This window comes from Pseudotabrizicola sp. (assembly GCF_030656345.1).
GTDB lineage: Bacteria > Pseudomonadota > Alphaproteobacteria > Rhodobacterales > Rhodobacteraceae > Pseudotabrizicola.
The window spans coordinates 228,100-284,981 of sequence record NZ_JAUSNR010000002.1; the positions used below are offsets into that span (position 1 = coordinate 228,100).

Annotated in this window: 49 protein-coding genes (2 of these 49 only partly in view); 15 read left to right on the plus strand and 34 right to left on the minus strand. The window is 64.6% G+C overall.

Going from position 1 to position 56,882, the window contains the following annotated elements; genetic code table 11:
• On the plus strand, positions 1 to 592 hold the 3' end of the coding sequence (locus tag Q7J44_RS01100) for an aldehyde dehydrogenase (NADP(+)) (RefSeq protein ID WP_304876175.1). The gene continues 914 nt to the left of window position 1, outside the view; the window shows 592 of its 1,506 coding nt (coding positions 915-1,506); its start codon lies beyond the left edge, outside the window; it ends in the stop codon at positions 590 to 592.
• Here the strand turns inward: Q7J44_RS01100 and Q7J44_RS01105 are convergent.
• From Q7J44_RS01105 to Q7J44_RS01115, 3 genes are read right to left on the minus strand one after another with little or no spacing between them, the layout of a single operon-like run.
• Positions 589 to 1,473, minus strand: a complete 885-nt coding sequence (locus Q7J44_RS01105) for a transglutaminase family protein (RefSeq protein ID WP_304876177.1) — start codon at positions 1,471 to 1,473, stop codon at positions 589 to 591. The two genes, Q7J44_RS01100 and Q7J44_RS01105, sit on opposite strands and share 4 nt — an antisense overlap.
• Entirely contained in the window at positions 1,470 to 3,881 is a 2,412-nt protein-coding gene (locus Q7J44_RS01110) for a circularly permuted type 2 ATP-grasp protein (RefSeq protein WP_304876179.1), read from the minus strand. Before Q7J44_RS01110 ends, Q7J44_RS01105 begins: the two co-directional genes overlap by 4 nt.
• 7 nt (positions 3,882 to 3,888) lie before the next feature.
• On the minus strand, positions 3,889 to 7,221 hold the full coding sequence (locus Q7J44_RS01115; protein WP_304876181.1) for a DUF2126 domain-containing protein: 3,333 nt from the start codon (positions 7,219 to 7,221) through the stop codon (positions 3,889 to 3,891).
• Positions 7,222 to 7,511: 290 nt separating this feature from the next.
• Between Q7J44_RS01115 and Q7J44_RS01120 the strand changes: the two genes are divergently transcribed.
• Positions 7,512 to 8,417, plus strand: a complete 906-nt coding sequence (locus Q7J44_RS01120; protein WP_304876183.1) for a LysR family transcriptional regulator — start codon at positions 7,512 to 7,514, stop codon at positions 8,415 to 8,417.
• Between the two features lie 4 nt (positions 8,418 to 8,421).
• On the opposite strand, the gene Q7J44_RS01125 is transcribed toward Q7J44_RS01120, so the two are convergent.
• The 3 genes from Q7J44_RS01125 to Q7J44_RS01135 are packed head-to-tail and all read right to left on the minus strand — an operon-like array spanning position 8,422 to position 10,864.
• Positions 8,422 to 9,405 carry an OmpA family protein gene (locus tag Q7J44_RS01125; protein WP_304876185.1) on the minus strand — a complete coding sequence of 328 codons (984 nt, stop codon included), beginning with the start codon at positions 9,403 to 9,405 and terminating at the stop codon, positions 8,422 to 8,424.
• Positions 9,406 to 9,425: 20 nt separating this feature from the next.
• A complete protein-coding gene (locus Q7J44_RS01130; protein WP_304876187.1) occupies positions 9,426 to 10,136 on the minus strand; it encodes an N-acetyltransferase in 711 nt (236 codons plus the stop codon).
• Positions 10,133 to 10,864: a molybdopterin-binding protein gene (locus tag Q7J44_RS01135; protein WP_304876188.1), complete on the minus strand. Its 732-nt coding sequence runs from the start codon at positions 10,862 to 10,864 to the stop codon at positions 10,133 to 10,135. The genes Q7J44_RS01130 and Q7J44_RS01135 overlap by 4 nt, the downstream gene beginning before the upstream one ends.
• Positions 10,865 to 11,000: 136 nt before the next feature.
• Here Q7J44_RS01135 and map point away from each other — a divergent pair, with 136 nt between their 5' ends.
• Entirely contained in the window at positions 11,001 to 11,810 is an 810-nt protein-coding gene (gene map, locus Q7J44_RS01140) for a type I methionyl aminopeptidase (RefSeq protein ID WP_304876190.1), read from the plus strand.
• Between the two features lie 169 nt (positions 11,811 to 11,979).
• Here map and Q7J44_RS01145 read toward each other — a convergent pair whose 3' ends face one another.
• The 6 genes from Q7J44_RS01145 to mgrA all read right to left on the minus strand — a co-directional run bounded on the left by Q7J44_RS01145 (position 11,980) and on the right by mgrA (position 18,923).
• Positions 11,980 to 13,080, minus strand: coding sequence for a flagellar basal body P-ring protein FlgI (locus Q7J44_RS01145; protein ID WP_304876191.1), 1,101 nt, complete (start codon positions 13,078 to 13,080; stop codon positions 11,980 to 11,982).
• Entirely contained in the window at positions 13,077 to 14,081 is a 1,005-nt protein-coding gene (locus tag Q7J44_RS01150; RefSeq protein ID WP_304876193.1) for a flagellar biosynthesis protein FlgL, read from the minus strand. The genes Q7J44_RS01145 and Q7J44_RS01150 overlap by 4 nt, the downstream gene beginning before the upstream one ends.
• A gap of 1 nt (position 14,082) precedes the next feature.
• Positions 14,083 to 15,540, minus strand: a complete 1,458-nt coding sequence (gene flgK / locus Q7J44_RS01155; RefSeq protein WP_304876195.1) for a flagellar hook-associated protein FlgK — start codon at positions 15,538 to 15,540, stop codon at positions 14,083 to 14,085.
• Positions 15,541 to 15,551: 11 nt separating this feature from the next.
• Positions 15,552 to 16,868, minus strand: a complete 1,317-nt coding sequence (locus tag Q7J44_RS01160) for a flagellar hook protein FlgE (protein WP_304876198.1) — start codon at positions 16,866 to 16,868, stop codon at positions 15,552 to 15,554.
• Positions 16,869 to 16,965: 97 nt separating this feature from the next.
• On the minus strand, positions 16,966 to 17,805 hold the full coding sequence (locus tag Q7J44_RS01165) for a flagellar motor protein MotB (protein WP_304876200.1): 840 nt from the start codon (positions 17,803 to 17,805) through the stop codon (positions 16,966 to 16,968).
• 89 nt (positions 17,806 to 17,894) lie between these two features.
• Entirely contained in the window at positions 17,895 to 18,923 is a 1,029-nt protein-coding gene (mgrA, locus tag Q7J44_RS01170; protein ID WP_304876202.1) for an L-glyceraldehyde 3-phosphate reductase, read from the minus strand.
• 115 nt (positions 18,924 to 19,038) lie between these two features.
• On the opposite strand from mgrA, the gene Q7J44_RS01175 reads away from it, so the two are divergent.
• A complete protein-coding gene (locus Q7J44_RS01175; RefSeq protein ID WP_304876204.1) occupies positions 19,039 to 19,890 on the plus strand; it encodes a YihY/virulence factor BrkB family protein in 852 nt (283 codons plus the stop codon).
• Here the strand turns inward: Q7J44_RS01175 and Q7J44_RS01180 are convergent.
• The 7 genes from Q7J44_RS01180 to Q7J44_RS01210 all read right to left on the minus strand — a co-directional run bounded on the left by Q7J44_RS01180 (position 19,874) and on the right by Q7J44_RS01210 (position 28,726).
• The gene (locus tag Q7J44_RS01180) at positions 19,874 to 21,409 is read right to left on the minus strand and encodes a CRTAC1 family protein (protein WP_304876206.1); all 1,536 of its coding nucleotides are present in this window, start codon (positions 21,407 to 21,409) and stop codon (positions 19,874 to 19,876) included. The two genes, Q7J44_RS01175 and Q7J44_RS01180, sit on opposite strands and share 17 nt — an antisense overlap.
• A complete protein-coding gene (locus Q7J44_RS01185) occupies positions 21,406 to 22,713 on the minus strand; it encodes a vanadium-dependent haloperoxidase (protein WP_304876207.1) in 1,308 nt (435 codons plus the stop codon). Before Q7J44_RS01185 ends, Q7J44_RS01180 begins: the two co-directional genes overlap by 4 nt.
• A gap of 10 nt (positions 22,714 to 22,723) precedes the next feature.
• The gene (gene xylA, locus Q7J44_RS01190; RefSeq protein ID WP_304876209.1) at positions 22,724 to 24,025 is read right to left on the minus strand and encodes a xylose isomerase; all 1,302 of its coding nucleotides are present in this window, start codon (positions 24,023 to 24,025) and stop codon (positions 22,724 to 22,726) included.
• The gene (gene xylB, locus Q7J44_RS01195; protein WP_304876211.1) at positions 24,022 to 25,458 is read right to left on the minus strand and encodes a xylulokinase; all 1,437 of its coding nucleotides are present in this window, start codon (positions 25,456 to 25,458) and stop codon (positions 24,022 to 24,024) included. The genes xylA and xylB overlap by 4 nt, the downstream gene beginning before the upstream one ends.
• Positions 25,458 to 26,219, minus strand: coding sequence for an ATP-binding cassette domain-containing protein (locus Q7J44_RS01200; RefSeq protein ID WP_304876213.1), 762 nt, complete (start codon positions 26,217 to 26,219; stop codon positions 25,458 to 25,460). The genes xylB and Q7J44_RS01200 overlap by 1 nt, the downstream gene beginning before the upstream one ends.
• Before the next feature lie 10 nt (positions 26,220 to 26,229).
• Positions 26,230 to 27,510, minus strand: coding sequence for a sugar ABC transporter permease (locus Q7J44_RS01205; protein ID WP_304876368.1), 1,281 nt, complete (start codon positions 27,508 to 27,510; stop codon positions 26,230 to 26,232).
• 190 nt (positions 27,511 to 27,700) lie between these two features.
• A complete protein-coding gene (locus Q7J44_RS01210; RefSeq protein WP_304876215.1) occupies positions 27,701 to 28,726 on the minus strand; it encodes a substrate-binding domain-containing protein in 1,026 nt (341 codons plus the stop codon).
• 213 nt (positions 28,727 to 28,939) lie between these two features.
• On the opposite strand from Q7J44_RS01210, the gene Q7J44_RS01215 reads away from it, so the two are divergent.
• From Q7J44_RS01215 to Q7J44_RS01225, 3 genes are all read left to right on the plus strand, one after another.
• On the plus strand, positions 28,940 to 30,220 hold the full coding sequence (locus Q7J44_RS01215; protein WP_304876217.1) for an ROK family protein: 1,281 nt from the start codon (positions 28,940 to 28,942) through the stop codon (positions 30,218 to 30,220).
• A 201-nt stretch (positions 30,221 to 30,421) separates the two neighbouring features.
• On the plus strand, positions 30,422 to 32,278 hold the full coding sequence (locus tag Q7J44_RS01220) for an autotransporter assembly complex family protein (protein WP_304876219.1): 1,857 nt from the start codon (positions 30,422 to 30,424) through the stop codon (positions 32,276 to 32,278).
• Positions 32,278 to 36,129: a translocation/assembly module TamB domain-containing protein gene (locus Q7J44_RS01225; protein ID WP_304876221.1), complete on the plus strand. Its 3,852-nt coding sequence runs from the start codon at positions 32,278 to 32,280 to the stop codon at positions 36,127 to 36,129. Before Q7J44_RS01220 ends, Q7J44_RS01225 begins: the two co-directional genes overlap by 1 nt.
• Positions 36,130 to 36,152: 23 nt before the next feature.
• On the opposite strand, the gene Q7J44_RS01230 is transcribed toward Q7J44_RS01225, so the two are convergent.
• A complete protein-coding gene (locus tag Q7J44_RS01230; RefSeq protein WP_304876223.1) occupies positions 36,153 to 36,959 on the minus strand; it encodes an LOG family protein in 807 nt (268 codons plus the stop codon).
• A gap of 80 nt (positions 36,960 to 37,039) precedes the next feature.
• Between Q7J44_RS01230 and dapD the strand changes: the two genes are divergently transcribed.
• Both dapD and Q7J44_RS01240 read left to right on the plus strand, forming a co-directional pair.
• Positions 37,040 to 37,867 (plus strand): 2,3,4,5-tetrahydropyridine-2,6-dicarboxylate N-succinyltransferase, encoded by an 828-nt coding sequence (gene dapD / locus Q7J44_RS01235; protein WP_304876225.1) that lies wholly within the window; start codon positions 37,040 to 37,042, stop codon positions 37,865 to 37,867.
• A gap of 133 nt (positions 37,868 to 38,000) precedes the next feature.
• On the plus strand, positions 38,001 to 38,336 hold the full coding sequence (locus Q7J44_RS01240) for a hypothetical protein (RefSeq protein WP_304876227.1): 336 nt from the start codon (positions 38,001 to 38,003) through the stop codon (positions 38,334 to 38,336).
• Here the strand turns inward: Q7J44_RS01240 and Q7J44_RS01245 are convergent.
• Positions 38,333 to 39,319, minus strand: coding sequence for a Hint domain-containing protein (locus Q7J44_RS01245; RefSeq protein ID WP_304876229.1), 987 nt, complete (start codon positions 39,317 to 39,319; stop codon positions 38,333 to 38,335). The two genes, Q7J44_RS01240 and Q7J44_RS01245, sit on opposite strands and share 4 nt — an antisense overlap.
• 3 nt (positions 39,320 to 39,322) lie before the next feature.
• Complete coding sequence (locus tag Q7J44_RS01250; protein WP_304876231.1) at positions 39,323 to 40,903, minus strand: Hint domain-containing protein; 1,581 nt, start codon at positions 40,901 to 40,903, stop codon at positions 39,323 to 39,325.
• Positions 40,904 to 41,200: 297 nt separating this feature from the next.
• On the opposite strand from Q7J44_RS01250, the gene dapE reads away from it, so the two are divergent.
• Together dapE and Q7J44_RS01260 are read left to right on the plus strand one after the other, a co-directional pair.
• A complete protein-coding gene (gene dapE, locus Q7J44_RS01255; RefSeq protein WP_304876233.1) occupies positions 41,201 to 42,349 on the plus strand; it encodes a succinyl-diaminopimelate desuccinylase in 1,149 nt (382 codons plus the stop codon).
• Entirely contained in the window at positions 42,346 to 42,765 is a 420-nt protein-coding gene (locus tag Q7J44_RS01260) for a GNAT family N-acetyltransferase (RefSeq protein WP_304876235.1), read from the plus strand. The genes dapE and Q7J44_RS01260 overlap by 4 nt, the downstream gene beginning before the upstream one ends.
• A 130-nt stretch (positions 42,766 to 42,895) precedes the next feature.
• Here the strand turns inward: Q7J44_RS01260 and Q7J44_RS01265 are convergent, their stop codons facing one another.
• From Q7J44_RS01265 to Q7J44_RS01275, 3 genes are all read right to left on the minus strand, one after another.
• Positions 42,896 to 43,942 carry an LLM class flavin-dependent oxidoreductase gene (locus Q7J44_RS01265; RefSeq protein WP_304876237.1) on the minus strand — a complete coding sequence of 349 codons (1,047 nt, stop codon included), beginning with the start codon at positions 43,940 to 43,942 and terminating at the stop codon, positions 42,896 to 42,898.
• Between the two features lie 83 nt (positions 43,943 to 44,025).
• Positions 44,026 to 44,775, minus strand: coding sequence for an NYN domain-containing protein (locus Q7J44_RS01270; protein WP_304876239.1), 750 nt, complete (start codon positions 44,773 to 44,775; stop codon positions 44,026 to 44,028).
• A gap of 207 nt (positions 44,776 to 44,982) precedes the next feature.
• Positions 44,983 to 46,113: an S-(hydroxymethyl)glutathione dehydrogenase/class III alcohol dehydrogenase gene (locus Q7J44_RS01275; protein WP_304876240.1), complete on the minus strand. Its 1,131-nt coding sequence runs from the start codon at positions 46,111 to 46,113 to the stop codon at positions 44,983 to 44,985.
• Positions 46,114 to 46,332: 219 nt separating this feature from the next.
• On the opposite strand from Q7J44_RS01275, the gene Q7J44_RS01280 reads away from it, so the two are divergent.
• On the plus strand, positions 46,333 to 46,602 hold the full coding sequence (locus Q7J44_RS01280) for an I78 family peptidase inhibitor (protein ID WP_304876242.1): 270 nt from the start codon (positions 46,333 to 46,335) through the stop codon (positions 46,600 to 46,602).
• A gap of 84 nt (positions 46,603 to 46,686) precedes the next feature.
• On the opposite strand, the gene Q7J44_RS01285 is transcribed toward Q7J44_RS01280, so the two are convergent.
• The 4 genes from Q7J44_RS01285 to trxA all read right to left on the minus strand — a co-directional run bounded on the left by Q7J44_RS01285 (position 46,687) and on the right by trxA (position 49,017).
• Positions 46,687 to 47,121 carry a cytochrome c gene (locus tag Q7J44_RS01285; RefSeq protein ID WP_304876244.1) on the minus strand — a complete coding sequence of 145 codons (435 nt, stop codon included), beginning with the start codon at positions 47,119 to 47,121 and terminating at the stop codon, positions 46,687 to 46,689.
• A gap of 103 nt (positions 47,122 to 47,224) precedes the next feature.
• On the minus strand, positions 47,225 to 47,440 hold the full coding sequence (locus Q7J44_RS01290) for a Trm112 family protein (RefSeq protein WP_370692930.1): 216 nt from the start codon (positions 47,438 to 47,440) through the stop codon (positions 47,225 to 47,227).
• Entirely contained in the window at positions 47,437 to 48,081 is a 645-nt protein-coding gene (locus Q7J44_RS01295) for an LON peptidase substrate-binding domain-containing protein (protein WP_304876246.1), read from the minus strand. The genes Q7J44_RS01290 and Q7J44_RS01295 overlap by 4 nt, the downstream gene beginning before the upstream one ends.
• 27 nt (positions 48,082 to 48,108) lie before the next feature.
• Positions 48,109 to 49,017: a thioredoxin gene (gene trxA, locus Q7J44_RS01300; protein ID WP_304876248.1), complete on the minus strand. Its 909-nt coding sequence runs from the start codon at positions 49,015 to 49,017 to the stop codon at positions 48,109 to 48,111.
• A 128-nt stretch (positions 49,018 to 49,145) separates the two neighbouring features.
• On the opposite strand from trxA, the gene Q7J44_RS01305 reads away from it, so the two are divergent.
• Entirely contained in the window at positions 49,146 to 49,781 is a 636-nt protein-coding gene (locus Q7J44_RS01305) for an SGNH/GDSL hydrolase family protein (protein ID WP_304876250.1), read from the plus strand.
• 12 nt (positions 49,782 to 49,793) lie between these two features.
• On the opposite strand, the gene Q7J44_RS01310 is transcribed toward Q7J44_RS01305, so the two are convergent.
• The 3 genes from Q7J44_RS01310 to Q7J44_RS01320 all read right to left on the minus strand — a co-directional run bounded on the left by Q7J44_RS01310 (position 49,794) and on the right by Q7J44_RS01320 (position 53,345).
• Positions 49,794 to 51,017: a glycosyltransferase gene (locus tag Q7J44_RS01310; RefSeq protein ID WP_304876252.1), complete on the minus strand. Its 1,224-nt coding sequence runs from the start codon at positions 51,015 to 51,017 to the stop codon at positions 49,794 to 49,796.
• 129 nt (positions 51,018 to 51,146) lie between these two features.
• A complete protein-coding gene (locus tag Q7J44_RS01315; protein WP_304876254.1) occupies positions 51,147 to 52,469 on the minus strand; it encodes a Wzz/FepE/Etk N-terminal domain-containing protein in 1,323 nt (440 codons plus the stop codon).
• Positions 52,470 to 52,472: 3 nt separating this feature from the next.
• The gene (locus Q7J44_RS01320; protein ID WP_304876256.1) at positions 52,473 to 53,345 is read right to left on the minus strand and encodes a CpsD/CapB family tyrosine-protein kinase; all 873 of its coding nucleotides are present in this window, start codon (positions 53,343 to 53,345) and stop codon (positions 52,473 to 52,475) included.
• A 344-nt stretch (positions 53,346 to 53,689) separates the two neighbouring features.
• On the opposite strand from Q7J44_RS01320, the gene Q7J44_RS01325 reads away from it, so the two are divergent.
• Entirely contained in the window at positions 53,690 to 54,640 is a 951-nt protein-coding gene (locus Q7J44_RS01325; protein ID WP_304876258.1) for a glycosyltransferase family 2 protein, read from the plus strand.
• Here the strand turns inward: Q7J44_RS01325 and Q7J44_RS01330 are convergent.
• The gene (locus Q7J44_RS01330) at positions 54,530 to 55,396 is read right to left on the minus strand and encodes a WecB/TagA/CpsF family glycosyltransferase (RefSeq protein WP_304876260.1); all 867 of its coding nucleotides are present in this window, start codon (positions 55,394 to 55,396) and stop codon (positions 54,530 to 54,532) included. The genes Q7J44_RS01325 and Q7J44_RS01330 overlap by 111 nt on opposite strands.
• 507 nt (positions 55,397 to 55,903) lie before the next feature.
• Here Q7J44_RS01330 and Q7J44_RS01335 point away from each other — a divergent pair.
• Entirely contained in the window at positions 55,904 to 56,362 is a 459-nt protein-coding gene (locus tag Q7J44_RS01335) for a BLUF domain-containing protein (RefSeq protein ID WP_304876262.1), read from the plus strand.
• Between the two features lie 31 nt (positions 56,363 to 56,393).
• On the opposite strand, the gene Q7J44_RS01340 is transcribed toward Q7J44_RS01335, so the two are convergent.
• A protein-coding gene (locus Q7J44_RS01340; protein ID WP_304876264.1) for a hypothetical protein crosses the window boundary here: on the minus strand, positions 56,394 to 56,882 show its 3' portion. The gene runs 114 nt beyond the window's last position; only the last 489 of its 603 coding nucleotides appear in the window; its start codon lies off the right edge, out of view; it ends in the stop codon at positions 56,394 to 56,396.

The following is a 56,882-nucleotide window of genomic DNA, read 5'->3' on the forward strand; positions in this document are numbered from 1 at the left end:
GATTGACGGGCCGGATGCCGATGCCTTCGCCATTGCCGCCAAGGCGGCGCTGGAGCCGGTGGCGGCGCAGACCATGCTGACCGATGGTATGGCTGATGCCTACCGTTCGGGCCGCGACCGGGTGGCGGCGGGCACCGGGGTGCGCAGCCTGCTGACCACGATGTGCGATGGCCGCGCTGCCACGCCGAACCTGTTCGAGGTGTCGGGCACCGACTGGCTGGCCGATCATATGCTGGCGGAAGAAGTGTTCGGCCCGCTGGGCCTGATCATCCGCGTGCAGGACGCGGCAGAGATGGAGGCGATTGCCGCCAGCCTGCAGGGCCAGCTGACCTGCACCCTGCATCTGGATGATGGCGACACCGATTTGGGCCGCACCCTGCTGCCAATCCTTGACCGCAAGGCGGGGCGCGTTTTGGCCAACGGCTTCCCCACCGGGGTAGAGGTGGCGGATGCCATGGTGCATGGCGGGCCGTACCCGGCCAGCACCAACTTTGGGGCCACGTCGGTCGGCACGCTGTCGATCCGCCGCTGGCTGCGCCCGGTCTGCTATCAGAACCTGCCGGACGCTTTGCTGCCCGAAGATCTGCGCTAAGCGGTAATCTCTTCAATATCAACGCTGTGGCTGCCGGACTGACGTCCGTCCAGCCGCAGCCGCCCGGTTACCGGGGCCACATCGTCGTAATCGCGGCCAAAGCCGACGTCGATGTGGTCGGTGCGGGCAAAGCAGGCGTTTGTGGGGTCGTAATCGACCCAGCCCATTTCCTCACCCGCCCAGGCGCGGACCCATGCGTGCATGGCATCGGCCCCGACCAGCCGGGGTTTGCCCGGCGGCGGCAGGGTGCGCAGATATCCCCCGACATAGGCGGCAGGTATGCCGATGGCGCGCAACCCTCCCACCATGATCTGCGCGAAATCCTGACAGACGCCGCGGCCCTGCACAAAGGCATCTTCGGGCGTGGTGTTGACGCTGGTGGCCTTGGAATCAAAGGTCATGTGGTTGTGCAGTGCAAAGCCCAGTTTTTCCACCATATCGCGGGCAGTGCTTTGGTCTGACCGCAGATCCTGCGCAAAGGCGGCGATGCGGGGCGTGGCTGCGATGCGGCGCGAGGGCCGCGTAAAGTGGTGCGGCGCGCGCGGGCCGACAGTGCGATGCGCCGCCAGCTCGACCGCCAGCCCCGACAGGGATGGCGACAGGTCGAGCAAAGCGTCATCGGCAAGACGTTCGACCACCGAATGCATGGTCAGGTCCAGACTGATCAGGCCGGGGGGCATGGCAGCCTCTATCACCGATGTGCCGAAGAAATCGCGGAATTCGCCCCGCTCGCCGACCTCGGGCTGAAACGCATAGCCGGATTCGCGCACCTTTTGCCGCCCCGGAATATTGGCGGGCAGGATGCGGAACAGCTGCCGCCCCGCGCCGGTGGGGCGGGCGAAATCATAGCGTATGGACTGGCGCACGGCGTACAGCGTCACCGCAAGTATGCCTCGGTCAGCTGATCAGAAATGATGGCGATCTTGCCATGCAGGTCGTTCAGCGCTGCGGTGGTCAGCGTATCGGGCGTGGCGGTGGCGATATCGACCTGACAGCGCAGCAGCGTGCGGCCCAGATCTGACAGCTGGCCATGGGTGGCCGCACCCGGCAGGGCCTGCACCTGCTCGCTCAGTCCGTCGAACAGATGGCGCAGCGAGCGCGGGTTCATCGGGTCCAGCGCCAGCAGGTCGATCACGGTTTCCCGGGTCGACCCCACGCTGAAGCGGCGGCGGTGGGTCAGCACGGAATCGCCCAGTTCGATGCACAGATCAAGACCCCCGGCTGCCGCCCTGGCATCGGCAAAGGCGACCAGCGCGCCGGTCATGCTAGACGCGCGTTCCAGCTGGCGCCCGATCGACAGAAAGCGCCAGCCGAAAAAGCGGTACATGTTTTCATGCACCAGACCGGAAAACCCCGCCAGTTTGCGCAACAGCGCCGACAGGGCGCGGGCGGCATCATCGCCGGGGGTGACCTTGCCGGCCATGCGGCGGGCGGTCTTGTCCAGATCGTTCAGCGCCGACCAGCCATCGGGGGAAAAGCGGTCGCGCACCTGCCCGGCGGTGGCCACCGCCGCGCCCAGCGTATCGAGCAAGCCCGGCGACAGGCCGACCGTGCCATCAACGCTGTAACCCTTGAGCACCGCATCCATCTGTTTTTGCAGCGGCAGGGCGGCGCGCCCGCCTTCGGCCAGCCGGATGTGGCGCGCGCGCAGCAGGCGGATGATGCCTTCGGTGCGTTCGACATAGCGGCCCAGCCAGTACAGATTGTCCGCCGCCCGCGTCGGCAGCGCCCCGGGGACAGAGCGGCGGTAGATCGTATCTGCCGGGGCCACCATGCTGACCGAGGGGACTTCATCCTTGCTGACGATCCAGACATCCGCCGCACTGCCGCCGCGCTGCATCGCCAGTGCGGTCGGGTCGGTCGAGGCACCGATGCGGGCAAAGCCGCCCTGCATCACCTGCCAGCCCGAGGGCGTGCGGGCCAGAAACACCCGCAGGCTCATCGGGCGGGGCACGATCTTGCCGCCGATCAGTGCCGGGGTGGTGGACAGGGTGACAGCCTCTTGCGCGACCAGTTCCGGGCCTTCCAGCGCCAGCCGCTCTGCTAGCTCTTCCGGGGTCAGGGTTGCGGCGGGGGTGCTTTCGCCCTGCCGGTCAAAGGGCAGCCCGGTGCCAAGCGCGGATGACAGCACCAGACGGGCGCGGGCGGTCATCACCTGCGCGCGTTCAGCCGGACTGCCGCACCACCATGTGGCAATATTGGGAATCGCCAGCTTTGCCCCGGTCAGATGCAGCGAGAGTTTGGGCAAAAACGCCATCAGCGCCCGGGTTTCCAGCACGCCGGACCCCAGCGAATTCACCATGGTCAGCCCGCCCTGCCGCAGCACATTCACCATGCCGGGCGTGCCGATGCGTGAGGCGGGGTCCAGTTCCAGCGGGTCGGCGTAGCTGCCATCCAGCCGCCGCCACAGCACATCCAGCGACCGCAGACCTGACACGGTGCGCACCATCAGCCGCCCATCAGATACGGTCAGGTCTTCGCCCTGCACAAGGCTGACGCCCATGTAGCGCGCGATCCACGCCTGCTCGAAATAGGTTTCGTTCAGCGGGCCGGGGGTCAGGATGGCGACCCGGCCATCGCGTGCGCCGCGCAGTCCCAGCAGGGCATCGCGGAACTCGCGGAAAAAGGCGGCAAGGCGGTGAATGTTCTGCCCGGAGAACACATCGTTGAAGGCGCGTGAGGTGGCGACCCTGTTTTCCAGCGCATAACCCGCACCTGACGGGGCCTGCGTGCGGTCGGCCAGTACCCACCAGCGCCCGTCAGGCCCGCGCCCGATTTCGAACGCCACGAAATGCAGAAAATGGCCAGAGGCCGGGCGCACCCCGACCAAAGGCCGCAGCCATTCCGGGTTGCCCGCAACCAGCGCTGCGGGCAGATGCCCGTCGGCCACCAGCCGGTTGGCGCCATAAAGATCCGCCATCACCTGTTCCAGCAGATCGGCGCGCTGGATCAGCGCCGGGGTCAGCTCGGCCCAGTCAGATTCATCGATCAACACCGGCACATGGCTCAGCGGCCACGGGCGTTCGACCGACTGGCCAGAGCCGTATTGCCGGTAGAACACCCCCGAATCGCGCAGATACTGATCGGCCCGGCCGGTGGCGCGGGTCAGCCCTTCGTCGGTCAGGCTTTGCAGATGGTCGATCAGCGGCTGCCACAGGGGGCGCAACGTGCCGTCTGCCGTCACCAGCTCATCCGGAACGCCCGGCAAGGCGCGGTATGCCGACAAGCCGCGATCGCGCGTCTTGCCGGTGCCTGCCGGTTTCTGTTTGTCCGTCCCTGCGCTGTCCATCGGGGGACTAGAGCCCTATGGGACGCCTCAGGTCAAGCGTCAGCGGGAATTCCCGGTGGGCGCGTTCGGCAACCGGGCGCGGATGATGGCCGGGGCGGTGGCCGCTGGCCTCGAACCGAGCCAGACGGCGCGCTTCGGCCTCGTTGCCATTCACGGGGAAGGTGTCGTAATTGCGCCCGCCCGGATGCGCGACGTGATAGACGCAGCCGCCAAGCGGGCGTGCCGACCATGTGTCGTAGATGTCAAAGGTCAGCGGCGCATCGACCGGCAGCACCGGATGAATTGCGGAAGACGGCTGCCACGCCTTATACCGCAGGCCCGCCACAGCCTCACCAGCGCCGACACCGGTCAACGGCATCATGCGGCCATTGCACAGCACCTGATAGCGGGACGGGTCGGGCGCGGTCAGCTTGACCTGCAACCGCTCGGTCGAGCTGTCAGTGTAGCGCACGGTGCCGCCGATGGCCCCGGTCTCCCCCAGCACATGCCAGGGTTCCAGCGCCTGACGCAGTTCCAGATGCACGCCTTCGTATTCGACCTCGCCGCAGAACGGGAAGCGGAACTCGGCCTGCGCCTTGAACCAGTCTTCATCCAGCGCAAAGCCGTGCTGCGCCAGATCAGCCAGCACGTCGCGGAAATCCTGCCAGACATGATGCGGCAGCATGAAACGGTCATGCAAAGCGGTGCCCCAGCGGGTCATTTCACCCTGCGCCGGTGTGGCCCAGAACCGGGCAATCAGCGCGCGGATCAGCAGTTGTTGCGACAGGCTCATGCGCGGGTCCGGCGGCATCTCAAACCCGCGGAACTCGACCAGACCAAGGCGCCCGGTGGGTCCATCGGGTGAGAACAGCTTGTCGATGCAGATCTCGGCCCGGTGGGTGTTGCCGGTCACGTCGGTCAGCATGTTGCGAAGCAGACGGTCCACCAGCCATGGCATTGGGGCTGCGCCTTGCCCGGGGGCGGGGATCTGGGCAAGTGCGATTTCCATCTCATACAGCGCGTCATGCCGCGCCTCATCCATGCGCGGGGCCTGTGACGTGGGCCCGATGAACAGGCCCGAGAACAGGTAGGACAGCGACGGATGCCGGTTCCAGTGCAGGATCAGACTGCGCAACAGGTCCGGCCGGCGCAGGAAGGGGCTGTCGTTCGGCGTGGCCCCGCCGACCACCACATGGTTGCCGCCCCCCGTGCCCGCGTGCTTGCCGTCGATCATGAACTTGTCGGCCCCAAGGCGACATTGCCGCGCCTCTTCATACACCGCGGATGTGATATCCACGCAATCCTGCCAGCTGTGAGCCGGATGCACGTTCACCTCGATCACCCCCGGATCGGGGGCGACGCGGATGACGTTCAGGCGCGGGTCATGCGGCGGGGCGTAGCCTTCGATATGGACCTGAAGCCCCAGCTTCTTCGCCGCCTCTTCCGCCGCGCGGACCAGGTCGAGGTAGTCCTCAACGGAGACCACCGGCGGCATGAACACGCATAGCCGCCCGTCGCGCGGTTCCACTGACAGGGCGGTGCGGATGTGGCCATCCAGTTCAGCCTCGCCGGTGCCCTGTTCGATCTGAGCGCCCTGCGCCCCGCCAGCGGTAAAGCTGGCTGAGGCCTGCGGGCGCTGTTCTGTCACCTCCGGGGCATTGGGAACCGGCAGCGGTGCGCGGTCAACAGTGGGATCAGTCGGGTTGATATAGGGGTATTGCGAGGGTGGCAGCCATGGCAGGCTTTCCAGGGGCAGGCGGTAGCCGACCGGGCTGTCGCCGGGCACCAGGAACATATGTCCGCGCCGCAGCTTCCACTTTTCCGTGCGCCAACGCCGCCCGGATGCCTGGCTTTGCCAGCTTTGCACCGGCAGCACAAAGCCCGACGGGTTGGTCAGGCCCCGGTTGAACACGGTGGCAAGACGGTGACGTTCTTCGGGGTCCTTCAGCTTGGAATTGGCGGGCGTCACGTTGTCGGGCAGGTTCGCCTCTTTGACCAGCCATTGCGCCGGGTCTTCATAGGCGGGTACGATGCAATCGGCCTCCAGCGCCAGATCCTCGGCGATCTGTGCCAGCAAACGCTGGGCATCCTCTGTGGTCACCCCAGTCTGCGCGCCCTCTTCGGCGATCAAGGCGGGGTCGGACCAGATCGGCTGACCATCGGTGCGCCAGTACAGCGAAAACGTCCAGCGTGGCAGGGTTTCGCCGGGATACCATTTGCCCTGCCCGTAATGCAAAAACCCGCCCGGCGCAAAACGGTCGCGCAGGCGGCGGATCAACTGGTCGGCCAGCACGCGCTTGGTGGGGCCGACGGCGGCGGTGTTCCACTCTTCGGCCTCGAAATCATCAATCGACACAAAGGTCGGCTCGCCGCCCATGGTCAGCCGCACATCGCCTGCGTCCAGCGCGGCATCCACCTTTTGCCCCAGCGCGTTCAGCTGATCCCATGCATCATCGCTGAACGGTTTGGTAATGCGCGGATGTTCGGCCACGCGGGCGACCGTCATGTCAAAGGCGAAATCGACCTCTGCGTAACTCGCCATGCCGGAAATGGGGGCGGCGTTGCGGTAATGCGGGGTGGCGGCCAGCGGAATATGGCTTTCCCCGGCCAATAGGCCGCTGGTCGGGTCAAGGCCCACCCAGCCCGCACCGGGCAGATACACCTCGCACCATGCGTGCAGATCGGTGAAGTCCACTTCCGTGCCCGAAGGACCGTCCAGCGCTTTCAGATCCGGTTTCAGCTGGATCAGATAGCCCGATACAAACCGCGCCGCAAAACCCAGATGCCGCAGTGCCTGCACCAATAGCCAACTGGAATCGCGGCATGACCCGCTTTGCACGCCCAGCGTTTCCTCGGGCGTCTGCACGCCGGGTTCCATGCGGATGGTGTAGCGCAGGGTGTTCGCCACCATCGCGTTCAGGTTCACCACGAAATCCACGCTGCGGATGCGGTCTTTCGGCACCGTTTCCAGAAACGCCTGCAACAATGGCCCCGCCGGTTCCTTGCGGCGGTAGATTTCCAGATCCTCCGTCAGATCTGCCGGATACTCGAACGGCCATGTTTCCGCCGCTTCTTCTACGAAAAAGTCGAACGGGTTGTAGATCGCCATATCGGCGACCAGATCAACCTCGATCTTGAACTCGCGCACGGGTTCGGGAAACACGAAGCGCGCCATCCAGTTGCCGAACGGGTCCTGCTGGTGGTTCACGAAATGCCCGCCCGGACTGACCTTCAGCGAATGCGAGATCACCCGGGTCCGACTGTGCGGGGCAGGACGCAGGCGGATCACCTGCGGCCCCAGCGTGACCGGACGGTCGTATTTGTAATGCGTCAGGTGGTGAATCGCGGCCTTGATCGACATGGGATACTTCTCGTGAGGTCAGGTTCTGAATAGCAGCAGGCAGGGCTCAGATGGCAATATAGGACTTTATGGCACGATTGCCGCATTACTGTTGCACAAAACCCGATCGTTTCCAAAATCACTGCGCGGAGTTTGGGCAAAAGCGGAACCCTAAGGTGTTGAGATCTGTTTCCCTTTTCGGAACGGTGCATGGGAATTCCCCGGATAGGACGCACATCTGCCGCGATCCTGCCCGATTTCAGGATCAATACCATCTGACACACCCGTATTGCTGCCTGCTGGGGAATAAAATGGACCGACTGACTGAAATGGAAGCCTTTGCCACGGTCGTAGACCAGGGCGGCTTCACGGATGCGGCAAAAAAGATGGGCATTTCCAAATCTGCCGTGTCAAAGCATGTGTCGGCACTGGAGGCGCGGCTTGGCGCGCGGCTGCTGAACCGGACGACCCGGCGCGTCAGCCCGACCGAGATCGGCCTTGCCTATTATGACCGCGCCCGCCGGGTTCTGAATGATGCCGGAGAGGCGGACGCGCTGGTCACTTCCATGCAGTCGGCCCCGTCAGGATTGTTGCGCATCAGCGTGGCAACCGATTTCGGGGTCAATCTGTTGTCGCCGATTCTGGGCGACTTCCTGCTGGAATACCCCGATATCACCGTGAACATGGTGCTGAACAACCGCTATGTGGAACTGATCAGCGAAGGCTTTGACATGGCGATCCGCGTGGGAGAGCTGGAAGACAGCTCCTTACGCGCCCGCAAACTGACCGATACCACCAAGCGGATGATCGCATCCCCAAGCTATTTCCAGCGCTATGGCCGCCCGCTGAAAATCGATGACCTGAACGAACACAAGCTGCTGCACTATTCCAATCAGGCCAACGGCAATGTGTGGAAGATCACGGCACCCTCGGGGGAAAAGCGGCAGGTGCGCACTGCGGGTTGGTTGACGGTGAATGACGGGCAATCGCTGCTGAATGCAGCGATTTCCGGTCTTGGAATCGCCTATCTGCCCAGCTTTCTGTACGCTGATGCGATGAAGGCCGGCCAGATCGAAGAGGCTTTGCCGGGTCTGCCGACCGAAGTGCTTGGTATCTATGCCGTGTACCCGCCGGGCCGCTTTACCCAGCCCAAGGTGCGGGCCTTCATCGATTTTCTGGCTCGCCGCTATTCCGACAAGGGCCCTGATAAGTGGTGATCTGTTACTGACCTTGACCCGTTGGCGGGTCCTGGGGCGGCACTGCGGTCGAGGTCATGATGACTTCGACACGTCTGTTTTTCTCGCGCCCCTCATCTGTCAGATTGGTATCGCGGGGGGACAGATAGCCCACACCCTGTGCCTCCAGCTGTGCAGCGGGGATGCCCTCGGTCGTGATCAGAACCTGCCGCACCGCCTCGGCCCGTTTGCGGGACAGGGCGATATTCCCCTCCAGCCCGCCTGACGCATCGGTATGGCCGACCAGCGCCACGGTCAGCGTCGGATGCTGCCGCAACCAGTCGGCCAGTGCGCTCAGCGATGCAAACGGCCCTTCGGCAAGGGTTGAGGCACCGGAGGCAAACACCAGATCCTCCAGTGCGACCGCCCCACCTGACAGCAGGCGTGCGCCAAAAGGGGCCGTTGCGGCAATGGGCTGCGGTGCCGGGTCCGGCGCTTTGGTCGATGTGGTCAGCGACGGCGTGGCGGTGACCCGCCCGCCGACATGGATCATCTGCACAAAGCCCGCCGCCGCCGTGCGGCTGACGATCAGGCTGACAACCTCAGCCCCGCGCTCGGCCGCGTAAAAGCGGTAATCGCCCAGATCGACATGCATTTCGGGTTCCGGCAAGATCTGCGTGCCATAGCGAAAATCAAAGCCGCCACAGGTTGCCGCCTCACATTCAAACACCGGGGTGAAGCCTGCCGCGTCCAGCTGCCCGCGTAAAGGGGCCAACAGTTCCAGCGTGGTAGCCCCCGCCGCATCGATCCGCCAGGCGGTCTGGTGCAGCGGGCCTTCGACCGTGCGGGCCGGCACCGCGCCATGCGCAAAGGCGGCGACCGGCAGGGCATAAGAGGTGAGCGTTTCGGTCCTGGCCACACTGGGCACCGCCGCAAAAGGCATGTCCAGCACCAGCACCTGTGCCAGCCCCATGGGTGCCACAAGCGTCAGCGCAAGCGCTGAAAGAAGGGTCTTTCCGGTCTTTTTCACCTGCCGTCGCCTCTTCGGGCTTATCGCTGCCGATAATGATACTGTCCCACAACCTTCATCCCAAGGGAAGCATAGAGGGCGCGCGCCGGGCTGTTCAGCACTGTCACCACTAATGACAGGCTGTCTGCCCCGTTCTGTTGCGCCCATTGCGCTGCCGCCCGCATGATATGGTGCGCGGAACCCTGCCGACGGGCGGCTGTGCGCACCTCCAGCGCGTGCAGCATTGCCACGCCCTGATGGATCGCCACAAAGGCCACGCCGGTGGGCTGGTCATTCGCCCGCCCCAGAATGGCGCATTTCGGCCCGGTGGCCCGCTGCATCACCGCCAGCCGCGCCGGGCCGATACCGGCATCGGCCCAGATCTCGGCACAGATCGCCAGCGGCGGCCAATGCGCGAAAGCCGCCATCGGCGGTGGTTCAGGGTCCGCCAGCGCAGCGCAGGGGGCGGCATATGCTGCCACCGGATCAACCACCCGATAGCCGCGCGATTGCAACGCCTGATCCAGCAGATCATCGCCCTGCCGGATCAGAAACAGTGGGGCCTGCCCAAGCTCATCCATTGCCGCCTCGGCCAGCGGGATCGCCTCATCACTCCAGCCCGGCCCGGCGGTGGCCGCACTCACCCGCTTGCCGCCGCCTTGCCCGTCACGGATGCACCATGGCCCGACGGCAAAGGCGCGCGCCGGGGGCCAGGTCTGCTCCATCACATCGGCCAGCGCCTGCGAGTTCATGGGAACAGCGCCGCCAGCCGGGTCATCGCCCGGCCGATCTGCCCGGCATCGGTGCCCCGGATCACCAGATTGGTGCCATGCGCGCCGTTGTGGATAAACGGATAAGACCCCATGCTCAGATCAGGGAATTCGGCCGCCAGTGCGCCGAACGGCCCCGCAACCTCACCCTCGCCCCGGTTGACCCGCAGCGATTGGCTCAGCAGTGGTGCGCCGCCGGTCAGGGTCGGCAGCACGCTGGCGACCATTGCCTGAAAGATGTTCGGCACACCCGCCATCACATGCACATTGCCAAGGGTGAACCCCGGCGCGGTGCTGACGGGGTTGTCGATCAGGCTCGCGCCATCGGGAATACGGGCCATACGCTTGCGCGCGTCGTTGAACTCCATCCCAGACCGCTCGTAATGCGCGGCCAGCAGCGCCAGTGCATCCGCGCGTTGGCTGATGCCCACACCGTAAGCCGCGGCAATCGCCTCGGCCGTGATGTCATCATGCGTCGGCCCGATGCCGCCGCTGGTGAACAGGTGGTCATGGGCCGCCCGCAACGCATTCACCGCAGAAACAATGGTGGCGTGGTCATCGGGCACCACCCGCACCTCCATCAGTCGGATGCCGTGGCGGGTCAGTTCCCCCGCCAGATAATGCATGTTCGAGTCGCGGGTGCGGCCCGACAGGATTTCGTCGCCGATCACCAGCATTGCTGCAGAAGGATTTGCCGCCCGGTCTTCCATCGTTTTACCCCTTGTTGGTCCTGTCCGGGTATAGGTCGGACCCGCGCGGTTTCAAACCCTGCTCTGCGGTCTTGTGCCCCTCTGGTCAAGCCGTGCCGATTTGCCTATCTAGGGCAGCATGCAAAGGACATATGACATGCACGACACAAGCGGGCGCAGCACCAAAGACGGAATCCGCATATATCAGGATGCGGATTTTGCCGGAATGCGCGCCGCAGGGCAGGTTGCGGCAGAGATTCTGGATGCGGTTGCCGGGCTGGTGAAACCGGGGGCCACCACGGCAGAGCTGGACGATTTCATCCGCGAAGACATCGCCCGGCGCGGCGTGACCTCGGCCACGATCGGCTACAAGGGTTATAAACACGCGTCGTGTATTTCGGTCAACCATGTGGTCTGCCATGGGATTCCGGGCGGCAAGCTGCTGGCCGATGGCGATATCCTGAACATTGACGTGACGGTGATCGTCGACGGCTGGTTCGGCGATACCAGCCGGATGTATGTGGCCGGAAACCTGCCGCGCAAGGCCGAGCGGCTGATCGATGTGACCCATGAGGGCCTGATGCGCGGCATTGCCGCCGTGATGCCGGGCAACACCTTTGGCGACATCGGCCATGCGATTCAGACCTACGTCGAGGCGAACCGCATGTCGGTGGTGCGCGATTTTTGCGGACATGGTCTGGGCCGGGTGTTCCACGCCCCGCCCAATGTGCTGCACTATGGCCGCCCGGGTGGCGGCGCGGTGCTGGAGGAAGGCATGTTCTTCACCATCGAGCCGATGGTCAATCTGGGCCGCCCCGAGACCAAGGTTCTGGCCGATGACTGGACAGCGGTGACCCGTGACAGATCGCTGTCGGCGCAGTTTGAACATTCGGTGGGCGTCACCGCGACGGGGTGCGAGATTTTCACCCTGTCCCCCGCCGGCCGTTTTCACCCGACCTGGGGCTGACGGTCCGGTCGGGCACGGGAAACGCGCATTATATCGCGCCCGGCAACCTTGGCGGAATAGCGCGCTTGCCTGTCTTGTGACCGGCACGCGGGACCATCGCCGCCCCGGTCTTGTCGCGCAAAACCAGTCCGCGCGCGCGCCTGCCAACTTATAACCCGACATGGCACACTCAGTTCACCACAAAATCCGCATGCAAAGCCCCCGCGGCCTTGATGCTTTTCAGGATGTCGATCATGTCATGCGGGGCGACGCCAAGTGCATTCAGCCCCGCCACAAGCTCTGACAACGATGTGCCGCCCGACACTTCTGCCAGCCCATTGCCCGGATCGCCTTTGATATTGGCATTGGTGCGCGGCACCACCATCGTTTCGCCTTCGGCAAAGGGGTTGGGCTGAACCACCATCGGGGCCTCTTCAATCCGCAGCGTCAGATTGCCCTGCGCCACCGCGACCCGGCTGATCCGCACATCCTGCCCGATCACAATGGTGCCCGACCGTTGATCAACCACAACCCGTGCCCGGGTTTCCGGCGAAATGGTCAGGTTCTCGATCCGCCCGATCACATGCGCGGGTGATCGCATGCCCGCCGCCGCCACGTTCATCTCTACCGTGCCGGAATCCAGCATCAGCGCGATGCGCTGCCCAAATTCGCGGTTTAGCACGGTTTCAATCCGGGCGGCGGTGGTGAAATCGGGGTTACGCAAGGCCAGCCGGATGGACCGCAGCATGGTGAAGTCAAAATCAATCTCCCGCTCCACCCGCGCGCCCGCGGGGATGACCCCGGCGGTCGGAACCCCCTGCACCACCCGGGCGGCCTCGCCCTCAGCGGCGATGCCACCGGCAATGATCGTGCCCTGCGCCACCGCATAGATCTGGCCATCCGCGCCGTTCAGTGGGGTCATCACAAGTGTGCCGCCCAGCAGGCTTTTGGAATCGCCGATGGCCGAAACCGTCACATCAATCCGCCCGCCGGCGCGGGCAAAGGGCGGCAGGCTGGCGGTGACAAAGACGGCGGCCACGTTTCTGGGGCGATACGCCTCACCCGCCACGTTCACGCCCAGCCGTTCCAGCAGGTTCGACATGATTTCTTCGGTGAAGGGGGCATTGCGGATGCCGTCGCCGGTGCCATTAAGCCCGACAACCAGCCCGTAGCCCACCAGATCATTGCCCCGCACCCCGTCAAATTCGACAAGATCCTTGATCCGCACCGCATCGGCCGCCGCCGGGCCACAGCACAGCGCGACCAGTGCAATGATCAGCCAGCGGATCATCGCAGGAAATCCGTCAGCGACATCCGCGACAGCCGTGCGGTGATCGCATAGACCGATTCCAGATTGGTCTGCACCGCCTCCAGCTCGATGGCCAGACGTTCGGGGTCGCTGCGCACCAGATCGGCCTGCGCCATTTCCTGCGCCAGCAGATCCACCGCGTTGCGGCTTTGGGCGGCCTCGATCCGGCCTTCCGATATGCCCAACTGTGCGGCAAGGGTGATCATGGCTTCGTTTCCGGCCAGCAACGTCTCAGCCGACAGCCGCGCCAGCGTTTTGGTTTCGGTCGCGGGCAGGGGGGTGGCAGGATCGTCCAGCAGCGCCGCTGCGGTCATCCCCTTGAGCATGGCGCGGAAGGCCGGATCTTCGGCGGTGACGCCCATCCAGACCCGGTCGGTTGACGACACCGCAACAGGCCCCAGCGGCACGCCGCCCTGATAGGCCAGGGCGCGATAGCCTGCGGGGTCGTCAAACCAGTCGGAAATCCGGTCCATCGCCTGTTGCGCTGTGACGGCACCCACCAGTTCGGCGCGCAGAGCGGTCAGGATCGTGTCGGCCCCGGCGACCGAGGGCTGGTCAAGCGCCTGGCCGGAAAACAGCGACCGCCCGCCCGCCGAAATGTTCATCGTGGCCAGAACAGCGTCAAGCCGGCCCCGCGCATCCACCCCGGTCAGCGCAACGCTGTCTTCAGTGTTCAGCTGCGAGGCGGTCAGCAAGGGACCCACCAGCGAACCTGATGTTTCGGCAATCGTTTTCAGTGCCGATTGCATCGCTGCACTGTGCGAAGACGCTTCGCGCGCGGCGGATTGATAGCCTGCGGTCATGGTCCGGGCGCGTGAGACCGAGGTCAGCCGGGTCAGGTCGCCGTTCAGCGTTGCCCCGACATCGCTGACGCGCCCGGCGGCGAATTCCTGGGTCAGACGGCCAAGCTCTCCCTTCAGCCGGGCGGTGTGGGATTTCAGCAAAAGGGACTGGGCCAGATCGCCCGAGGATACCATTGTCATGTCACAACCCCAGCAGAATTTTGATCAGTTGGTCGACGGTCTGGATGACCTTTGCATTCGCGGCATAGGTCTGTTCGATCACCAGCAGGTTCTGCATTTCCTGATCGGTATCGACCCCGTCGCGCAGCAGCGCGGAGCGCAGGCCTTCGGCACGGGCCGAGGCAAAGGCGGTGCCCGCATCCGCGCTCAGCCGGTTCACCGATTGCGACGAGGCGATGTCGGAGGCAAAGCCCGACAGGCTGCGCGCACCGGGCGACAGCCCGCCCGAGGCCTGCGCCCGCACCGCGCTCAGCGCGGTGGAAAGCGCGCTCAACTGCCCGGCATAGCCCGTGGGGCCGGGGGCCGCTGCGCCCAGGCCATCGCGCAGCCGCCACAAGTCGCCGCCTGCATCGGGATCTGCCAGCGCGTTCAGCTGAATGCGCCCGGCCAGCCCCACCTCGTTCAGCGGGTCAAAGGCGCTGCCGCCATCGGTGAACAGCGCCGCCGTGCCGGGCGCACGGGTAGGGTCAACAGCCGGATCTGCCAGCCGGTCAATCAGGTCGCGGGCCAGAGCGTCCAGATTGGCCTGCGCTTCGGGGGCCAGCGTGTCGCGCAGTTCGAACAGCGCCGACAACCGCCCTTCGCCCAGCCGTCCACCCGCAGGCGAGGTGGACAGCGGTGTGCCGTTCACGCTCAGCCCCGACAGGCTGCCGGCGGCGAGCGACATATCGGGCGTGATCATCCCGGTCGCGGTATAGCCGATCTGGACCGGCTGCCCTTCCAGCAAAATGGTGCCGCCAGTGGTGTACAGCGCGATCTTGTCATTGTCGCGCAGCACTTCACGCACGGGGACGATGGCGGATATGGAATCGATCAGTTGCTGGCGCTGGTCTTTCAATGCACTGGTCTCACGTCCCGATGCTGCAAAAGACTGAATGCGGGTGTTCAGCTCTGCCACGCCGGCCAGCGCGTCGTTCAACCGCCGGACTTCCACCGCGATCTGGGCATCGGCGGCCTGTCGTTCGGTTTGAATCGCCTCGGCCATCTGGCCAAAGCCCTGGGTCAGGCTGCGGGCGGCATCGACCACCGAGGCGAGCCTTGCATCCACTTCTGGCCGGGCGGCCGCCTCTATCAGGCTGCGTTCGAAGGTGACGATCCGCGCCGCCAGAGACCCGTCTTTATCGGCGGTTCCCATCACAGTTTCCATCCGCGACAGAAATTGCGCCGCCGGGGCGCGTGCGCCCACGGCCGCTGATGCCAGTCGCAGATCCTGCAGCAGCAGACTGTCGATCTGGCGGGCGATGCCGGCGACGGTAACCCCGCCGCCGCCAAGCCCGCGGCTGCTGGCCGAAAGCTGAACCTCGCGCCGCGCATAGCCTTCGGTCAGCGCGTTCGCGACGTTGTTGGCGGTGACATCGGCCATCCGCGATGTGGCGGACAGCCCCGAGATCGCCGAGTTCAGCGCGGATGCAATGCTCATCTTTCAGATCCTCAGCGTTTGATATTGGTGGTTTCCTGCAACATCTCATCGACGGTCTGGATCACCTTTGCATTCGATGAATAGGCCCGCTGCGTGGTGATCAGCGCGGTCAGTTCGGCGGCGATATCGGTGGTCGACCCTTCGCGGGCGAAGCCCTGAACGCTGCCGGTCGGCCCTTCGCCGGCGTTCCACAGGAAGAAGGCACCGGATTTTGAGGAAATCATGAAGGTCTGGGCGCTGAGCGCGGTCAGCCCGTTCAGATTGGGCACATCGACCAGCGGGATCTGATACACCCTGCGGATAAAGCCGGTGTCATAGCTGGCCAGCAGATAGCCATTCTCATCAATGGTCAGCCCGGTCAGCGTGCCGGTGGGCGAGCCGTTCTTGGAGATGTTGCCGGGCACGAACTTGTCGGCCAGCTGCGTCAGCCCGGTCTGATCGCCCGGGCGACCGATGGTCATGGCGATCGGGCCACCGGCGACGGTCAGCTCCATTGCGCCGGTGGTGGGGTCATAGGCACCACCCGTCACGGTGGTGACCGATGCCAGCGTGCCCCCGGCCCCGCGGGTATCATCGAACACCAGCGTGTATTCCCCGACCACCGCCCCGGCCGAGGCGCTGTCGCGGATGACAAGGGTCCAGCTGTTGGACGCAGAGGTGGCAGGGGCCACCGGCACAACGGGCGTAAAGGTGACATCCAGCGACTGCGCCGTGCCGGTGTTGTTGTAATATTCGATCCGCAGCGGAATACCGCCGCCCGGCGCGCCGACATTGGTTTCGGTCGCGGGCAGGTTGACGGCAAGGCTGACCTTGGTGGTCGGATCGGCGACGGTCTGGTTGGTGGGAACCACCACAGGCTTCAGCCCCGATGTTGTATCGCGTGAGAAGTTCGGAATGTTGCCATCGCGGTCGGCCGGCACGCCCATCAGCACCAGCCCGGATTCGGTGCGCAAAATGCCATCCTTGTCCAGGCGGAACGATCCGGTGGTGGTCATCAGCATCGGCTGTGCGCCGGTGGCGTTTTCCGACAGCCGTACGGCGGGCATTACCGGCAGCATACCCCGGCCCGCCACCGCAATATCCAGCGCGTTTGACGTGCCGACAAGACCGCCCTGTTCGTCGATCAGCCGCTGGCTGGTGGCGCGGACGCCGCCCGCCGAGTATTTGCCGCCACCGCCAGCTGAAAGCACCATGCTTTCAAATTCGGTGGCGGCCCTTTTGTAACCAAAGGTCGAAGCGTTGGAGATATTGTCCGAAATGGTTGCCAGTCGCATCGCATTCGCGTTCAAACCTGCAACGCCCGCATTCAGCGAGGAAGTAATAGTCATCAATTCCGCCTTTCTACAGGTCGATGCCTCTATGTGCCTCGCACCCTGCAGCATGGCGATTAACAGCCAGCTAATACCGACAGTTTGACCAAACCGGCTAGCGGTTGGTGCGCAGCAAGATCACCTCCAGCCGGTTGTTCCTGATCACCGAAGGGTCCGGGGTCAGTGGTTTGCGGTCGGCAAAGCCGGTAACGCGGGCAAAGCGGTTGTCCTGCACGCCGTGGCCGCGCAACAGCTCGCGCCCGGCCTGGGCCCGTGCCGCTGACAGTGGCCAGACCGGATTATCCCGCATCATCAAAGGGTAGCTGTGCACATGCGCCCCCACCGCCAGCGGGTTGCGGGTGGCCTGCAGCACATCGGCCAACACCAGTGACAGATCGCGCAGGGTCTTTGTCGGTGTGGCGGTTTCGCCCTCGAACAGCCGGGCCTGTTCCAGATCGAACAGTTCGATCACCAGCCCTTCGTCGGTCACACGCGTGACCACGTGGCGCAGCAGCCGTTCCATGGTCATGCTTTCGCCGCTGCGCGCCATCAGGGCCTTTTGCACCTCTGCCAGCCGCTCTTCTTCGGAGGCTGCCGTTTCGCCCTCGGCGGTGGAGTCGCCGCGTGCCTGCCGCTGATCGGACGGAGACTGCGCCGAGGCCCCGGTGCCGTTCTGCGCCTGCGTATCCTCTGACATCAGAGAATCGCCGCCAAAGGCACCGTCGCCCCCGCCCGAAATCCGGCTCAGGGGAACGGTCGGACTGAAATAATCCGAAAGCCCCCTGCGTTGTTGTTCTGTCGTCGCGCTCAGCAGCCACATCAGCATGAAGAAGGCCATCATGGCCGTCACGAAATCAGCATAGGCAACCTTCCACGCCCCCCCGTGGTGGCCACCGCTGATGACTTTTTTCTTCCGCTTGATGATGACTGGCGCGGCATTTGCTTGCCCTGCCATCCACACACCCATGTTTCACACCCATCCCCGGTTTACACGGGCGCGGTAAACCGGGGCTTAAAGAATGGTGTTTTAGGTATTTCCGGGGGTTATTCTGCCGAGGACCGTGCCCACAGGTTGATGTCTTCTTCCGCCGCCACCTGGTCGATCTGCGCCAGTTCTTCGGCGCTAAAGCTCAGATTGCCGATGGCGCCGACGCAATCGACCACCTGTTCCGGTTTTGATGCGCCGATCAGTGCGGTGGTGATCTTTTCCTCGCGCAGCACCCAGGCAATCGCCATCTGGGCCAGCGTCTGGCCACGCGCCTGCGCAATGGCGTCCAGCGCCTTCACGCTTTCAATCGCGGGGGGGGTGATGGTGCCGGGGTTCAGGCTTTTGCCCTGCGCCGCGCGGCTGCCATCCGGAATTCCGCCCAGATATTTCTTGGTCAGAATCCCCTGCGCCAAAGGTGTAAAGGCAATCGATCCGATTCCCAGCTCCCCCAGCGTTTCGCGCAGACCGTCTTTTTCCACCCAGCGATTGAGGATGTTATAGCTGGGCTGGTGGATCACACAGGGCGTTCCCAGCGATTTCAGAATCGCCGCCGCCTCGCGCGTCTTGGCGCTGGAATAGCTGGAGATGCCCACATACAGCGCCCGGCCTGACCGCACGATCTGGTCCAGCGCGCCCATGGTTTCTTCCAGCGGGGTGTCGGGGTCGAAGCGGTGGGAATAGAAGATATCGACATAATCCAGCCCCATACGCTTGAGGCTCTGATCACAGGACGCGATCAGCGTCTTGCGGCTGCCCCATTCGCCATAAGGCCCCTGCCACATCAGATAGCCAGCCTTGGAGCTGATGATCAGCTCATCCCGGTGCCCGGCGAAATCAGTGCGCAGAATCTCGCCGAACGCCTCTTCGGCGCTGCCGGGGGGCGGGCCGTAATTGTTGGCCAGATCAAAATGGGTGATTCCGTGGTCGAATGCCGTGCGGCAGATGTCACGCTTGGTCTGATGCGGGGTGTCGTGGCCGAAATTGTGCCACAGGCCCAGGCTGATCGCAGGCAGTTTCAGCCCCGATGCGCCACAGCGGCGATAGGTCATGCGGGAATAGCGGTCGGGATCTGGGGTATAAGTCATGGGAAATCCTTTTGTTGGCGCTATCATTCCACTGGAAAACAGGTTGTGCAAGGTGAACCAAAGGCAGTCCCTGCACGTTGCACAGGGGCACATAACCGGCGTAGATGGGCAGATGATGCAGCGGCTTTTCAGGCTATTCGATTTTCTTTCGGCGGTCTGGGGCCGGATCAATGATGGTCACTTCGGCCTTATCGCGGCGGGTGTGGCGTTTTACGCCATGTTTGCGGTGTTCCCCGGCCTTGCCGCCAGCGTCGCGATCTGGGGCCTGATGGCAGACCCCAAGGTGATTGAGGACTATCTGGATGTGGGCGAGCAGTTCCTGCCCGCCGATGCCGCCCTGCTGATCCATGATCAGGTGATGGGCCTGCTGTCCACGCCGCGTGCGACGCTGGGGTGGGCCACCTTTGTCTCGCTGATGATCGCGCTGTATTCGGCCCGCGCCGGGGTGTCGGCGCTGATCACCGGGCTGGATGTGGTGAACCGCGCACCGGCCCGTGGCTGGATCTGGGGCTGGGTGGTCGATATTGCGCTGACGCTGGCGCTGATCTTTGCCATCATCGTCGGGTTGGCGACGATTGTTCTGGTGCCGCTTATCCTGCAATTCATTGACTTTGGTCCGGCGGAAGAGTGGTTTCTGAGCATTCTGCCATGGGTGGCCATGTTCGTTCTGGTGCTCAGCTGCCTGTCGATCCTGTATCACTTCGGCCCGAACCTGCCCTCCGGCAACGGTCGGCCATGGGTGTCTGTAGGGGTGGTGGTGGCGGCGCTGACATGGTCGGCGGTCAGCTTTGCGTTTTCCGCCTATCTGGCGAATTTCGACAGCTACAACCGGATTTACGGGTCTATCGGCGCTGTGGTGGCGCTGCTGATGTGGCTGTATCTGGGGGTTTTGGCGGTGCTGCTGGGGGGCGCGGTGAATGCCGAGCTGACCGCGCCGCGCCACCGGCAGGTCAATCCTCTGGACTGACCGTCACCACCGTGTTTGCCCGCACCTCTTGCCATTCTGTCACCCGGCCATCGGGCCAGATCACCCGCACTTCGGCGCTTTCCGCTTCGCCAAGCCCGAAATGCTGCGACCCCCAGATGCCGCTGACATGGCCGCCGCCGGAAGTGATCTCTTGCCGCTGCAGATGATCACCCGTCCGCACCTCGACCCATGAACCAATGCCCGTGGCGTTCGGCCCCGACTGGCGCAGATCGATGCGGGCCCAGTTGCCGACAGGCCCCGCATTGCGCCAGACCTGCGAGGGTGCGTTGCGGTTGACCACCACCAGATCCAGCGCGCCATCGCCGTTCAGATCCACCACCGCGCCCCCGCGCGCGGCCAGCGTGCTGGCGACCCCGGCCTTGTCGGCGGCTTCCACAAACACCCCGTCTTCGCCCTGCAACAGCAGGTTGTTGGGGTCGGCCATGGCAAAATCGGGCATTTCCCAGACATTGCCCTTGGCCACGAACAGATCCGCCCGGCCGTCATTGTTCACATCGGCAAACTGCGCGTGCCAGCCGGTGGATGGGCGCAGATCTTCGCCCATGAACGGCCGGTGCGCGGTCACACCGCGTGCCCAGGCAATATCGGTGTAATCGGGTTCCGCATCCGGGGCCGGGGTGACCAGCCGTTGCAGCTTGTTGTCGGCCATGCTGGTCAGGTAGAACTCAGGGTAGCCATCGGCGTCCAGATCGGTGCTGGCGATGCCCATCCCCCAGATCCGCAGGCGCTTCCAGCCCTCGGCTTCGGTATACAGGCGCGGGGGCTGACTGGCCTCCAGATGCCACATCTGCTCCTGCCCGCCCTCGTAATACTCGCGGTCATTCGACACCCGCAGCGACTTTTTGCCTGACCCGTTCCAGTCGGTGAACAGCATCGACAGCGCGCAAAAGCTGGGCGTCAGCGCCAGCGGTGCGGCGTAGCCGGTGCCTTCGGGCCGGTGCAGCCAGTTGTCGGTGCACGATCCCCAGGGGTAAGCCTCTTCACGCTGGTTGATGTAATTGCCGATGGCCAGCGTCGGCAGGCTTGCCCCCGTCTCCCACATCGCGGCAAAGGCGGTGGACCATGCGTCGCCGCCGTCAAACCCCCAGGCCTCATTCGCGCGCTCAAAGCGGCAGTCGCCCAAGCCGCGCATCACCACGTTCTCGCCCACCCGCAACAGCATCAGATCGGTAATGCCGTCACTGTCGATGTCGATGGGGTAGGTGCCCGTCACCGCCGCCATCTCGATCCCGGACTCAACAGGCGCAAAGGCCAGTGCCCCACCCGCCACGCTTTGATTGACGAACAAAGCCGCAGGCGCGGTGCCGCCCGACAGCGCCAGATCGGGCAAGGCATCGCCGTTGCAGTCGAACGCCGCCACGCCGCCGCCGACCATGTATTCCCATTCGCCGCTGAACTGGTGCGCCAGACCCGAGGGCCCCGTTTCTTCGACAAACTGCGGCACATCCTGTGCCGCCGCAGGCCCGGCCAGCACCAGACAGAAAACCCAACCCCTCATGCCAATGTCCTTAGTGCCACCGTATGGGCCCCGATGCAGCGGCCCTGATCCAGCCCCTGCTCAATCGCGGCGCGGAAATGTATCCCGCCATACAGCCGCGAAATCCCGGCCTCATTGGCGGCGTCCCAGAAGCTGGCATAGGGCCGCCCGTCCATCCCCTCGCGCTCATGAGTAAAATCTTCATAGGCGTAGCCGTCGCCCAAGGCCGCCGTCAGCACCGTCGCCGCTGCTGCCGAAACGGTGGAATGGCCGGATGGGTATTCGGGAAACGGCGGGGTGATCAGCAGCGGTTTCCACGCCGGGTCGATCACCCGGTTGATATAGGTCACGGGGCGCAGCAGGTTGTATCCGGTCTTTTCATGCCAGCAGCCGATGAAGGCATCGGCCATCGCAACCCCCAAGCGCGCCATCACATCGACGCTGACAGCCAGCGGCAACTGCCGGCGGGTGATCAGATCATTGGCGACATAAATCCAGTGCCCCGGCGGGGTGGAGGACAACATCGGGTCATCCGACCAGAATCGCGCGATCAGCGTCTGTTCGGGGGTCAGCGCGCGGGTCACGGTGTAAACCTCCATGGCCTCGGCATAAAAGGCCGAACCCGGGTCTTCGCTGTAGGTCGGGGGCGGGGGCAGGGCGCAAGCATTGCCCACCGGCATCGCAAAGGGCCGCACATTGCCCCAGTCGGGCAGCAATGGAGCTTGTTGTTGCCGGACCAGACTGGTCGGCACCCATGCCGCCGGGTCGCCGGGCGCGGTGTAGCTTTGCGGAAAGCCCATATTCTCGACCACCGCGCCGCCATCACCGTCGGCCCAGCCGCAGATATGCGCGGCAATCGCCTGCCCCAGCACCGCACTGCGTGCGGCCACATCCGGGGCAAGACCCTCGGTCACCCTGGCATCCAGCGTGCGGGTCATCGTGGCCAGTGCCCGCTGACCCGAAGGGCCGGTGTTGGCAAAGAAATGCGCCACCGCCCCCGACAGCGCCGCCTGCAGTACCGCTGCCGCATCATGCGCGCCTGCGCCCTGCGTAGGCAGCGGCGTCAGCCCGTTCACCTGCCCGGAAAGGCTGGTCATCGCCCCGTCACAGGCCGCCACCGCCTCATAGGCGGTGACCCCCAGATAGCCAAAGGCCCGCGCAGCGACCGGGGGCGAATAGGTTGCCGTGTGCCGCACCAGTTGCAGGGTCAGCTTGTACCAGTTCGTCAGAACCGGCACCGGGTCAGCGGCGGCCATCGCCCGCCCCGGCAACAGCGCGGCAATGCCTGCCGCTGCCCCCAAGCCCAGTACCCTGCGCCGGTCCATCATACCCCCCTCAGATGTACTTGTTCCACAGGTTCTCCAGCCGCTCCTGACGGCCCGATACCGGCTGCGGTTCCAGACCTTCCGCTTCCACCCGTGCGGCCGCTGCTTCCAGCCCGCCGGTCAGCATGGCCTGCGCGGCGGGGGTTTCCCACCCGGCATAGCGGGCGCGGCGGTTGGCCTCCATCTCATCCGACTCCATCATCGCGGCGGCGCATTTCAGCGCCCGCGCGCAGGTGTCCATCCCGCCGACATGGGCGAGGATCAGATCTTCCGGGTCCAGCGACTGTCGGCGGATCTTGGCGTCAAAGTTTGTGCCGCCGGTGGTATAGCCACCCGCGCGCAGAATCTCGTAGAACGCCACCGCCTTTTCGGCGTGGTTGTTGGGAAACTGGTCGGTATCCCAGCCAGACTGGTAATCGTTCCGGTTCATGTCGATCGACCCGAAAATCCCCAAGGCCGCCGCCATCCCGATCTCATGCTCGAACGAATGGCCGGCCAGAATGGCATGGCCCTGTTCGATATTGGTCTGCACTTCCTTTTCCAGCCCGAAGTCCTTCAGGAAGCCGTAGACCGTGGCGACATCATAATCATACTGGTGCTTGCTGGGTTCCTGCGGCTTTGGCTCGATCAGGATCGCGCCCTTGAAGCCGATCTTGTGTTTATACTCCACCACCTGCTGCAGGAACCGGCCCGCGTGCTTGCGTTCCGCCTTCAGGTCGGTGTTGAGCAAGGTTTCATACCCCTCTCGCCCGCCCCACAGCACGTAGTTCTGGCCGCCAAGCTTCATCGTGGCGTCCATGTTCGCCTTCACCGTTGCGGCGGCATAGGCATAAACATCGGGGTCGGGGTTGGTGGCCGCCCCCGACATCCAGCGCCGGTTGGAAAACAGGTTCGCGGTGCCCCACAGAAGCTGCGTCTTGTGGCTTTCCTGCTTCAGGCCAAGGTAGTCGACCATTTCATCCAGATTGCGTTTGCTCTCGGCAAACGTTGCGCCTTCGGGGCGCACATCGGCATCGTGGAAGCAATAAAACGGCGCGCCCAGAATATCGAACATCTCAAACGCCACATCGGCTTTCAGCCGGGCCAGATCCATGCTGTCGCCGAACCAGGGCCGCTGCAGCGTTTGGCCGCCGAACGGGTCGCCGCCGGGCCATGCAAAGCTGTGCCAATAGGCGACGGCAAAGCGCAGATGATCTTCCATCCGCTTGCCCAGAACAATCTCATCCGGGTTGTAATGGCGGAAGGCATATTCGCTGGTGGCGCTTTCGCCCTCATATTTGACAGCGGGGATATCTTTGAAAAAATCGGTCATGTCAGGCCCTTGATGGCAGATTGAGCGTTAAGGTGGCGGGCATGGCCCGCGTCGAAGGCGTCTTTAAGCGCCGGATCGGGGTCGATGACGCGGGCGATGGCGGGCAAGGTGGCCACCTCGGCCCCGGCACCTGTGGCGGCCATCAGCGCCAGCCGTGCGGCCCCAAAGGCCCCACCGAAATCACCCGCCACCGGCACCTGCACCGGGCAGTCCAGCGCAGTTGCAATGGCACGCAACCAGTAGTCCGACTTCGACCCGCCGCCCACCGCCAGCAGAGAGTCCAGTCGGGTGCCGGTGGCGGCCAAGGCATCGCGACAATCGCGGAAGGCAAATGTTACGCCTTCGAGTATCGCGCGCGTTGCCGCCTGCCGGTCGGTCGCATGTTCCAGCCCGATGAACGCGCCCCGGACCGCAGCAGAGTTCAGCGGTGTCCGCTCGCCGCCCAGATAGGGCAGGAACAGCGTCTTGCCGGGCACCTGCAGCGCCCCCAGATTGCTGGTCAGGCTGGCCGCATCGCTGCCGGTCAGCCCCGCAAACCAGTTCAGCGCATCGGTGCAGGCAAGGATCACCCCCATCTGATGCCAGGTGCCCGGCAGCGCGTGGCAGAAGGTATGCACCGCCGTCGCCGGGTCGGGCTGATAGCCATCGTTGGCCGCAAACAGCACGCCCGACGTACCCAGCGACACAAACGCCTCACCGGCGCGCACCACACCGACCCCAACGCCCGATGCCGCGTTGTCGCCGCCACCGCCCGCGATGACCACGCCTGCAGGCAGGCCCCAGCGCGACGCCAACCCGGCGCGCAGAGTGCCAGACACCTCGGACCCCTCCACCAGCCTTGGCATATGATCGCGCGACAGCCCGGTCGCGGTCAGCAGATCATCGGACCAGTCGCGCGCGCCGGTATCCAGCCAGGCCGTACCCGCCGCATCCGACATTTCGCCCACATGATCGCCGGTCAGCCACAGGCGCAGGTAATCCTTGGGCAGCAGCACCTTGGCCACCTTGGCCCAAGTGCCCGGTTCATGCGCCTGCACCCACATCAGTTTCGGCGCGGTAAAGCCGGGAAAGACGATGTTGCCGGTCAGCCGCCGGAACATCGGGTCGTCGTCAAGCTCGGCCGCTTCCACATGGCTGCGGCTGTCGTTCCACAGGATGCAGGGCCGCAGCACCTGATCGGACGCGTCCAGCAGCGTGGCTCCGTGCATATGACCCGACAACCCGATGCCGCGCACCGCACCCAGACCATGCACCGCCAGCGCATCCATCACGGTTTCCGCGGCGGCAATCCAGTCGTTCGGCGATTGCTCGCTCCACCCCTCGTGCGGGCGCTGTACGGTCAGGGGGGCGGTGGCCTCGGCCATCACCTCCTGCGTGTCGGACATCAGAATGCCTTTCAGTCCCGATGTGCCCAGATCCAGCCCGATATACATCAGTAGGCCTTTGCGGGTTTCTTGCCCATGATGATCATGCCCAGAATGTCGTCATCGGTCACATCGCCGACGTTCACCGTGCCGACCCGCTGGCCGTTCTTCATCACCACCGCGCGGTCACACAGGTCCATCACCGCATGAATGTCATGCTCAATCAGGAAGATCCCCAGACCCTGCCGCTTCAGCTCCTGAATAAGCTCGGCCACCATCTGGGTTTCCTGCGGGCCAAGCGCAGCCGTGGGTTCGTCCATGATCAGGATACGCGCGTTGAAATACACCGCCCGCGCAATGGCGACCGACTGGCGCTGCCCGCCTGACAGGGCAGACACCGGCACGTTGAACTTGCGGAAGTTCGGGTTCAGCCGCGCCATGATCTTGCGGGTTTCTGCCTCCATCCGGGCATCATCGACAAAACCCGCCGCCGTCACCAGCTCGCGCCCCAGAAACAGATTCGACGCCGCATCCAGATTGTCGGCCAAGGCGAGGGTTTGATAGATCGTCTCGATGTTGTAGTGCCGGGCGTCGCGCGGATTGCCGATCTCGGCCTTTTCGCCGTTGATATAGATCTCGCCGGCGTCTTTCTGATAGGCACCCGACAGGCACTTGATCAGCGTGGATTTCCCCGCACCGTTGTGGCCCAGCAGGCCCACAACCTCACCCGGATGCAGGTCGATGCTGACGTGATCGACTGCCTTGATCCCGCCGAAGGAAATCGAGATGTCGCGCATCTCGACCAAGGGGGTTCCTGTGTTCGTGGTCATATCTGCCTCCTCACTTCGTGCGGGCGCGGTAAAGGTTGTCGAGATAGACGGCGAGCACCAGAACCATGCCCACGACGATCCGCTGAATCGCGGCGTCAAAGCCGATCAGCACCATGCCGGATTGCAAGGACTGCATCACCAGCGCGCCAAGGATGGCACCGTAAATCGTGCCCACACCGCCAGCCAATGACGTGCCGCCAATGACGGCTGCCGCAATCACATACAGCTCGTCCAGCGTGCCAAGCGCGTTGGTGGCCGAATTCAGACGGGCCGAGGCGATCACCGCCGCAATCCCGGTCAGCGCGCCCATCAGCGCAAAGATCTTCATCGTCATCCAGCGGGTGTTGATGCCCGCCAGCGCTGCAGCCTCGGGGTTACCGCCGATGGCAAAGACATAGCGGCCAAAGCGGGTGCGGGTCATCAGCACGGTCATCAGAATGCCGACGCCCAGCATGATCAGTACCGGAATGGCAAAGCCGTGCGAGACAAAGGCATCATCCGGCAGATCCATCTGGCGCAGAATGCCGCGCGGCAGCGGATAGGCGTTCATCAGCAGCACCGTCCCGATGATCGCGCCACAGCCGATGGCCCCCAAAGTCACCTCTGCCCACATCGGGCGCAGCGGGAATTCGTGCTTCACCCGCTGTTTGCGCCCGTTCATCAGCATCCAGACCACCCCGGCACAGGCCAGCGCGCCGACAATCCAGCTGCCGGTCGCGCCCACATTGCCGCCGGGGCCACCACCCAGCAGCGCGAATGTGCTGTCGACCGGCGAAATCGTCTTGCCACCGTTCGAGATGAACGCCATCCCGCGCCAGACCATCAGCCCGCCCAGCGTGACGATAAACGACGGAATGCCGCGATAGGCGATCAGCCAGCCATGCAGCGCGCCGATCAGCGTTCCGAGAATGATCCCGGCAATACACGTGATGATCCAGATCGACCAATGTCCCAGCCCAAGGATCTGCGGCAGCACATCCACCTGCAGGATGCCCATGGTCATGCCGGTCACGCCGATCATCGACCCGACCGACAGGTCGATGTTGCGGGTGATGATCACCAGCACCATCCCCGTCGCCATGATCCCGATGCTGGATGTCTGCACCGACAGGTTCCACAGATTGCGCGGGGTCAGGAACGCGCCATTGCCGTTCACGATGGCCCCGTACATGTGAAAGCCACCCCAGATCAGCATCAGGGCGGCCAGCATGCCCAGCAGGCGGGTGTCAATCTCGGTGGCGGCCAGAAAGCGCTTTACCGGGTTGCCGCTGACGGCCGCCGAGGCAGGCATCGCGGGGGGGGAAGTAAGGGGAGTCTGGGTCATGGCATCGTCCAACGCTATGGGGGACAGGGACATCGTGCAAAAACAGCAGCCCGGTGCGTGGCTTGGGCCACGGGACCGGCAACGCGCGTATCAGGCGGTCAGGATGTCGTAAAAGGCAGGCGCGGCGACCGTTCGGGCCGCCGCGCCAGGTCAGATCTTATTCGCAGCCGACAACGCCGGCAGCAGCGCCTTCGCAGGCAGCGGCCTTGGTGATGTGCCCTGCGTCAATCGCGGCGTTCAGGTTTTCCTTGGTCAGTGGGGTTGGCGCCAGCAGGATCGCGTTCATCTCGATCCCCTTTTCGCCGTCCGAGAACTTGGAAGCGCCTTCGATCGAGTCCAGCGCGGCACCCTCTGCCAGAGCCGAGGCGATTTCGCCCGCAGCCTTGCCCAGCTGGCGCGCATCTTTCCAGACCGAAACGGTCTGGGTGCCACGGGCCACACGGTTGATCGCGGCATGGTCGCCATCCTGGCCACCAACCGGAACGGTCAGGCCCTGTGCGCCCAATGCAGCCACAACGCCACCGGCCATGCCGTCGTTCTGGCTCAGAACCGCGTCAACGTCGTTGTTGTTGGCGGTCAGGATCTGCTCCATGTTCTTCTGGGCATTTTCCGGCTTCCATCCATCCGAGAAGGCCTCGCCGACGATGGTGATATCGCCCGCATCAATCGCAGGCTGGATCACCGACATCATGCCTTGCAGCAGGAAACCGGCATTCGGATCGCCCGGATCGCCCTTGATGATGGCATAATTGCCGGTCGGGGCCTGTGCAAAGACGTTTTCGGCAATGATCCGGCCCACGCCGACGTTGTCGAACGTGAGATAGAAGGTGCGGTCATCTTCGATCAGACGGTCATAGCCGACAACCGGAATGCCCTCATTCGCGGCAGCCTCGATGGCCGGTGCGATGGCGTCCTTGTCCCAGGCGTTGATGATCAGCGCGTCAACGCCCTGAGCGATCAGCGCTTCAACGTCGGTCAGCTGCTTGGCCGAAGACGATTCAGCATCAGCCGAGACGTATTCGTTGCCAGCGGCTTCCAGTGCGGCCTTGACGGCGGCCTCGTCGATTTTCCAGCGCTCCTCCTGAAAGCTCCCCCAGGAAACGCCGATCTTTTTGCCCTCTGCCAGTGCAGCAGAGGAAAACCCCGTCGCCGCGATCACGGCGAGCACGATTGCATTACGCATGTGTATCCTCCCTATGGATGCAGCCAGCGTATGGCTGGTTCGGCAGATTCGCCGAGACGGGCAAAAATTGCCCTTATTAATTTCAGTTGTCAAAATAAAAATTATGTCTGAACCTGCCGATGCGCAAAGAACTGGCCTTCAATTGCTGCTTTGCAGCAATTTTCAGACGGTATATGTGCAATCGCAGGGTGAATTTGTTAGGGTGTCGAAGAAATGCTAACGCAATATGCAGCGGGCGACACGAGCGACGGACGCAAGGGCGTGGGGCCGCTGATCCCGCCGCTGTCCGATACGCTGCGCCCCCTGCGCCAGCAGGTGTTCGAATGCGTCCGCGCCGCCGGGCTGATTCCGCGTGTGCAGGTGGCGAAAGATCTGGGCGTCAGCCCGGCAAGCGTGACCACCATCACCTCGGACCTGATCGACTCAGGGCTGATCGAAGAAGTCGCAGCCCCGCCGCGCGACAGCGAAACCGTCCGCGGTCGTCCGGCGGTGGCGCTTGGGGTGCGCGCGCAGGCGCACCGCGTTGCGGGCATGAAGATTTCAGACCGCGAGCATACCGCCGTCATCGTCGACTTTGCCGGCACCCTGATTGCCGACGATTCCATTCCCCGCCGCCCCGGCCCGATGTCGGTGGCCGAGCTGCTGGATGCCATTGAGGCCCTGCTTGACCGGGTCTGCGCCAAGGCGGGGGTCGCGCGGGCCGAACTGTCCGGCATCGGTGTCGGCGTTCCGGGCTTTGTCGACAGTGCCGACGGGGTGGTGCTGTGGTCATCGGTGCTGACCGACCGCACCGTCCCGCTGGCGGCACTGGCCAGCGCGCGTCTGGGGCCGCCGGTCTGGATCGACAACGATGCCAATCTGGTCGCGCTGGCCGAACTGTGGTTCGGGGCAGGGCGGGGTCTGTCAGATTTTGCCGTTGTCACCATCGAGCACGGCGTCGGCATGGGCTTTGTGATGAACCACCGCATCTATCGCGGCTCGCAACGGCTGGGGCTGGAACTGGGCCATACCAAGGTGCAGCTGGATGGCGCGCTGTGCCGCTGCGGCCAGCGCGGCTGTCTGGAGGCTTATGTCGCCGACTACGCCCTTGCGCGTGAGGCGACCACCGCGCTGAACTGGGGCCACAAGGAGGGGCAGAGCATCACCGTCCTGCTGGAAAGCCTGTATGACCACGCCAAGGCTGGCAATGCCACCGCGCGCAGCATCTTCCGCCGTGCCGGGCGCTATCTGGCAGTGGGCCTGTCCAATGTGGTCAACCTGTTTGACCCGGCGCTGATCATCCTGTCTGGCGAACGGATGCGCTATGATTACCTCTATGCTGCCGAAACCCTGGCCGAGATGGACAACCTGACCATCAACACCGGCCGCCCCCGCCCGCCGATCGAAATCCACGCCTGGGGCGACCTTCTGTGGGCGCATGGCGCGGCGGCACTGGCGCTGTCGGCGGTCAGCGAAAGCCTGCTGTCGGCCAACCGCGACATCGCCGCGCAATAGTTTTTCTGCCCCCGCAACCGCATGAAATGTCACAGGACAATCCGCACTGCGTCATTTGGGCCATAGTGGCGGAAAGACGCTAAATGTAATCGGCGAAATGCACGGATTGATGTGCAGTTGATTGCACATCCAACCGCCTGTTGCGATAGTCAGGCCAACCCCCCGTGAGGTTTCCCCCCATGAGTTTCCCATGAGGTTTCAGTGACCCAGCGCAGACCCCTCTTCTCCCGCTTGCCCTTCGTGGCCTGCCTTGCCGTCGCGATGACGCTGGGCCAGACCGGCCACGCGCTGGACCGGGTGCAGTTCACCGTCATCGGCTCTGGTGGTGATACCGATCTGGGCGAGGCGCTGCGCAACGCCTCGGCGCTGCTGGCGCTGGAAAACGGCGAAGATCAGCCCGATCAGGTGCTTGCCGCTGCCCGCGCCGAATATGGCCGTCTGATCGGCGCACTTTATGCGCAGGGATATTATTCAGTCGTCGTTTCTGTCTTGCTGGACGGGCGCGAAGCGTCGGCCATCGCCCCGCTCGACGCGCCGCCGCGCGTGTCTCGGATTGAGGTGCGGGTTCAGCCCGGCCCGCAGTTCCGCTTTGGCCAGACCGCCATCACCCCCCTGGCTGGCGGCACCGAACTGCCCGACGGCTTTGCGCCGGGCGAGCCTGCGCAAAGCGGGCTGGTGCGGCAGGCCGTCACCGCAGGCGTTGACGGCTGGCGCGCGCAGGGCCACGCCAAGGCCCGCGTCACCGGGCAGGATGTGGTCGCTGACCACCCCAACCGCACGCTGTCGGCCCGTGTCGGCATCGACCCCGGCCCGCGCCTGCGCTTTGGCCCGGTCGATGTCACCGGCAACCAGCGCACCCGCGAAAACCGCGTGCGCAAGATCGCGGGTATCCCGCAGGGCGAAACCTATGATCCGGCCGATGTGGCCCGCGCCGAAGACCGCCTGCGCCGCACCGGCACCTTTGCATCGGTCACCATCACCGAGGATGAAGGCATCACCCGCCCCGATCTGCTGGGTACCACCATCACCGTGGTTGAGGAACGCCCCAGAAACCTCAGCTTCGGGGTTGAGGTATCCAGTCTGGAAGGGCTGGATCTGACCGCCGCCTTCATGCACCGCAACCTGCTGGGCGGGGCAGAGCGTCTGCGGCTCGAAGGCTCGGTCACCAATATCGGCGCCAGCCGCATCGGCGACGGCTACAATGGCATGGACTATGGCCTGCGGCTGACCATCGACCGCCCCGCCACCCTGACCCCCGACACCATCGCGCGGTTCTCCAGCGAGATCCGCCATCTGGATGAACCGGATTTCCGGGCCGATCAGGCCCGGCTTGGCATCGGGTTTACCCATATCTTTTCCGACAGCCTGACCGGCCGCGTCGATCTGTCCTACAGCTTCATCGACGGCACCGAAATTTCCGAAGACCGCAGCAGTTTCAACGATTTCCGCTTCCGCAGCCTGTCGCTGCCCGTCGCCCTGACTTGGGACCGCCGCAACGACCGGAACGACGCCACCCGTGGCTATTTCATCGAGGCAGAGGTCAAGCCCTTCCTCGGCTTCGGCACCACCGGGTCGGGCGTGCGCGCCACCGCCGATCTGCGCGGCTATCGCGGCTTTGGTGAGGATGACCGTTTTGTCGTCGCCGCCCGGATACAGGCCGGCATCGTCAGCGGGGCCGGTCTGCTGGAAACGCCGCGCGATGATCTGTTCTACTCGGGCGGCGGCGGCACCGTGCGGGGCCAGCCGTTCCAGTCGCTGGGGGTAAATGTGCTGCGCAGCGCCGACTCCTTCAAGATCGGCGGCAATCATTTCCTTGGCAGCTCGCTTGAGCTGCGCACAAGGGTCACCGGCAATATCGGTCTGGTCGGCTTTGTCGATGCGGGCCGCGTCGATGTGGGCAGCTTCTTTGATCCGGCGGGCGACTGGCACGCCGGGGCGGGCATCGGTGTGCGCTATGCCACCGGCTTTGGCCCGATCCGGCTGGATATCGCAGGCCCGGTCGGCGGCACCACCGGCAGGGGCGTGCAGCTTTATGTCGGTCTGGGGCAGGCATTCTGATGCGCTGGCTCCTCCCCCTCGCCCTTATCGTCGCCCCTTGCATGGCCGTCGCACAGGATGACGAACCGCTGACCGAGGCGGAACGCACCGATCGCGGCACCATCGTCGGCTTTCTGGAAGACAGCCTGTCCGGCGCAGGCCGCCAGATCACCCTGCGCGGGTTTCAGGGCGCGCTGTCATCGCGCGCCACCGCCACCCAGCTGACCATCGCCGATGACGACGGCATCTGGCTGACCCTGAACGATATTGTGCTGGACTGGTCACGGTCTTCCCTGCTGGCGGGCCGGGTGCAGATCAGCGAGTTGACGGCGGCTGAAATCATCGTCGCCCGCGCGCCGCTGTCGGATGACACGATCGCCGCGCCCGAGGCATCGGGCTTTGCCCTGCCGGAATTGCCGGTGTCTATCAACATCTCCAGCCTGCAGGCCGACCGTGTGGTGCTGGGAGAATCGCTTCTGGGCCAGCCGGTCGAGGGCAGCATTCAGGCCTCGGTCTCGCTCGCCGGGGGCAAAGGCGCGGCGGATCTGACGATTCTGCGCACCGATTCCGGCCCGGATGGCCGGATCGAGCTGTCCGCCGCTTACGCCAATGCAACCAACGAACTGTCGCTGGCGCTGAACGCGGTTGAAGATGCGGGCGGCATCGCGGCCACGCTGCTGGACCTGCCCGGCGCGCCAGCGGTGGCCCTGCAGATCAACGGCGAGGGCCCGCTGGACAACTTCACCGCCACTGTCGCGCTGACCAGCGATGGTGCCGAGCGTCTGGCCGGAACCGTTACCCTGCTGGGAACGGAAGAGGGCGGGACACAGTTCAACGCCGATCTGGGCGGCGATCTGGCCCCGTTGTTCCTGCCCGAATATGCCGCCTTCCTTGGCGATGCGCTGACCCTGAACGTCACCGGACAGCGCAGTGCGGCAGGCCGCATCGACCTGTCCGCGCTTGACCTGCGCGCCCGGTCGGTCGAGTTGCGCGGCCAGACCGTGATTGCCGCCGATGGCCTGCCCGAGGTGATTGCGCTGAACGGATTTCTGCGTGACCCCGATGGCAACCCGGTCGTGATCCCCGGCTTTGATGCCGGGGTATCGGTCCGCGCCGCCCGGCTGGAGGTCGCCTACGACGCCCGCACCGATGAGACATGGCGCATGGTGATCGACGCCGAAAATGTGGTCACCACCGACGTGCAGATCGCGCGGGCCGACCTGCGCGGCTCTGGCCGGATCTCGCGCTCTGCCGTGGGGCGGGTGATCGGCGGCAGTTTCACGCTGAACGGCACCGGCATTACCTTGCAGGACCCAAAGCTGGCGATGGCCATCGGCGACAGCGTCACCGCATCAACCCGCCTGTTCTGGCAGGAAGGCTCTGGCGTCATCCGCGTCGGCGCGCTGGATCTGGCCGCCGGGCCGGTCACCCTGTCGGCAGGCGGCGAGATTTCGGGTTTGGGCGAGGGCTTCCGCACCCGTGGCCAGATGCGCATCGACGCCAGCGATCTGGCCCCGCTGTCCGGCCTTGCCGGGCGCAGCCTGTCGGGGCGCGGCACCATCACCGCCGAAGGGCAGGGCAGCCCGCTGGGCGGCGATTTCGACGTGCAAACCCGGATCGACGGTCAGAACCTGACCGTCAGCATCCCGCAGGCCGACAACCTGCTGCGTGGCCCGTCCAGCATTGCACTCGATATCCGCCGCGACACCACCGGCACCGTGCTGCGCAGCTTTGCCGTCCGCGCGCCCTCGCTTGCCGCCGATGGCTCTGGCACCGTGACCTCTGACCTTGCCGATCTGACGCTGACCCTGCGCATGGATGACCTGTCGCGTCTTGGCCCCGGATATGGCGGTTCCATCAGCGGAGACATGCGGCTGTCCGGCCCGCTGACCAGAGGTCAGGCCCGGATTGATACCGACCTGACCGCCTCCGCCCTGCGCGTGGGCCAGCCCGAACTGGACCGGCTGCTGAGCGAAACCTCGCAGGTTTCCATCATCGCCAACCTGATCGACAATACCCTGATCGTGGAAGAACTGAACGTCACCGCCCCCGGCGCCAGCATCGCCGCCACCGGCACGCTGGCGACCGCTGGCAGCGATGTCACGGCACGGCTGGCCCTGCAAGACCTGTCTCGCCTGCGCGCGGGCCTTGGCGGCAGCCTCGCCGCCAACGCGACCTTCACCGGCACCGCCCAAACCGCCAGCCTGACGTTGGACGCCACCGCCAACGCCCTGCGCACCGGGCAGGCGCAGGCCGACCGGCTGCTGGCCGGCGATTCCGCCTTCAATGTCGCCCTGCGGCTGGAGGATGGGCTGGTACGGCTGGATGACCTGACCCTGACCAGCCCGCAGATCACCGCCAATGCCACCGGCCGACTGACCGGCACCGCGCGACAGATTGACCTGTCGGCCCGGCTGGCCAACCTTGGTGTGCTGCTGCCGGAATTTCCCGGCCCCGTCACCCTGTCGGGCACGGCGGTGGACACCGGCACCGGCTATACCCTTGCGCTGACCGGCACCGGGCCGGGCAGCATCGACGCCCGCGTCGCGGGCCAGATTGCCAGCGATTTTGCCACCGCCAACCTGACCGTGCAGGGCACGGCGCAGGCGGGCCTCGCCAACCCTTTTCTTGGCAACCGCGTCGCCTCCGGCCCGCTGGGCATCGACCTTGCGCTCAACGGACCTGTTGCGCTGTCGTCGCTGTCGGGCCGTGTCAGCCTGTCGGGCGGCAGCCTCGCCGACCCGGCCTTGCCGTTTTCGCTGCAGGGGCTTGATGCCACTGCCACCCTGTCGGGCGGCTCTGCCCAGATCAACGCCGCCGCCAATGTCTCGACCGGCGGTCGCCTCGCGCTCAGCGGCCCCATCACGCTCACCGCGCCCTATCGCGGCGACCTTGCGCTGACGCTGTCCAGCGTCACCTTACGCGATCCGCAGCTGTACCAGACCCTTGCCAACGGCCAGCTGCGCATCACCGGACCGCTGACCGGTGGCGCGCTGATTGCAGGCCGCATCGCCCTGCCGCAGACCGAAATCCGCATCGCCCCCACCGGCCTTGGCGGGCAAGAGCTGATTGACGGGTTGCAGCACATCGGCGAACCCGCCGCCGTGCGCGAAACCCGCCGCCGCGCGGGTCTGATCGGCCAGCCGGGTGCCACGGCCCGCAGCGCCGCCGCGCGCGCCTTTGAGCTGGATATCGAAATCTCGGCCCCCAACCAGCTGTTCATCCGGGGCAGGGGGCTTGATGCCGAACTGGGCGGCACCTTGCGCCTGACCGGCACCACCACCGATATCATCCCCTCGGGGTCGTTCGACCTGATCCGGGGCCGGCTTGATATCCTTGGCCGCCGCCTGACCCTCACCGAAGCCTCGCTTCAGCTTGAGGGCGATTTTGACCCCCGCCTGCGCGTTGTCGCCAGCAGCGAGAATGACAATGTGACCAGCTCTGTCGTGATCGACGGTTCAGCCAATGATCCGGAGGTCAGCTTCACCTCCAGCCCGCAACTGCCGCAGGAAGAGGTGCTGTCGCAACTTCTGTTTGGTCGCCGTCTCGACTCGCTGTCCGCACTCCAGGCGCTGCAACTGGCCAATGCCGTCGCTACCCTCGCCGGTCGCGGCGGCGAAGGGATCATCAGCCGACTGCGGCAGGGCTTCGGGCTGGACGATCTGGATGTGCAGACCGATGCCGAGGGCGGGGCGCAGCTGACCGCTGGCAAATACCTGTCGGAAAACGTTTACTCCGAGGTGGTGGTTGACCAGAGCGGCCAGAGCCAGATCAACCTGAACCTAGATATCAGTGACACGGTCACGCTCAAAGGCCGGGTCGGGGCCGACGGCAATACCGGCATCGGGTTGTTCTACGAACGCGATTACTGACGCTCAGGGCAGACGGCGGGCGCTCAGCGCCAGCCGTCAATCGCCGTCACCGCCTCTTCCGCGGTTTCCACAAACTGAAACAGCGCCAGATCTTCCGGGCTGATCGTTCCGGCCTCGGCCAGCGCGTCCCAGTTGATGATCTTTTCCCAGAACGCCCGGCCGAACAGCAGGAACGGGATCGGCTTCATCCGCCGGGTCTGAATCAACGTCAGCGCCTCGAACATCTCGTCCAGCGTGCCGAATCCGCCGGGAAACACGCAGATTGCCTTGGCCCGCATCAGGAAATGCATCTTGCGGATGGCAAAGTAGTGAAAGTTGAAACACAGGTCCGGCGTCACGTAAGCATTCGGGGCCTGCTCATGCGGCAGCACGATGTTCAGGCCAATCGACTGGCCCCCAGCCTCATGCGCGCCCAGATTGCCGGCCTCCATCACACCCGGGCCGCCGCCGGTCATGATCACATTCTCGCGGCCATAGGTTTCCATGCTGCGCTGGGTCATCAAACAGGCAAACTTCCGTGCCTCGTCATAATAGGCTGACAGCGCCGACAACGCAGGCGTCCGCCCCGCCTCTGGCGTGGGCGGTATCCGCGCGCCGCCGAACAGCACGATGGTTGATTCAATGCCGCGTTCATCCATCACCATCTGCGGTTTCAGCAATTCCAGCTGCAACCGCACCGGGCGCAATTCCTCACGCGTCATGAAATCCGGGTCGGCAAAGGCCAGCCGGTACGCAGGGGCGCGGGTCTGCATCGTATCGGGGCACAGGTCTGCCGCTTTCACGTCCTCGACCGAGTCGCGGAACGGGTGGGCGCGGGGTTCGTCTTTCATAAGATGCTCTTGCATTGCGTGAAACTCCTCCAAGCCTTATAGGCAGGGCGCAACAGGACCAACCGAAAAAGGGTGACAGCATGTCAAACGCCGCTCTGGAAACCGCGATCGAGGCCGCATGGGAAACCCGTGACAGCATCACTCCCGACACAAAGGGGGAGTCGCGCGACGCCATCGAGGCGACTCTGACAGCCCTTGATTCAGGCACGCTGCGGGTCGCCGAAAAGCGCGACACCGGCGACTGGCATGTGAACCAATGGGCGAAAAAGGCGGTGCTTTTGTCGTTCCGCCTGACCGACATGTACGAGATTTCGGGCAGCAATGGCGGGTCCAACTGGTGGGACAAGGTTCCGTCGAAATGGCAGGGCTGGACCGAGGCCGACTGGCGCGCTGCAGGTTTCCGCGCCGTGCCCGGTGCCATCGTCCGCCGCTCGGCTTATATCGCCAAGAATGTGGTGCTGATGCCCTCTTTCGTGAACATCGGCGCCTTTGTCGATGAAGGCACCATGGTCGATGGCTGGGCCACGGTCGGCTCCTGCGCGCAGATCGGCAAGAACGTTCACCTGTCCGGCGGCGTCGGCATCGGCGGCGTGCTGGAACCGATGCAGGCCGGCCCCACGATCATCGAAGACAATTGCTTCATCGGCGCCCGGTCCGAGGTCGTCGAAGGCTGCATCATCCGCGAAGGCTCGGTGCTTGGCATGGGCGTGTTCATCGGCAAATCGACCAAGATCGTCGACCGTGACTCGGGTGAGGTGATGTATGGCGAAGTCCCCGCCGGTTCGGTGGTGGTGGCAGGCTCGATGCCGTCAAAGAACGGCATCAACCTGTACTGCGCCGTGATCGTGAAAAAGGTCGATGCGCAGACCCGCAGCAAGACCTCGATCAACGAGCTGTTGCGCGACTGATGCTTATGGTTCCCACAGCCTTCGGGCTGGGGGTAAAAGTTAAAGCCTGGTTGAAATGGCGAGGACAAGCCATTGATATCAATTAATCCGCTAAGCCTCCCCCTGTGTTACACGCCGCCCGAAAGGCCCCGCCATGACCGACGAGAAACCCGCCAAGACCAGCCGCCAGCAAGTCTATACCCTGTTGGTTCAGGTCGGCCGCAAACCCGGCGACGACCTGCCTGCCAAGGCCACCGGCGGCGCCCTGATGTGCTATGCCAGCGGCGTCGATGAGGCCGAGGCGGTGCGCGAAACTGTGGCCATCCTCAAACAGGCCGAACTGGCCGTGCTGGAGGTCGAAGGCCACGGCTCGCTCGACGAACAGAAGGAAGCCGGGGCGGAAATCCCGCCCGAGGAAGAGGCGCTGATGCTGCGGGCGCTGGAGGAAAACTCGGTCATCGTGGCTCAGATGACGGCGCTGTACGACTAGGCTGCGCCAAACAGGCTCCGCCGCGCCATCAGGCTGACCAGCTGCTGCGCCTCAAACGGCAGCAGCACCGGCAGCGGCGGCTCGGCCAGCGCCCCGTGGCTCAGCAGTTTCAGCCCGTCGACCAGCAGCAGTTCCGGCAGGCCAAGGTCCAGCGCCACGCAGTCAATCGCCGCCTGCCGTCCGTCAAGCCGCCCGATGGTCCCGTTCGCCAGCGCCCCGGCGCTGACCAGAACCTCCTCGACGCCGAACATATACTCCACCTCGGCCCCTGCCAGCACCACCAGCTGATCGGCAGACAGCAGCACATCGCTGCCCTGACCCAGAAACGGCGCGCGCAGGATGACCGGGGCAAAGCTGCCCCGGCTGGGCAACCGCAGCCGGTTGACCCGCAACACCGGCTGCAAGCCATTGTCCGCCGTCCGCACCAATTCCCCCACCCGCAAGGCCCCCGCCGCCACCGGCCCCCGCGCGGTGTCTACCGGGGTGCGCAGGCCAAGCCAGGGTGCGCGTTCGGGCGGGTGCGCCCCTTGCGTCACCCCGAACCACAACAAGGACCGATGCCGCAGCGCCGCCCCGTCGCGCCGGCACAGCGCCGCCAGTTCGTGCCGCGACAGGGCAATCGGCCCGATGCCCGCACTGCTGCATTCCTCACCCTGCCCGATCCGCCCGAAACTCAGCCGCCACGCGCCGGTGCCCCGGTTCCAGGCGTAGGTGATCCGTGCCGTGCCCTGCCCGAATGGCAAAGGTCCCGGCAGCACATGCCGCCGCATCAACTGCCCCGCGCGGTGCAGCACCACAATCCCGGCCTGCGGATCGGCGAACACCGAAAAGCTGCGATGGGTGCCGTCATCGTGGTGCCATTCCAGCAAGACCGTGCCCGCACCCAACGGCAAGGCGGTCTCGCACAGGAACAGCCCTTGCTCCAGCGGGCTGGTATCGCCCTCGGGCAGGGCCAGATCGGACAGCGCCAGCCAGTCATCCATGGATCATGCCGCCTTTTCCGCCGCCGCAAACAGCAGCTGCGCCTCGAACGGCCGCAGCGTCCGCCGGGCCGCCGGGCTGTAGCCGGTTCCGGTGTGCGGGTCCAGTTCGGGGAACAGGGTGCAGATCTCATCGATGATCGCCGCCTCGAACAGCCGCGTCGATTGCGGGCCGGGCAGGAAACTCTCGGTCGCCAGCCCTTCGGAAGACACGATCTGATGCCGGTCGAACAGCAGGTGCACATAGTCTACTGCACCCCCCTCCATCACCCGCACCGACCGGCCGTTGACCAGATCGCGCGCCGCGACCAGCACCTCGGTCTCGCCGAACAACAGCTCGGTCAGCGGGTCATGCACCAGCACCCGGTGCTGCGGCGACACCAGCAGCCGCCGGTGGTTGCCGAAAGTGCCGGCCCGGATCTCGATGGGTGCCAGCGGCCCCAAGGCCGCCACCTGCCGCCGCCCGGTCCAGCGCAGCGGCTGCGGGCCGTCATCCTTTGTCATCACCAGATCGCCGGGGCGCAGCGCCTCAACCGGGCATTCGCCCCTGTCCGTCAGAATCATCGTGCCCGCGACAAAGCAGGGGATGGTGGTGATCTTGACGATCCCGGTGTCGATATGCCCGCCAGAGGTCGAGGCGACGGTATAGGTGAAGTTCACCTGTTCAATGTCACCATTGCCGATCATCGTGATGGTGCCATCGGCGTTCAGCTTCACCTGCTGACCTGATGCGAGGGTGACAATCTGCCCCGGTGCCACATTGACCCCGTTGATCTGGGTGATCTGCAGCGACCCCGCGCCGCTGTAAAGATCGTTGGCCAGAATGTCGAAGGTCTTTTCCCCGGTGGCAAACATGGTGTCGATATCGTCGCGCGCGACCAGCGTGGTCTGGATGCTGTCACCCACGATGATCAGATTTGAATCGTAGCGCGCATCGCCAGTATCGGCGACGCCGATGCGTATGGAATTCACCACCCCGGATTGCACCGGGATGGTCAGGGTCATGGTGACGGTGAACCCGTCCATCTCGGTGTTGTATTCGTCATTCAGGTTGCTGATGAACATGTTCGGCTGGGTCAGCGGATTGATGTTGTTGATCGACGAGGTGCCGTTGCCGACCGAGATCGGCACATAGGTGCCGTTCACCCAGACCGCCATCACATCGTTGAAGGCAGAGTTCACGTACTCCGGGTACTCTTCCGAGCTGAACACAAAGCGCATCGTCATGACATCCCCGGTGGGGATGAAATCCACGTCGATCCATGCCGCGTCATAGGTGCGGGCACCCGCAACAGCGTTGAACTGGCTGTTGTTGTCGACGCCTGTCGTGTCGGTCGAGGTGTCGGTGGCGCGGTTCGGGTCGCCGCTCGACTGGGTAAAGTCGCGCACATTGCCGGTCGACAGGATCACCCCGGACGCCGATGGCAGCACGCCGGGGGCAAGATTGCCGTTGGTAAAGGTGGCAGAGCTGTCGCGCGCGCCGGTATAGCTTGCGCCGACCACGGTCACTCCGCTGCCGAACATCGCATTCGCCATCGTCATGGCGTTTGCGTTGACGTTGTAGTTCAGTTCTGCGCCTGTCGCCAAGACTGCCTCCACCCGTTGGAGACAGAGCATTGTAAGCGGTCAGGCGGGTGCCTGCCGGAGCGTTTTGTCGTGATTGGGTGCGTTGACCCTGCTCTGCCCTGCCTCTGGGACTGTCGTTTTAACGAAGGTTAACAGAGTTTTGCGGCAAGTCATCCACATTTCCGCCACAATGCATGGCGCGCAAGGCTGCCCGGGGCGATCCGTGTCGCGGCGGCAACAATATGTGTCGACGCCGCAGACAGTTGCAGCGCACGCGCCCTGTGGGTATGCCTGCATTACCCCTGTCGGAGAGTAATGATGCCCAGATCTGTTGACCCCGCTGCCCTGACCGCCGATCTGGTCCGTTGTCCTTCGGTCACGCCAGTGGAAGGCGGCGCGCTGGTCTTGCTGCAGGCGCTGTTGGCAGATGCCGGTTTTACCTGCACCCGGGTGGACAGGGGTGGCGTGTCAAACCTGTTCGCCCGCTGGGGCGCGCGCGGGGCCAACCGCAGCTTCGGCTTCAACGGCCACACCGATGTGGTGCCGGTCGGCGACGCCGCCGCCTGGACGCAAGATCCGTTCGGAGCAGCGGTGGTTGATGGCTGGATGTATGGCCGCGGCACCACCGATATGAAATCCGGCGTGGCCGCCTTTGTCGCGGCAGCGGTGGATTTCGTGCGTGCCACCCCGCCCGATGGCGCGGTGATCCTGACCATCACCGGCGATGAGGAAGGGATCGGGGCCGATGGCACCGTGGCCCTGCTGGACTGGATGGCGCAGCACGGCGAGCGGATGACGCATTGTCTGGTGGGTGAACCGACCTGCCCAAATGAAATGGGCGAAATGATGAAGGTCGGCCGTCGCGGCAGCATGACCGCGTTCATCACCGCAACCGGGGTGCAGGGCCATTCGGCCTATCCGCACCGGGCGAAAAACCCGATGACGGCGCTGGTAAAGCTGCTGGCCCGGCTGGAGGAAAAACCGCTGGACGACGGCAGCGCCCATTTCGATGCCTCTACCCTTGCGATCACCACCATTGATTGCGGCAACCCCGCCAACAACGTGATCCCGGCGCGCGGCACCGCCACGGTGAACATCCGCTTCAACGATCTGCATTCGGGGGCCAGCCTGACCCGCTGGCTGCAGGATCATGCGCAGGTGGTCGCGCAGGAAACCGGGGTGCAACTGGACCTGCGCATCCAGATCTCGGGTGAAAGCTTCCTGACCCCGCCCGGCGATTTCTCGGCCCTGATCGCAAGCGCGGTGCAGGCGGAAACCGGGCGCGTGCCGGTGGCCTCCACCTCTGGCGGCACCTCGGACGCGCGCTTTGTGAAAGATCACTGCCCGGTGGTGGAATTCGGACTGGTCGGCAAAACCATGCATCAGGTCGATGAGCGGGTCGAGGTGGCGCAGATCCACCAGCTCAAAGCCATCTACAGCCGCATCCTGCAGGACTACTTCGCATGATCCACATCGCCCCCACCCGCGATATCGCCATCTGCCGCCAACTGCGAAGGACCGTGTTCATCGAAGAACAGGGCGTGGCAGAGGCGGAGGAGCTGGACGACAAGGATGACCACGCCATCCACATCCTCGCCACGCTGGACGGGGTGCCGATGGGATCGGCCCGGCTGCTGCTGTCGGGCGATACCGGCAAGATCGGCCGGGTCTGCGTGCTGCCAGCCGCACGCGGCACCGGGCTGGGCGCGGCCCTGATGCGGGCGGCGATTGGCGAACTGCGCCGCCAGCCCGGCATCACCCGCGCCAAGCTGGGTTCCCAAACCCATGCGCTGGGGTTTTATGAACGGCTAGGTTTCATCGCCGAAGGTCCGGTCTATGACGACGCCGGCATCCCTCACCGCGACATGGTCATGGCGCTATAAGGGCACTGCCCCTTGCTGGCTTTGCCTGCTTTCGCCGGAACATTTGTCGAAAGGCGCATCGCATATGGCTTTGCACCTTTCTGAAATACTCCCGCGCGGAGCGCATCCACGCTTTCCGCCAGCGCGACCCTCAGGCCACCGCGCGGTCGCTTGCCAGCATGTCGCGCACCATCGGAATGACACTTTCGCCATACAGCCGGATACAGTCCATCAGATCGCCATGCGGCTGGGGGCCAGTTGCGTATTTCATATCAAAGCGCTGGATCTTCAGCGTCCTGACCGTCTTGGCGATTTTCTTCGCCACAGTCTCCGGGCTGCCGACGTAAAGCGAGCCATGCTCGACCTCGGCCAGATACTTGTCCTTGGTCACCGGCGGCCAGCCGCGTTCGCGCCCGATGCGGCCGAACATCTCGCGGTAATGCGGCCAAAGCGCCTCACGTGCGGCCTCATCCGTGGCGGCGACAAAGCCGGGGGAATGCACGCCGATCGGGCGCGTCTTCGCATCCATAGAGGCCACGGCGCGGTGATACAGGTCGATATAAGGCACAAACCGCGCCGGATCGCCGCCGATGATTGCCAGCATCAACTGCAGATCCTGCCGCACCACCCGCACCACCGATTCCGGGCTGCCGCCGACGCCGACCCATGTGGTCAGCCCCTTTGGCCCCAGCGGCGGATAGACCACCTGATTTTTCAGAGCCGACCGCGTCTCGCCCTTCCAGCTGACCTTTTTCTCACGCACCAGACGGGCGAACAGGTCCAGCTTTTCCTCAAACAGCTGATCGTAATTGGCCATGTCATAGCCAAACAGCGCATAGCTTTCGCTGAACGACCCCCGGCCCAGAATGGCCTCGGCCCGGCCATTTGACACGGCGTTCAGGGTGGAAAACCGCTGAAATGCCCGCACCGGATCATCCGATGACAGCACAGTCACCGCCGTGCCAAGGTGAATGCGCTGCGTGCGCCCGGCGATGGTGGCCAGCACAATCTCGGGCGCAGAGATGGCGAAATCATCGCGGTGGTGTTCGCCCAACCCGATGAAGTCGATGCCCACCTGGTCGGCCAGCACCGCCTGTTCCACCACATCGCGCAATACCTGATCCATCGGCAGCAGCTGCCCGTCTGCGCCACGGTTCACGTCGCCGAACGTGTCCAGCCCCAAGGAAATCTCGCCCATACCGGCCTCCTGTTCTTTGGCTTAACATAGGCGCGCCTGCGCGCCATGCAAAGGTGCCGACCTGCACCGCAGCTGTGCGCGGCTCAGGACAGGTCGCGCAGCTCCAGCTGGCCGCCGGGGCCTTGCCGCACCTCGAACCGGGGCAGGCGGCGCACCAGATCCGACAGTTTTGCCGCGCCATAGGTGCGGGTGTCGAAATCGGGATTCGCCTGCGTGATGAACTGTCCAAGCGGCCCCAGAGTATACCATTCGCCATCCGGGTCGATGGCCCGCATCGCGGCGACGATCAGCGGAATGGCCTTCGACGGGGCCTCTTTGGTGCCGGGGCGTGGCGGCGGCGCGTCTTCCACCGCTTCACTGCGGAACATGCTGCGCGGCGCTTCTTCAGCAGGGGTGCTCAGGTTCTCGACATAGATGAACCGCTTGCAGGCCATGCGGAACGCTTCGGGCGTTTTCTGCTCGCCGATGCCGTAAACATCCAGGCCCTGTTCGCGGATACGGGCGGCAAGCCGGGTGAAATCGCTGTCGGATGACACCAGCACAAAGCCATCGAACAGGCCGGAATGGAGGAAATCCATCGCCGCAATCACCAGCCCGATGTCAGACGCGTTCTTGCCCTTGGTGTTGGAAAACTGCTGATCGGCCACCAGACCAAGCGCCGCCACCTTTTTCGCCCAACCGCCCAGACGCTGCGCCGACCAGTCGCCATAAATCCGGCGCACCGAGGCTTCGCCAAGGGCTGCAATCTCCTCAAAGATCGCCTCGGCATAGCTGGCGGGCACATTGTCGGCGTCGATCAGGACGCACAGGCGGGGGGTACGGGTTTCGGCCATTTTTTTCTCCATTCCCCCGCTTGTCGCATCTTGGCCCCGCCAAGGAAAGCCTCAAGCTGCGGGGGCAGTGCCAGCGCATCAATGACCGGCCGGCCTCCTATTTTCAGTCGTCAAATATCTCACCGGGGTTGCCAATTGTTTTCGCCATTGGTTCGAAAAACCAATTGGCTGGGGGGGTGTGCCCCCCCCCCCCGGTCAACGTCAGCCTCAGTAAATCACGACAGACCGGATGCTCTCACCCGAATGCATCAGGTCAAACCCCTTATTGATGTCTTCCAACTTGAGCGTATGGGTGATCATCGGGTCGATCTGGATTTTGCCATCCATGTACCAGTCGACAATCGTCGGCACATCGGTGCGGCCGCGTGCGCCGCCAAAGGCTGTGCCTTTCCAGACCCGCCCCGTCACCAGCTGGAACGGCCGGGTTTCGATCACGGCGCCTGCAGGGGCCACCCCGATCACGACAGACACGCCCCAGCCGCGGTGGGTGCATTCCAGCGCGTCGCGCATCACCTTCACATTGCCGGTGCAGTCGAACGAGTAATCCGCGCCGCCGATCTGGTCGAAGGGCGTTTTGGTCATGTCGACTATATGCTGAACGACCGAGCCTTCGATCTCTTTGGGGTTGACGAAATGGGTCATGCCGAACCGCTCGCCCCATTCCTTGCGGTCATTGTTGATATCGACGCCGATGATCATGTCGGCCCCGGCCAGCCGCAGCCCCTGCAGCACGTTCAGCCCGATGCCGCCCAGACCGAAGACCACCGCCTTGGCCCCGATCTCCACCTTGGCGGTGTTGATCACGGCACCGATGCCAGTGGTGACGCCGCAGCCGATGTAGCAGATCTTGTCAAACGGCGCGTCGTCGCGCACCTTGGCCAGCGCGATTTCCGGCACCACGGTGTGGTTGGCGAAGGTCGAGCAGCCCATATAGTGGTGGATCGGCGTGCCATCCAGCATCGAAAACCGGGTTGTACCGTCTGGCAGCAGGCCCTGCCCCTGGGTCGAGCGGATTGCGGTGCACAGGTTGGTCTTCTGGCTCAGGCAGCTGGGGCACTGGCGGCATTCAGGCGTGTAGAGCGGGATGACGTGATCACCGGGTTTCAGGCTTTTGACGCCCGGCCCGCAGGCAATAACCACGCCCGCGCCTTCATGGCCCAGAATGGCGGGGAACAGCCCTTCGGGGTCGGCACCGGACAGGGTGAATTCATCGGTGTGGCAGATGCCGGTGGCCTTGATTTCCACCAGCACTTCGCCCTCTTTCGGGTCGGCCAGATTGACCTCCATCACGGTCAGCGGTTTACCGGGGGCTAGGGCGACGGCGGCACGGGTGCGCATTGGCTTCTCCTGTTTCGATTTGCCCCTAGGCTGGGGGAAACTGCCGGGCAAGGCAAGACCCTGCACCCGGAAATCCGCTGGCTGCAAACCTGCAGGGCCAGCGGACTGCGCAGGCTTTCGCCGGGTCGCAAGGCGGGGGTTGAAGCCGGGGCGCAGGGGTGGCCAAGTATAGGGGCAAGTGTAACCCTGCGCCGATGGCGCAGAAGAATGGAGAATCCCATGAAACAGGCAGCCTTTGCCGGATGTCTTGTGGCCGTGCTGGCCGCGTGTCAGCCGGTTGTGCCCGATGGTCCTGACCTTTCCACCTGCGGCGCGGCTGCGCTGCAAGGTCTGGTGGGCCAGCCCGCATCGGTGCTGCAGACGATGAAGTTCGGTCAGGAAACCCGGATCATCCGCCCCGATACGGCGGTGACTATGGATTACCGGGCCGACCGGCTGAACATTGATATCGACCGCAACGAACGGATATCCCGCGTGCATTGCAGCTGACAGAGGGGGGGCCGCTGAACCGGCCCGCCGCAAAACGACAAAAGGCCCCCGGTTCCGGGGGCCTTTTCTCAAACGGACCGGGCCTTACATCCGATAGGTGGAATGGCAATCGCGGCAGCTGCCGCCAACAGCCCCCATTCCGGCCTTTACCCCGTCAAGCGAGGCCGGGTCCAGCGCGGTTGCGGCGGCGTTCAGGGCTTCGCCCTTGGCCACAAAATCATCCCAGTTTGTCCAGATTTCCGGCTTGGCCTCTGCCACCGGGTCGGTCGCCTGCGGTTCAAACTTCGCACTGATATCGGCCGAAGCGGCGATCAGCGCCTCTTTCGCAGCGGCTGCTGCGGTGGCATCAAAGGCCACCTTGTCGGTCGCCATGTCACCCAGAACCTTGACGTTCATGCCGATGGTTCCCATCAGGTCCATCCGGGCCTTCACGGTCGGGTCCTGCACCCCCTCTTTGGCGACAGCAACACCGGCAACAAGGATCAGTCCGGCGAACAGGCATTTGGGCAGTAACGTCATGGCTTCTGGCTCCTGGCTGGAAATTCCATCGCAGTATATGGCCAGACTTCCGTCGCGGAAGCAGATCGTTTCCGGATCACGCGAACGTCATCCTGGCCCGTCCTCACTCCAGCGTGCGGGCTTCGCTGACCAGCATGACCGGAATGCCGTTGCGGATCGGAAAGGCCAGACGCGCCACCTTCGACACCAGCTCCTGCGCGGCTGCGTCATAGGACAGAACCGACTGGCTGACCGGACAGACCAGACTTTCCAGCATACGCGGGTCCACCATCTGCGCCGTGCCGGCGGCCCCTTCGCGCGGCGGCTGGGTATCGGTCATTGCATCACCTCATCATCTGCGCCGCCCCGCAGGGCGAATTCGATCAGCGTCACCAGCGTTTCGCGCCGGGTCGACAGCGACGGCGCCTCCAGCAGGGCCTGCTTGTCTTCGGGGGTAAAGGGGCACAGCATTGACAGCGAGTTGATCAGCAGCTCGGTCTCGGCCTCTTTCAGGCTGTCCCAGTCGGTGGCAAGATTCAGCGTCGTCAGATACCGCCCCAGAACCCCCAGAAACGCAGGGCGGTCAAAACCGGGGTCGCTTTCATCTTCGCGGTTCAGGTCGCGTCCGAACGGCGACCAGTCAACCAGACAGCGGCGATAGGGCGTAAAGCCCTGCACCTCTTCGCGCACCCGGAACCGCGACATGCCCGCAAGGGTGATCATGTAGCGCCCGTCTTCGGTTTCGGAAAACCCGGTCAACCGGCCTGCACAACCGATGGATTGCAGCCGCTTTTCGCCGCCGGGGGTTTCCCGGGTCTGGATCATGCCGATCAGCCGGGTCTTGGTCTTCATGCAGTCTTCGACCATCGCCAGATAGCGCGGCTCGAAGATATGCAGCGGCAACCGCGCCCGGGGCAGCATCAGGGCACCGGGCAACGGGAAAACCGGAATGGTATCGGGAAGGTCTGAGGCGTTCATCATGATACCCCACCTAGGCCGGAAACGGCGTCAGGCAAATATCATCGACGACAGCTTGCGCCGCCCTTTCATGACAATGGGGTCTTTGGCCGCCAGCGCATCGAAAATGGTGAAGAGCTGGGTTCGCGCGGCCCCCTCGTTCCATTCCCGGTCGCGCCGGAACAGTTCCAGCAGCTGATCCACCGCCTCTTCGGTCTTGCCTGCGGCCAGCAGGGCGGCGGCATAGTCGAACCGGGCCTGATGATCGGCGGGGTCCGCCTCGACCGCGCGCTGCAGGTCCTGTTCCGGCCCGGCATTGGCAGCCTGCTTGGCCAGTTCGATCTGGGCACGCGCCGCCTCGACCTCTTTGGCGGTGGCGATGGCTTTGGGGGCATTGGCGGCCAGAACCTCGGCCTGTTCCAGATTGCCAAGCGCCAGATGGCTGCGGATCAGCCCGCCATAGGCGGCGGCATTTTCCGGCTCTTCTTCCAGAATGGCGGCAAAGGTTTCGGCTGCATCCACGGCCGCGCCTTCGGTCAGCATCTGTTCGGCTGCCTCAATCGCCTCGGCCAGGCCCCCATCGCCGCCAAGCGCCTTGATCCGGTCGATGAATGTCTTGATCTCGGACCCCGGCACCGCGCCCTGAAACCCGTCCACCGGCTGGCCCTGCCAGAAGGCAAACACTGTGGGGATCGACTGCACCCGCAGCTGGCCCGCGATCATCTGGTTTTCGTCGACGTTGACCTTGACCATGCGGACCTTGCCGCCTTCGGCCTTCACCGCCGCCTCAAGCGCCGGGCCAAGCGTTTTGCACGGGCCGCACCATGGTGCCCAGAAATCGACGATCACCGGCACTTCGCGGCTGGCCTCGATCACATCGGCCATGAAAGTGGCTTCGGTCGTGTCCTTGATCAGGTCATTGATCGGGGCGGGCTTCGGTTTGTCACCAAGGCTGAACATCGGGTCCCTCTTCCGGCTGAGATTTGCCCCTATATGCGCACACCGTGCGAAAAGGCCAAGGGGGAAGGGGCATTTACGAAGCCGGATTCTGCCCGTAGCCTGCGGGCAACATGATGATGGAGACTGCGATGTCGTTTCTGATGACCTTTGGTGACAGCAACACCCATGGCACACCACCCATTGTCACGCGTGGCGAATATCACAGGTTCGGCGCCGGGGTGCGCTGGCCGCAGGTTACCTTACGCGCGCTTGGTGTCGGCTGGGAACTGGCCGAAGAGGGGCTGCCGGGGCGCACTGCGCAATTTGCCGACCCGGTGATGGGCGCGCATATGAACGGGCAGGACGGGCTGAAGATCGCGCTGCAAAGCCATGGCCCGGTTGATGTGCTGACGATCATGCTGGGCACCAATGACGTGAAGGCGCGGTTTTCCGCCACGCCGGAAACGGTGACAGCCGGGGTGGCCGGTCTGGTCGATATCGCGCTCAGCCTTGAAATGCAGGACCGGCATGGCGGCTTTCGCGTGCTGCTGATCTGCCCGCCCCCCGTGGCCGAAGTGGGGCCAATCGCCGGGGAGTTTCTGGGGGCGACCGCGCGCAGCACGGGCCTTGCCGAACGCTATGAGGCACTGGCCCACGCGCGGGGGCTGGGGTTTCTGGATGCGGGCCGGATCATCAGCGTGAGCCCGCAGGACGGCATCCACTTTGAAGCCGAGGCCCATGCCGCGCTTGGTCTGGCAGTGGCCGAGGCGATCAAACACCTGTAGGGGCCGCAGGGGTCAGCCCTTGCCCTTGCTGGCAAACAGCTCGGTCAGTTTTTCGGCCTCAACGTTGATGTCATGCCGCTCAAACACGCGCTGACGTGCCGCCTGTCCCATCGCGGTCAGGCGGTCGGGCGGGGTTGCGGCCATGTCGCGGATTGCCTGTGCCAGACCCGCCGCGTCACCGGCGGGGACCAGCCAGCCGGTATCCGTAGTCACCAGCTCGGGTATTCCGGCAATTGACGTGGCGATGACCGGGCGCCCCGAGGCCATGGCTTCCATGATCACCACCGGCAAGCCTTCGGCAAAGGATGGCACGATCAGCGCCTGCGCGCCCCCCAGCGCATCGCGCACCCGCGCCTCGGTCAGCCATCCGGTCAGGGTGACATGGCGGGCAAGGCTGTGCCGGGCAATCGCGGCTTCGATCTGCGGCCGCAGCCCGCCGTCACCCACCAGCGTCAGATGCAGATCGGGCAGGGTCTGCACCGCAATCGCCACCGCGTCGATCAGCAGCGCAAAGCCCTTTTGTTCAGACAACCGCCCGATGGCCACCAGATGCGGCCCGCCCGCAGGCATCGGCACCGGGTCGGGAAAGCGCCACGCCTCGATCCCGCAATGCACCACATGCAGCCGGGCCCATGTGCCCGGATCGGTCCAGCGGCACAGCTGGCTGCGGCCAAAGCTGGAAATCGCCACCGCAAAGGCGGCCCGGTCGGCTTTCAGACCCAAAGACAGGGTGCGGGGCGCGTCAAACTCTTCGGGGCCATGGACGGTAAAGGAATACTCTGGCCCGCCCATCATCGCCGACAGCATGGCGACGGTGGTGGAATTGGTGCCGAAATGCGCATGCAGATGTGCAAGCCGCAGATCGTGACAGCGCCGCGCCAGATGTGCCGCCTCGGCCAGATAGACCATGTGGCGCAACCGCCCTCCGGTGCCCGGGGTGGCGCCATCAAACCGCGCCCCGCACCGCCATGCCATGCCAAGCGCGCGCACCGCGCCAAGCGGATGATTTGCCATCCAGCCAAGCGCAGACAGCACCAGCTTGCCTGCCCCGATTTCCAGAATATGCTCGGTCCGGGCATCTTCGGCCATATCCGCCGGGTCCGGCAGCGCCGCGCGGTCTGACCGCAACGCAAAGCGGTGGATGTCCCAGCCCTGACGTTCCAGCGCCAGAATCTCGCGCCGGATAAAGGTCAGCGAGCTGCGGGGATAGGTGTTCACCAGATACGCGATCTTCAACGTCAGCTCCGCAACGCTCGGGGGCGGGGGTGCAGCAGCGCGCTTGGGTTCGGACGCGCAACGGGCACAAGGCCCCCGGCGCAGTCTGATCCGTCCCCCTTTGTCATCTGTTGCGCCCTGCCGGATGTGTCACTTCAGGGCCACCGCAAGCAGTGCCAGCACCGCTGCACCCAGCACAAGGCGGGTGCGGTTTCCGGTCATGCTCCCGGCATCATTCTCGATCAGCGTGGTGATCACCCGGCGCGCCAGCGGCTTGCGGCTGCTGTGCCGGACTTCAGGGATCGACACCACCGGGCGCAGGTTCAGCTCGCGCTCCATCTGGGCGGCGGTGCGGATCACCGGGTTCGCCAGATCAAGCAGGAAGGCCACAACAAGCGCCAGCCCCGCACTGCCGATCAGCCCGGCGATAGCGATTTTCCTGGCCCCGGACCCGACCGCATAATCGGGGGTAATCGCGCGTTCCAGCATGGCAAAGCGTTCGGTCTGCTGGCGGGCGGCGAGGCTTTGGGCGGTTTCCGCCTCGGCCATGCGCTGCGACACCAGCGAATACTGATCCTGCAGCTGGCGCATCTGCCGGTCATAGGCCGACAGCGCCCGTTCCACCTCGGCGGTGTTGCCAAGCGTCTCCTCCAGCGCGGTCTTGCGGTCGGTCAGCGGGGCACGCTGTGCCGTCAGTACCGACAGCCGCTGTGCAATATCCTCCAGCCGCCGCCGGTCGGTAGCACGCGGAGTTGGCAGGGCGCGCAGCTGTGCCTCTTCGCTTTGCAGGCCGGTGGTTTCCTGATCCAGCACCCGCAGCGAGGTTTCAATCAGCGCAATTTCATCCTGCCGCGCTTCGCGTACACCGGGCAGGGCGCTGCGGTTGGCATCGCGGTAGGTGGCAATCTGGGTCTCCAGCGTGGCGATGTCCTGCCACAACCGGCTTTCCTGCTCCTTGAAAAAGGCGAAACTCGCCTCGGCCGTGGCCCGATTGCCTTCGGCGCCCAGATCCAGCACGCTTTGCGCCAGATCATTGGCAATCCGCGCCGCATCCTCGGCCCGCCCGGCCCGCGCCACGATGAACAGCGCCGACAACGCCCCCGATGGCCCGGTCACGCTTTGAAACCGCACCGACTGCCGCATCGCATCGACCTTGTCTTCCAGCGACATGCCCGGCGCATCGGCAAACAAGCCGTGGCGTTCGATCAGCGTGATCATGTTTTCGCGGGTGGTCAGACGCTGTTCGATACTGGTCAGCAATTGCAGCACATTGACCGGCGTCGCCGTCGCCCGCCCGCCATCGGTGACCATCGGCAGTTCCACCTGCAGAACGGCAGTGGATTCGAACACGGCGGGCCGGGTCTTGGCATAGACAACCGCCAAAGCCGTCCCGATCAGCGTGATCGCCAGCAGCAGCCAGAACCGGCGCCGGATCAGGTTGAGCAGATCTTCAACGGTCTGGATCGGGCCCATCGGTCAGTCCTGCCCGTAGCGCAGGCGGCCAAGGCCACGGTCCTGCGCACGGTTCAGGACCACGCCCATCAGCGGAATACGGTTTTCGAACAGCGCTTCGCAGGCGCGGATGTCTTTGGCGGTGCTTTGCTTGCCATCGACCACCACCAGAACCGCATCCAGCTTGCCCCGCATCGCCAGCACATCATCGCTGACCAGCGCCGGGGGCAGATCCAGCACCATGATGTCGGGGTCCAGCAGCTGGTCAATCGACTCCAGCGCCTGCGTCGTCTCGGCGCTGTGCAGGATATCGCCCGCATCCGCTGCGGCTTCGGAGTTGAACCCGATCGCCAGCGTCCTGCCCACCCGCACAAAACGCGACTCCATCGGCTGCGTGCCATCCAGAAAGTCGCGCAACGCGCCGCCGGGGGTTGCGCCGAACAGGTTGTGCAGGCCGGGGCGACGCAGATCAAGGTCCAGCAGCACGGTCCGGCTGCCGGGGCGGCGGGCAAGGGCCATCGCCAGATTGGCCGCCGTAAAGGACTTGCCGCAGCCATGGGTGGGCGAGGTGATGCCGATGCGTTTCCAGCCACGCTCTGTCATTGCCTGCGACACGCGGGTGCGCAGAATGTCGAATGCGGTGCCCGCAAGGCTTTGGTCGGGATTTGAAAACAGACCGTTTCCTGCCAGATGGTCGCCATCAAGGCTGATCGCGGTCAGCGATTCCCACACCCGGGCGGGGCTGAACAGCGCCAGCGGATAGGTATCGGAAAACACGTCCCGGCTCAGGGTGTTGTCCGGCAGTCTGGACCGCAGGGCAGGCACTTTGCCGGGGCGGAATACCGACACAGGCATCAGCCGGTTGCGCCGCGATGGGGCGTCGCCCTCCTCGGCCATCGTCAAAATCCCCTGATTCATTAACGTTTGCACTGGTAACGCCAACTTATTGTGTCGGGCCATGAAATGGCGCGCTCCTGAAAAGCGCAGCGCGGGGGCTGCTTGCCGAAAATCAGACCTGCGAAACAGCAAGCCAAGACCGTTGGTTCCTCTTTGCCAGCGGCAAGGCACCCATGGTGTCCCGCAACCGCCTCAGACTCACCAGACCCCCGTCCAGTTAGGGGGATGATTAGCAGATTGTCATCCGAAATGAAAGGCTTTGCCCCTGTCACGCTGCGTGCGGGGCATGGTGTTCCGGCGGGGTCGGCTTTAGGCTTGGCGGGGCAAAAACGGGGGCGGCAGGCATGACCGGGATCATTGATGCAGTGGTGATCGGCCGCAACGAAGGCGACCGGCTGCTGGCCTGTCTTGCATCGCTCATGGGCCAGGTCCGGCGGCTGGTCTATGTTGACAGCGGGTCCACCGATGGCTCGGTCGCGGCGGCGCAGGCGGCGGGGGCACAGGTGATCGCGCTGGATATGCGCCAGCCCTTCACAGCGGCGCGGGCGCGCAATGCCGGGCTGATGGCGCTGGCAGCCGACCCGCCGCAGTTTGTGCAACTGATCGACGGCGATTGCCAGCTGGACTGCGGCTGGATCACGGCGGCGCGACAGGCGTTTGACGATCATCCCGCAGCCGTGGTGGTCTGTGGCCGACGGGCCGAGCGGTTTCCCGAAGCTTCGGTCTATAATGCGATGGCCGACCGGGAATGGAACACGCCGGTGGGGCTGGCCACAGCCTGCGGCGGCGATGCGCTGATGCGCTATGATGCGGTGATGGCAGTGGGCGGCTACCGCGACGATCTGATCGCGGGGGAAGAGCCGGAGCTGTGCCTGCGCCTGCGCCGCGCCGGGGGCACCGTCTGGCGGATTGACGCGCCGATGACCCTGCATGATGCCGCCTTGCTGCGCTTTGGCCAGTGGTGGCGGCGGACGGTCCGGTCAGGCCATGCCTTTGCCGAAGGGGCGGCGCTGCATGGTGCCGGGCCGGAACGGCATTGGGTGGCCGAGCATCGCCGCGCGCTGCTTTGGGGCGTGGCGGGGCCGCTGGCCGTCGTCGCGGCGGGGCTGGTGCATCCGCTGGGCTGGGCGCTGGTGCTGGCCTATCCGGCGCAGGTCATCCGGCTGGCGCAGCGCGAAGGGTGGTCATGGGCCGTGCTGATCGTGGTCGGGCGTTTTGCCGAGGCGCGCGGCGCCTTGGGCTACCACCTGAACCGGCTGCTGGGCCGCCGCCGCGGATTGATCGAGTATAAATAGCGCCCGGGCGTTGCGCTGCCGCAGCGCCCCGACCACCTGACCGGGCAGGATCGCCACGCAGGCCACATAGCGCGGGATCAGGCGACGCGGGGCAGACATCACCCGCCACAGCCATTCCAGCGCCAGCTTGCGCATCCAGTGCGGGGCGCGTGTCTGCTGGCCCGCCACAAAATCAAGCCCCGCACCAAAGCCGCAAAACCCGATGGCGGGGGCCTGCGTGCGGCCAAAGGCGGCGAAGGCTTCCTGCCGGGGCGCGGACAGCGAGATGATGCACAGCCGCGCGCCAGAGGCCCGCATCGCGGCCAGCGCGCTGACGGCTTCGGCACCCGTCGGGTCAAACCCCATCGCAGGCGCGCCGGACCAGACCACCCGCAGGCCGGGCATTTCGGCGTTCAGGTTCAGCGCCGCCTGCGCCAGCACGGCGGGGGTAGAGCCGTAGAACGCCACCGCAATCCCATCCGCAACCGCCATTTCCAGCAGGGGACGCAGCAGGTCAGACCCGGGGACGAGTGACACCGGAAGGCCAGCCAGCCGGGACAGCCAGACGATGGGGTTGCCATCGGCCACGATCAGATCCTGCGCCGCATAGATCTGCCGGTAGCTGGCAGAGGCGCGCAGTTTGACCAGATGGTCGAGGTTGATGGTGGCCAGAGAAAACCCCTGCCCGGACAGCAGCCTTGCCCGCACCTCGGCCAGCAGGCGGGGCCGGTCGGGGACGTTCACGGTGATGGTCTGGTCAGGGAACTGGAACCGCAAGGCTCGGACTTTCGGGAGGGGAGCCGGGGCCCTTGATCAGGGGCGCAGGCACAGCGGGGCAAAATCGAAAAACGTGCTTTCCCACTGTGTTACAACGGGATGGTTCCTTTAATTTCAACAGCTTGGCTTTTCTGTGTTCATAATTTGTTAACACTTTGGTCCCTTAGTCAACAGGTTTGACCGGCGGTTCATGACAAAGGTTAAGACCGCCAGAGCATGGTTTGATCTGGATCAAATCATGTATCTGGAATATATGTTAAAAATCCCCACAGACGCTTGGCAGCGCATCGGAGTTTCGCTAGCGTAGGGCAATCTGTGGTAGAAAAGCGCATGCTTTTGTCCCGCATGATGTGTGGCAAGGTCCGCCTTGTTTCAAAGCGTCTGACAGAGTGTCCGGGCCGCCCGGACCAGCAGATCGCGGGTATCGCCGCTGTTTGCGTCACGTCTTCGCCCAGGGCTGCCTCCCTGGTTACACCCAGAGATTTAAGCAAAGATATACGGTTCAGAATGACTCATCACATCGCCTATACCAGCGCCGCGCCCGAGCCGGTCGACCCCGGCCTTCTGGCCAGTTTGCTGAAGGTGTCGGTGCGCAACAATACACGTGACGGGATCACCGGGGTGTTGCTCTATCACGATCAGTCGTATTTTCAGATTCTGGAAGGCGAGAAAGACGTGGTTGAGGCGTGCTATGCGCGGATCGTCTGCGACCCCCGGCATGTCGGTGTGCTGCGGCTCTGGAACCAGACAGCCGAGGAGCGGGTGTTTTCGCATTGGGCGATGGGCTATGCCGGGCCGGATCAGCTGCAGCTTTTCGAAGGCGCGGCGCAGGACAGGCTGACCCGGTTCATGCGCCATCGCAACGGCGAGACGCCGGGCGAGCCGGTGGCTTTGGCGCTGGCGCGTCAGATGTACAAGCGGTTCAGATTTGGCATGGCGCGCTATGGCGGCCCGATCCTGACCTGAGCGGTTGGTTTCACGACGCGGCGCGGTCCGGTCAGCCAGCCTCGCCCTGCCGTTGCCCGGCGCTGTCGACCCACCAGCAATACAGCCGCGCCTCAGTGCGGTAACGGTCCGCCTCTGCCGGGTCGGTGGCGCTTTGGCTGCGGTGGCAGGGCAGACCGGCGATCTGCAGCGTGCCGGTGGCGGTATGGCCCAGATGATGCGAGATCACCTTGTCGATCAGATAGGCATCAAGCTCTTCGGGCCGGGCGCAAGCCGGATCGGCGATGATTTGAGCCAGCCGCAGGCGCTTTGCAGCGTCTGCCGCCAGAATCCGCGCCACATCGGCGCGGAACACCGCCTCGGTGGCGATATAGGCTTCCAGCGCGGGCAGGGATTTCGCCGGGGGCTTTTTCAGCTTCAGCTGCCCCGTATCATGCAGCACCTTCAGCACCCGCGCCCCGACGGGCGAGGTCAGCTGCACATGCGCGTCGTGAAACGCCAGCTCGCGGTCCTCATCCGACATGCGGAAGGTGGCGGGCCG

Bases quoted from the DNA above. Each gene is read 5' to 3' on its own strand.
- Q7J44_RS01110 (WP_304876179.1), bottom strand. From the start codon at position 3,881: ATGGACAGCGCAGGGACGGACAAACAGAAACCGGCAGGCACCGGCAAG.
- Q7J44_RS01115 (WP_304876181.1), bottom strand. From the start codon at position 7,221: ATGTCGATCAAGGCCGCGATTCACCACCTGACGCATTACAAATACGAC.
- Q7J44_RS01120 (WP_304876183.1), top strand. From the start codon at position 7,512: ATGGACCGACTGACTGAAATGGAAGCCTTTGCCACGGTCGTAGACCAG.
- Q7J44_RS01130 (WP_304876187.1), bottom strand. From the start codon at position 10,136: ATGAACTCGCAGGCGCTGGCCGATGTGATGGAGCAGACCTGGCCCCCG.
- Q7J44_RS01135 (WP_304876188.1), bottom strand. From the start codon at position 10,864: ATGGAAGACCGGGCGGCAAATCCTTCTGCAGCAATGCTGGTGATCGGC.
- map (WP_304876190.1), top strand. From the start codon at position 11,001: ATGCACGACACAAGCGGGCGCAGCACCAAAGACGGAATCCGCATATAT.
- Q7J44_RS01145 (WP_304876191.1), bottom strand. From the start codon at position 13,080: ATGATCCGCTGGCTGATCATTGCACTGGTCGCGCTGTGCTGTGGCCCG.
- Q7J44_RS01150 (WP_304876193.1), bottom strand. From the start codon at position 14,081: ATGACAATGGTATCCTCGGGCGATCTGGCCCAGTCCCTTTTGCTGAAA.
- flgK (WP_304876195.1), bottom strand. From the start codon at position 15,540: ATGAGCATTGCATCCGCGCTGAACTCGGCGATCTCGGGGCTGTCCGCC.
- Q7J44_RS01160 (WP_304876198.1), bottom strand. From the start codon at position 16,868: ATGACTATTACTTCCTCGCTGAATGCGGGCGTTGCAGGTTTGAACGCG.
- Q7J44_RS01165 (WP_304876200.1), bottom strand. From the start codon at position 17,805: ATGGCAGGGCAAGCAAATGCCGCGCCAGTCATCATCAAGCGGAAGAAA.
- mgrA (WP_304876202.1), bottom strand. From the start codon at position 18,923: ATGACTTATACCCCAGATCCCGACCGCTATTCCCGCATGACCTATCGC.
- Q7J44_RS01175 (WP_304876204.1), top strand. From the start codon at position 19,039: ATGCAGCGGCTTTTCAGGCTATTCGATTTTCTTTCGGCGGTCTGGGGC.
- Q7J44_RS01180 (WP_304876206.1), bottom strand. From the start codon at position 21,409: ATGAGGGGTTGGGTTTTCTGTCTGGTGCTGGCCGGGCCTGCGGCGGCA.
- Q7J44_RS01185 (WP_304876207.1), bottom strand. From the start codon at position 22,713: ATGGACCGGCGCAGGGTACTGGGCTTGGGGGCAGCGGCAGGCATTGCC.
- xylA (WP_304876209.1), bottom strand. From the start codon at position 24,025: ATGACCGATTTTTTCAAAGATATCCCCGCTGTCAAATATGAGGGCGAA.
- xylB (WP_304876211.1), bottom strand. From the start codon at position 25,458: ATGTATATCGGGCTGGATCTGGGCACATCGGGACTGAAAGGCATTCTG.
- Q7J44_RS01200 (WP_304876213.1), bottom strand. From the start codon at position 26,219: ATGACCACGAACACAGGAACCCCCTTGGTCGAGATGCGCGACATCTCG.
- Q7J44_RS01205 (WP_304876368.1), bottom strand. From the start codon at position 27,510: ATGCCTGCCTCGGCGGCCGTCAGCGGCAACCCGGTAAAGCGCTTTCTG.
- Q7J44_RS01210 (WP_304876215.1), bottom strand. From the start codon at position 28,726: ATGCGTAATGCAATCGTGCTCGCCGTGATCGCGGCGACGGGGTTTTCC.
- Q7J44_RS01215 (WP_304876217.1), top strand. From the start codon at position 28,940: ATGCTAACGCAATATGCAGCGGGCGACACGAGCGACGGACGCAAGGGC.
- Q7J44_RS01225 (WP_304876221.1), top strand. From the start codon at position 32,278: ATGCGCTGGCTCCTCCCCCTCGCCCTTATCGTCGCCCCTTGCATGGCC.
- Q7J44_RS01230 (WP_304876223.1), bottom strand. From the start codon at position 36,959: ATGAAAGACGAACCCCGCGCCCACCCGTTCCGCGACTCGGTCGAGGAC.
- dapD (WP_304876225.1), top strand. From the start codon at position 37,040: ATGTCAAACGCCGCTCTGGAAACCGCGATCGAGGCCGCATGGGAAACC.
- Q7J44_RS01240 (WP_304876227.1), top strand. From the start codon at position 38,001: ATGACCGACGAGAAACCCGCCAAGACCAGCCGCCAGCAAGTCTATACC.
- Q7J44_RS01245 (WP_304876229.1), bottom strand. From the start codon at position 39,319: ATGGATGACTGGCTGGCGCTGTCCGATCTGGCCCTGCCCGAGGGCGAT.
- dapE (WP_304876233.1), top strand. From the start codon at position 41,201: ATGCCCAGATCTGTTGACCCCGCTGCCCTGACCGCCGATCTGGTCCGT.
- Q7J44_RS01260 (WP_304876235.1), top strand. From the start codon at position 42,346: ATGATCCACATCGCCCCCACCCGCGATATCGCCATCTGCCGCCAACTG.
- Q7J44_RS01265 (WP_304876237.1), bottom strand. From the start codon at position 43,942: ATGGGCGAGATTTCCTTGGGGCTGGACACGTTCGGCGACGTGAACCGT.
- Q7J44_RS01270 (WP_304876239.1), bottom strand. From the start codon at position 44,775: ATGGCCGAAACCCGTACCCCCCGCCTGTGCGTCCTGATCGACGCCGAC.
- Q7J44_RS01275 (WP_304876240.1), bottom strand. From the start codon at position 46,113: ATGCGCACCCGTGCCGCCGTCGCCCTAGCCCCCGGTAAACCGCTGACC.
- Q7J44_RS01280 (WP_304876242.1), top strand. From the start codon at position 46,333: ATGAAACAGGCAGCCTTTGCCGGATGTCTTGTGGCCGTGCTGGCCGCG.
- Q7J44_RS01285 (WP_304876244.1), bottom strand. From the start codon at position 47,121: ATGACGTTACTGCCCAAATGCCTGTTCGCCGGACTGATCCTTGTTGCC.
- Q7J44_RS01290 (WP_370692930.1), bottom strand. From the start codon at position 47,440: ATGACCGATACCCAGCCGCCGCGCGAAGGGGCCGCCGGCACGGCGCAG.
- Q7J44_RS01295 (WP_304876246.1), bottom strand. From the start codon at position 48,081: ATGATGAACGCCTCAGACCTTCCCGATACCATTCCGGTTTTCCCGTTG.
- trxA (WP_304876248.1), bottom strand. From the start codon at position 49,017: ATGTTCAGCCTTGGTGACAAACCGAAGCCCGCCCCGATCAATGACCTG.
- Q7J44_RS01305 (WP_304876250.1), top strand. From the start codon at position 49,146: ATGTCGTTTCTGATGACCTTTGGTGACAGCAACACCCATGGCACACCA.
- Q7J44_RS01315 (WP_304876254.1), bottom strand. From the start codon at position 52,469: ATGGGCCCGATCCAGACCGTTGAAGATCTGCTCAACCTGATCCGGCGC.
- Q7J44_RS01320 (WP_304876256.1), bottom strand. From the start codon at position 53,345: ATGGCCGAGGAGGGCGACGCCCCATCGCGGCGCAACCGGCTGATGCCT.
- Q7J44_RS01325 (WP_304876258.1), top strand. From the start codon at position 53,690: ATGACCGGGATCATTGATGCAGTGGTGATCGGCCGCAACGAAGGCGAC.
- Q7J44_RS01335 (WP_304876262.1), top strand. From the start codon at position 55,904: ATGACTCATCACATCGCCTATACCAGCGCCGCGCCCGAGCCGGTCGAC.